Here is a 57060-nt window from a genome sequence, read left to right as displayed (position 1 = left end):
CTGGGCGGTGCTCTGGAGACGGATCCGCAGTGCCTCGACCCCGCTCCCGATGTCCGTGTCACGGGACTCGACGAGTCCGTCGGTGTACAGCACCAGGGTCGCCCCGGTGGGCGCGGCCATCTCCACCGACTCGAACACGACACCGCCGACGCCGATCGGAGCGCCGGGTGGCACCCCCAGGACCTCGGCGCGGCCGTCCTCGTGGAGCAGTATCGCGGGAGGGTGACCGGCGTTCGCCATCAGCAGGCGGTGCGAGATCGGGTCGTAGATCGCGTAGAGGCAGGTCGCGATGTGGTCGCTGCCCAGCCGCTGGGCCTGCTCGTCGAGGTGGTGCAGGACCTCGTCGGGCGGCAGATCGAGACCGGCGAGGGTCTGCACGATGGTGCGCAGCTGGCCCATGATCGCGGCGGAGGTCATGGAGTGGCCCATGACGTCGCCGACGATCAGGGCGACGCGGTTGCCGGGAAGCGGGATCGCGTCGTACCAGTCGCCGCCGACCTGGGCGGTCTTCGAGGCGGGCAGGTAGCGGCTGGCCAGCCTGATGCCGGTGGGTTCGGGCAGCGACGACGGGAGCATGGTGTGCTGGAGGGTGTCGGCCACGGCGGCCTCGTGGCCGTACATCACCGCCTTCTGGACCCCGAGCGCGGTGTGCGTGGCGAGCTGCGAGGCGACGAGAAGGTCGTCGCTGGTGAAGACGGGGCGGTCCGTGCCGCGGAGCAGGACGACCGTTCCCATGACGTGATGGCTGCCGTGCAGCGGGGCGATGATCAGGCGGTGGCCCGGCGGCAGCGTCCCCGCCGGGTCCGCGCCCGCCGCGAGCAGTTCGGCGACCGCGGGCGCGTTGCCCGGCGCGTCACCGAAAGCGGGACGCCCGTCCCGCAGCAGCTCCGCGAGCCGTCCGCTGCCGGCCGGTTCCACCCGCTCGGCGGCTTCGGGGAGCGGGGGTGGCGGCGGGGGCCCGTCGGCGTGCGGTGGCGTCGTCAACCCCCGCTCGGCGCTGTGCAGTTGAAGTACGACGGGTGCCTTCGACCGCTCCGTGCCCACCGGCAGCGGATCGTCGAGGTGGATGAATATCGCGTCCGCGAACGCCGGAACGGCCGCCTGTCGCAGTTCCCGGAGTGTCTCGTCCAGATCCATCCCGCGGGCGATCCGCCGCGTCGCCACATCGAGATACCGGAGGCGGTCGGTCTGCGGCACGCAGCCGTACGTCACAGCGGCGGATGAGGGGAGGCCCTGCGGCGGGGCGCTGCCCTTGTGGGGGGTGTGGTGCTCGGTCACGCGTTCTGTCCCGTCCAGTGGGTGGCGCGGTCCGCGGCTCGGACCCGGCCTCCTCAGTCACACCTTCTGCAACAGAGGAACACCTGCTCCTCGGGCGGGACATCGGCCACCGCGGGGGCGTAGGTGTACGACGTCTCCTTGACGATCTCGAAGCCCGCGCCCTCGATGACCCTGTGCAGGTCCTCCCGCAGATAGCCGGAGACCCTGATCGTGTTTCCGAGGAACGGGATCGAGAAGTCGTCCACATCGGCCTCGACCATCGACAGGACGAACAGGCCGCCGGGGACGAGGAGATGACGGATGGTCAGCAGGGCGAGCGGAATCTCCTCGCGCGGCAGCATCAGCAGCGAGAAGAAGGCGGCGACGGCGTCGAAACGGCCGAGGTCGCGCGGGCCGCCCGGTCGCAGGTCGGCGAGGTCCAGTTGCTGGAACGCCGCGTCGGGGACGTAGGTGCTCGCGAGCTTCACCATGCCGGCGGAGAGGTCGACTCCCACGACCTCGAACCCGGCGTCCGTCATCTGGCGCGAGGTCGGTACCCCCGTGCCGCAGCCGAGATCCAGGACCCGTGACCCCGCGCCGAGTGATCCGATCAGCCACTCGCCCGCGGTGACCTGGCCTTCCTTGTGCGGAAAGGCCTCGTCGTAGCGGTCGCCGATGGCGTCGAAGGCTTCGGCCTGACCTCTGCGGTCGAGCCGGATGCTCTCGTAATCAGTCCCGGGATTGCTGTTGATCACGAAAGGAACCTCTCATGGGGGCTATCGGAGTAGTCCGTGATTCGGGCGAAAGCGGCCGTGACGGGATCTCCGAGCCTTACCGGTCGCTCAGGAGACGTCAATTCGAGACGATAGTCGTTCAGCGTTCGCCGGGATCTCGTAGTGTCCGAAATTGCTCGGTCGATGAAGTGGCTCCCGCCCGGGATGCCCGGCCACCCGTCGCACCCGAACTCGCCTGGGTGGGCCGCTCGTCGCCGTGCCCGGACGGCGCTGACACGGCCGGAATCCGTCCGGCGGACACGGGTGACCGGGGCGGATCGCGGCGACAACTCGCCCCCGTGTTCGCGGACACCGCGAAGTCGGCCCCCGGTCGGGTGCCCGTCTCCCCGTACCGAAATGTCGTATTCGTGGAAGGATCGTGTCCAGTCCCGGGCCCGAGTCCGGAAGAGGCCCGCCATGCCCCGCTCGCGACAGGCCCAGGGCCGCCCGCTGTACGCGCTCTCGTGGACGTGGAGGTTGCTGTGTCCGTACACCGCGTCGGCCTGGTCGTCCACCAGGGGCGGACGGCGGCCCGCGACGTCGCCCGAGCCGTGCACGCGTGGTGCGACGCGCGAGGCATCCGGTGCACCGAGATCGACGTCTGGGCCAAGGACCAGCAGCGCCGGGGCGGGCGGGCCGAAGCGGAAGCGGCCGGCAATCCGGACCTCGTCGTGACGCTCGGCGGCGACGGCACCTTCCTGCGCGGTGCCCGGATCGCCGTCAAGAGCGGAGCGAACGTGCTGGGTGTCGACCTCGGCAAGGTCGGCTTCCTCACGGAGGTACCGGCAGCCGACGTCACACAGGCACTGCAGGCGGTCCACGACGGCAAGGTCACCGTCGAGGAACGCATGACGCTGACCATGCGGGCCTCCCGGGCCTTGGAGATCCCCGGGGGAATGGATGCCCTGCTCCACTACGGCCGGGGGCCCGCCCTGCCTCCGCCGCAGGTCAGGGCCGAGACGACGGAGGGCGACGGCTGGGGGGTGGCCTTGGACGTCACGGCCCTGAACGACGTCGTCCTGGAGAAGCTGGCCCGCGACCGCCAGGTCAGCGTCGGCGTCTACATCGCCGGACGGCGGCTGGCCTCCTACTCGGCGGACGCCTTCGCCGTCGCCACCCCCACCGGATCGACCGCCTACAGTTTCGCCGCCGGCGGACCCGTGCTCTCCCCGCACATGGACGCGGTCGTCTTCACGCCGATCGCCCCGCACATGACCTTCAACCGCAGTGTGGTCGCCGCGCCGGACGAGCCCGTCGCCCTGCGCGTGCTGCCCCACTCGGGCCAGGCCGCAGTGAGCATCGACGGCCAGCTGCGCGGCGTGCTCGACCCCGGCGACTGGATCGGCGTCTTCCGGGCCCCGCACCGGGTGCGCCTCATCCGGTTGCACCCCACCGACTTCTACGGCCGGCTGCGCGACCGCTTCCGCCTCACCGACGCACCGGCCACGGCGGCCGACGGCGAACCCGCCCCGTTCTTCCGCCCCGACACCCCCATCCCACCGGACCTCGCAGAACTGCGCCTGCCGCCTCCTTCGGCGGCTCGCTGAGGGCGGGAGTCCCGTCCCGCGGAGGCTCCCGCCGCCCGCGCCGGACGGCGGTCGGCCGACCGGACGGCGGGCGGCCTACCGGACGTCGGACGTCGGGCAGCAGACCTCGGGGCTCCGACGGTCGGCACATCGGATGCCGGGCCGCGTCGCGCGGGGTGGTGGGATTCTCCGGGAGAAGCGGTCGATCCAGGTGTGACCGGAGGGGGCTCAGTCGTCCTGGGGACGCGTGCCCGGTCCCGGCGCGCCCGCGCGCAGACCGTCCATCACCAGGTCCGACAGACGCCGGGCGCGCGACCGCCAGTCCCCCTGCCGGTCGAGCCGCCAGAGCCCCGCGACGGCGAGCAGGAAGTCGTCGGGGGTCACCCCCGGTCGGATGGTGCCCGCTTCCGCGTTGGCTCTCAGCAGCAGCGCGACGGCCGAACGCAAGGGTCCGTGGCCCAGCTTCGTGAGCGTGCCCCGAGGCGTGCCGCCGGCGGATCCGAGCGCTTCGGCCAGGCCCGCCTCGGCCATGGCGAACCGTGCGAGACGGTCCATCCACTCCCGCAGTGCCCCGTCCGGCGCGCGGTTGGCGAGCAGGCGCGCCGCCGCGTCGGTGACCTGCTGCACCAGGTGGCGGTAGACCTCGAGGATGAGGGCCTCGCGATGGTGGAAGTTGCGGTAGAAGGTTCCCTGGCCCACCCCCGCCTTCTTCGCTATCGCGCTCAGCGGCGTGTCGGCGGAGCGGGTCAGCTCCGCCAGGGCCACGGCCAGGATGCGCTCGCGATTGCGCTGCGCGTCCGAGCGCAACGGGGGTCCGTCCGGACTCGCGGGCGCGCCCCGGCCCGGCGCTGTGTCCTTGTCGGGGTGCACGGGTACTCCCTCCGCAACGACGGCCGGATCCCTCCCGGGGCCACGGCCGGACCGCCCTCGCCCACCGGACGGCTGCCCCCGGCCCACCATGGGTGGACACCTGCGTCGGTGGACAAACGTCCGCTCAGGGACCGCTGTTGTGGCCGACCCGCTCCGCTCGGACGACCGGAACGTGTCGCCGACCGGCATTCTGGCGCACCCGGCGGATTTCGGCTGGGGACCTCCCGAAATGGCCGGCGGAAGGGCGTCGGCTCAGGAACGCGTGGTCTCGCTCGCCGGCCGGTCGCACGCCGTCCGCGCCGTGCAGGCTGCAGCCGTGCAGCGACGGAGCCCACCGTCGCCCCGCAGTGACGGAGCCCGCCGTCGCTGGGCTGCCCGCGCGTGCCGGTCGTTCCGGGGGCGGCGTTCAGCTCTGCGCCGCCCGCCCGATCGACTCCACCAGCGGCAGCAACCGGTACGGGACACGCTCGCGCAGTGTCACCTCGGTCCGGGTGCGGACCACGCCGGGCAGGCTGATCAGCGCCTGGATCACATCCTCCAGATGGGCGTTGTCCCGTGCCGCGACCCGGGTGATCAGATCACCGCCGCCGGTGATCGAGAACGCCTCGATGATCTCCGGTACGGCGGCGAGCGCGTCGCCGACGTCGTCGAGATGGCCCTGTGTGACCTCGATGTGCACGAAGGCGAGCACGGGGTGGCCGAGCGCCGCGGGGGACAGCGAGGGGCCCGTGCCGGTGATCACCCCGTCCCGCTCCAGCCGGTCGAGACGGGCCTGGAGCGTGCCGCGGGCGACACCAAGGACGCGGGCGTATTCACGGACGCTGGTACGCGGCTGCTCCAGAAGCAGCCGCAGGATGCGGGTGTCGAGCTCGTCCACGGCCATGGTCCGTTGGCCTCCCTGTGGCCGACAATGATCACTCTCCACTGTACCAATGGCCCAGTCGAAATCGTGCCGGTTGAGCCAGTTCCGGGCTGCCGCTTACCTTGTCCGTATCGATGGCGCTGCGCAGCGCCGGACGGCAAGGACGCCGTACCGGACCCGCGGCGCCTTTCGCATGTGCGCTGCGCATGCCGAACCAGAGCTGAAGTGCGAAGTGGGGGCGGGCCGCCGACGGTGAAGAAGATGTTCATGGCTCCGGATCCGGGACTGTTCCGGCTGCGGGTCTCGCTCCGGGCGGTCCTCGGCATCGGACTCGCGGTCACCCTGTGCCAACTGGCCGGGCTCTCGCTCCCCGCGTCGATCACCGGCGGGCTCGCGGCGCTCCTCGCGCTGTTCACGGTCGGCGACCCGACGGTGCGCGGCCAGGCCGGCACCACCGCGCTGCTGCCGGTGGCCGGCCTTCCGGTCCTCACGGTCGCGACCGCCCTGCACGGGGTGCCGACGCTGCGGGACGCGACCTGGCTCGCCGTGGTCTTCGCCGGGGTGTACGCCCGCCGCTACGGCCCGCGCGGGCACGCGCTCGGCATCTTCGCGTTCATGATGTTCTTCACCACCCAGTTCCTGCACGCGGTGCCCGGCCAGCTCCCGCAGCTGTACGCCGCCGTCGCCCTCTCGCTGGCGGCCTCCTCCGCCGTGCGGTTCGGCGCCTGGTGCGTCGAGAGGCGCAGCCCCCTGCCCGCCGCGCCGCCGCCGCTGGACGGGCGCGGGCTGGCGCGCCCCGCCACCCGCCAGGCCTTCCAGGCGACGGCTGCCTGCGCCTTCGCGCTCACGGCGGGCCAACTGCTATCGCACGACCGCTGGTACTGGGCCGTCGGCACCGCGTGGTGGATCTTCGTCAACACGGCCTCGCGCGGCGAGACGCTGGTCCGCGGCTTTCGGCGCGTGCTCGGCACGCTCACCGGGATCGTGGCCGGGCTCCTGATCGCCGTACCGCTGCACGGCGCGCCGGCGCCCACCGCCGTCCTCGTCGCGGTGAGCGTCTTCGGGATCTTCTACACGGCCGCGCCCTCGTACAGCTGGATGATGTTCTTCGTCACCGTCATGGCGGGCCTGCTCTACGGGCTGCTGGGTGTCCTGCACCCGGGCCTGCTGGGCCTGCGGCTCGCCGAGACCGGCGTCGGGGCGCTCGGTGCCGCCCTGGCGGTCGCGCTCGTCCTGCCCATCACGACGCACACGGTCACCGACCGGTGGATCGAGCGCGCCCTGCACGCCGTGCACGGCTGCACCTCGGCGGCGGCCCGGCGGCTCGCGGGCGACGCCCAGGCCGACCCCGCGCCGCGCGCGGGGGAGCTCGAAGCACTTCTGGGGCGCGTGCGAATGGCTCTCGCGCCCCTGGTGCATCCACTCAACCCGATGCGTCGGCGCAAGGAGCGGGCCCGCGCGATCCTCGCCCTGCTCGACGACTGCGCGCGCGAGGTGCGGGGTCTCGCCGCCGTCGCCGCCGACCCGGACGCCTCGCACGACGCCCGCCTCACGGCGGCCTGCCGAAGGGTCGAGTCGGCGATGGAGTCCCTGGTCGGCGCCGTTCCGGGAGGCGCTGCGGCGGCCCACCACGGCGCCCCCGGCCACCACCCCGGTGCAGAGCAGGCGCTCGTCCATCTGCACGGCCTGGAACGGGCGCTCGTCGAACTGGCGACACCGCTGCGCGGCTCGCTGCTCCTCGGCGCCTGACGTCTGCGGGGCTCTTCCCCGGGTGTCCGGCCGTCCCCCGTGGTCCCAGGAGGCCGCCTTCCCTCTGTGGACACGGACGCCCGGAATGAGGCAGATTTACCGGCCATCCACAGGGCGGATCGCCGCACCCTCCGGGTGACTCCGCGGCCTTCGGACACGCGGGCGCCGCGGACCGGGCGGGAGCGGCCCGCGGGCGGAACTCTTGGGGGCGGCACCATGCGCGACTTCCCGCGCGGCACCACACACGAAGAGCGCACGGCCGACAGACCGGACGCCGGGCACCCGGGCCCCCGAGGTGACGGCCCGGCCGGCTGGCTGGACCGGATCCGGCACGGCGACGAGCGCGGCGGCGAAGATCCGGAACGAGGGCGCGGACGCCCGCTGGACGGCCTCGGAGCGGCCCCCGCCGCCATCGGCCCGCCGCGCTCCCCGGAAGCTCGTGGCGGCCGCGGTACGGACTTCACGCGGCCTCCTGCCCCGAACGCGCCAGGCGCTCCGGCCGATTGTCGTACGGACTTCACACGGCCTCCTGCCCCGAACGCGCCCGGTGTGCCGGCCGACGGTTCTGGGGACCTGGTGCGGCCTCGTGACCTGTATGCGCCCGGTGCCTCGGCCGACCGTTGCGGAGACTCCGCCCCGTCGCGTGGACCGCACGCGCACGAGGCCCGGAACACTCGCCGGGCGGACGACGTGTTCTCGTCCGCCGTTCCGGCCGACGCCCACGCCGTGGAGATTGCCGCAGCGTCCCGCGCCTTGTCCGCGCAGGTGGACGCACTGGCAACGCTCCGGCCGGACCGGGGCACCACCCCGATCGCCGGGCTTCGCGGGCGGCTGATGGCCGGGGAGGCCGCAGCCGAGGCGCTGACCCGGCCGGCCCGGGGTTCCGGCCGGACCGGACCGGACACGCGGACCGGACCGGACACGCGGACCGGACCGGACACGCGGACCGGCGCCGGGTGCGGGGCCGGTCCCGACCGGAACGAACCGGGCCCGGCCGCGCACCGGCGCGTCCCGCAAGCACCCCACGACCTCCTCCGCGCCGCCGCCGAGTTCATCACGCTCCACCGCACCGAGGAGCGCCTCGGTGATCCGGCCCGGCGGCTCTCCGCCGTACGCGCGGAGATCGCGGACACGGGGACCTATCGGCACACCACGCGGGAACTCGTCTACGGTGCCCGGGTCGCCTGGCGCAACGCGAACCGCTGCATCGGCCGGCTGTACTGGAACTCGCTGAGCGTGCGCGACCGCCGCGACGTGCGGGACGCCGGGGAGGTCGCGGCGGCGTCGGCCGACCACCTCCGGGAGGCCACGCGCGACGGCAGGATCCGGTCGCTCATCACGGTCTTCGCGCCCGACACCCCGGACCGTCCCGGCCCCAGGATCTGGAACGAACAGCTCGTCCGGTACGCGGGCTACGCGCGCCCCGACGGCGGCGTGACCGGCGACCCGCGCAACGCCGGCCTCACCGCGGCCGCCCGCCGGCTCGGCTGGCCCGGCGGCCCTGGCACGCCCTTCGACGTCCTGCCGCTGGTGATCCAGGACACCGGCGGTGAGTCACGCTGGTTCGCGCTGCCCGAGGACGCGGTGCTCGAAGTGGAGCTCGGCCACCCCGAGTACGCCTGGTGGCACGCGCTGGGACTGCGCTGGCACGCGGTGCCCGCCATTTCCAACATGTGCCTGGAGATCGGCGGCGTCTGCTATCCGGCCGCTCCCTTCAACGGCTGGTACATGGGCACGGAGATCGGCGCCCGCAACCTCGCCGACACCGACCGCTACGACCTCCTGCCGTTCATAGCCGACCGTCTCGGCCTCGACACCCGCACCGACCGTTCCCTGTGGAAGGACCGCGCCCTCGTCGAACTGAACCGGTCGGTCCTGCACTCCTTCGACCGCGCGGGCGTCACCGTCACCGACCATCACACCGAGTCCCGGCGCTTCCTCACCCATCTTGGACGCGAGGAGCGCAAGGGCCGCCCGGTGGGCGCCGACTGGTCGTGGATCGTGCCCCCGATCTCCGGCAGCGCCACGCCGGTCTTCCACCGCACGTTCGACACCGTCGAACGGACTCCGGCCTACGTCCACCACCCGGAGGCGCAGGAGCGGGCGCGGGGCGCGATCCCGCTCTGACCCTGCCGCTCCCGCCCTGCCGTCGGTCCCGCCCTGCCGTCCCGACCCGCCACTCCGTCCGCCGCTCCTGACCGTCCGCTGATCCAGTGGGCCGACCGGCTCACCCGGTCTGGTCTAGACCGCAGCGTGCCGACTGCTACCGTCGCCCCCGATGGCGCGGGACCGAGAGGGGACAGCGGTGGCAGACGGCGGCAGGCGGCAACAGCGGGCGTTCATCGGCTCGTTCACGGCGGCGGGAGGCCTCGGTGTCCTCACGGCGGCCGTGGATCCGGACAGCGGCGCACTGACCGTCCTGAGCGCGGTCGACGGCGTACCGGATCCCTCGTACCTCGCCCTGTCGCCCGCACGCGATGTCCTGTACGCGGTCAGCGAGACCGCGGAGGGCGCGGTGGCCGCCTACCGTGTGCACGCCGACAAGCCGGAACTGACCGGTCCGCCGGTCCGGACCGGCGGCAGCGGTCCCACCCACATCAGTGTTTTCGACGGCCACGTCCTGACCGCCAACTACGGCTCCGGCAGCGTCACCGCCGTGCCCATCCGGCCCGGCGGCGGACTCGCCGTCGCCGCCTCCAGCGTGCTCCAGCACACCGGTTCCGGTCCTCACACGAAGCGGCAGCGAGGCCCGCACGCCCATCAGGTGCAGCCCGACCCCACCGGCCGCTGGGCGGTCAGCGTCGACCTCGGCACGGACTCCGTCCGGGTGTGCGCCCTGGACGGCGGAACGCTCACCCTGCACCGCGAGATCGCCCTGCGCCCCGGCTCAGGGCCCCGCCATCTCGTCTTCCACCCGCGGGGCGGGCACGCGTACGTCCTGAACGAGCTCGCGCCGACCGTCACCGTCTGCCGCTGGGACGCCGCCCAGGGCTCGCTGCGGCCCGTCGGCGAGACACGGGTGCTCTCCGGTGTCCCGGACGGCGACGCGTACCCCTCGGGCATCGTGGTCTCGCCCGACGGCCGTTTCGTGTGGACCGCCACGCGGGGCCAGGACGTCCTCTCCGTGCTCACGCCCGACGCGGTGGGAGAGGGTCTCAGACTGGTCGCCACGGTGCCCTGTGGCGGTGTCTGGCCCCGTGCGCTGGCCCTGGACCCCTCGGGCCGCTTCCTGTACGTGGCCAACGAGCGCTCCGGCGACGTGACCTGGTTCACCGTCGCCCCGGACACGGGCGTGCCGCGCCCCGGCGGCTCGGTCGAGGCGCCGGCGGCGTCCTGCGTGGTCTTCGGCTGACCTGGCCGACCTGGCTGACGTGGCTCTGGCCGACCTGGCTCCGGCTGACGTGGCCGATCCGGCCGCGAACCGGCTGTCACGGGGATGCGCCGGGTGCATCGCGCGCCCCCGCCCCCGCCCGCGCCTCGCGCCGACGGGAAAGGGCCCGCTCCTGTGACAGGAGCGGGCCCTTTCGATGTGCGGGCGGTACTGGTAGTACGGGCGTTACGGGTGGTACGGGCGCGCCGGCCGACTAGAAGGCCGGGGCTCCCTGGCTCTGCGGCGGCGCGATGCCCAGCGCCGACGTGTACTGCGAGAGCGCGAGCTTGCCGATCGCCGGGTACGGGCCGAGAGCCTCGGCGGCACTGCAGCCGGCCTCCTTGGCGGCCGCGTCGAGCAGACCCGCGTCGAGCTCCGGACCGATCAGGTACGGGGCGAGCGCGAGCTGCTGCGAACCCGAGCCGCGCAGCTGCTCGGCGATGGCCGCGATGGACCCTTCCTCGTCGAGCGCCGCCGCCATGACCGGCACGGCGAGTCGCGCGGCGAGCAGCATTCCGGTGATCCCGGCCGCCTGTACGGCGTCCTCGCCGCCGACGGTGGCGAGGACGATGCCGTCCGCGGCGGTCGCCACGGTGAACAGCCGGGCACGGTCGGCGCGGGCCAGACCGGCCTCCGACAGGCGTACGTGCAACGCCTCGGCGAGCAGCGGGTGCGGACCGAGGACATCGGTCAGTTCGGCCGCGACGCGGCTGTCCATGACCGCCTGGCGGATCCGGCGCAGCAGGGCGTTGTCCGGACCGGCGAGCAGCGGTACGACGATGCCGACCGGGCCGTCGGGCGCGGGGGCGTCGGAACCGGCGGCGCGGGCCTGCTCGAAGCGCGCGGTGCGCTCCTCGGCGGCGTGGGCCAGCACGGACTGCAGCGTGGGGAACTCGTCGTCCCCGTCCAGGTAACCGATGCGGGCATCGAGGCCGGGGAGCTCGGAGCGCGCGATGCTCACGACCTCCTCGGCGAGGCTGCGCGTGGCCGCGCTGGGGGTGCCCGGCACCGCGAGGACGAGCGCGGGCGCGCCCTCGGGAGCCGCCAGGGGTTCCGGACGGCGGTGCCGCCCGGCTTGGCGGGGTCGCGGCATTCGTACTGGCAGGCCGGACGCGGGCCCAGTGGGGGAGCTCATGGCGCCGCATGTTACTGGTTTCCTGGGTTCCCCTGTTCGGGGAGGGTGCAGGTGAGCGGTATCCGTCCGCTTTTGTCTGATGAGTTACGTACGGATCAGAAGTGATCAGTAATCGCGGACTTGTCGGTCCTGTGGCGGATTCCGGCCATCGATTTCCGGATACGGCTTTTCGGCCACCACGTACAGCATCCGTTCGTCCGGAGGCAGTGTGAGCAGGCCGTTCGCCAGGTCGGCGGCGATCCGGAGCGCGCCGTCGAGCGGGTCGCCGACCGCGGGCACCTGCCGCGCGTGGGGCAGCCGCTCGGCCAACTCCGCCTGCAGGGGGTCGAGGAGCGGGGCGCCCAGCTTGAACAGGCCCCCGGTGAGCGCGAGACGGGGCTCGCCGTCGACCGGGCACGCCGCCGCGGCCGACTCGGCCATGTGCCGTGCGGCGGTCCGCAGGATGTCCGTCGCCACCGGATCGCTCCCGGCGCCGGAGGCGACCTCCGGGGCGAAGGAGGCGAGCACGGCGGCTCGGTCGGTGCGCGGGTACAACAGCCCAGGCAGCCCCGGCATCGGTCCGAACATCTCCTCCGCCCGCGTGAGCAGTGCGGCCGACCCGCCCGGGCGGCCGTCGAACGCCCGCAGGGCCGCCTCCAGGCCCGCGCGGCCGATCCACGCGCCGCCGCCGCAGTCGCCGAGAAGATGGCCCCAGCCGTCGGCCCGACGCCACGAGGTGAGATCGGTGCCGATCGCGATCACGCCGGTGCCGGCCGCGATCACGGCACCTGCTCGGGGGCCCAGCGCGCCCGTGTACGCGGTCACCGCGTCTGCCGCCAGGGCGAGCCGCCGTACTCCCAGTTCACGTTCGAGTGCCCTCGGCAGCTCGTCCCGCAGTTCGTCGCCGAGCGTGGCCAGGCCGGCCGCGCCGACGGCGACCGCATCGAGCCGTCCGGCCCCCGCTTCGGTCATCAACCGCCGGGCCATCGGCAGCAGTTGATCCAGCAGATGTCCGGCCGAGATCCCGCGCGGGCCGGTACGGACCGGCTCCCGGGAGGTCAGGGGTTCACCGAGCGGGGCCGGGGGAGGGGGCGGTGCCACCCCTTGGCGTACGGGGGCGCCGGCATCGCCCGTCACCCGGTGCGCGGCGAGGGCCACACGCAGTCCCGAACCGCCGGAGTCCACGGCCAGCACGACGGCCGGCCCGGGACGGCCCGCACGCCCGCCGTGTACGCCGTCGAAGGTCACGGCAGGCGCCAGTCCACCGGCTCCGCTCCTTGCCTCGCCAGGAGGTCGTTGGCGCGGCTGAAGGGGCGGGAACCGAAGAAGCCGCGGTCGGCCGACATGGGCGAGGGGTGCGAGGACTCCACCGAGGGGAGATCGCCGAGCAGGGGGCGCAGATTGCGGGCGTCGCGGCCCCACAGGATCGACACGAGCGGTCGGCCGCGGGCGGCCAGCGCGCGTATCGCCTGTTCGGTGACTTCCTCCCAGCCCTTGCCGCGGTGTGCGGCGGGGCTGCGGGGAGCCGTGGTGAGCGCCCTGTTGAGCAGCAGCACGCCCTGCCTCGTCCAGGGGGTGAGGTCACCGGTCGACGGCTGGGGCGCCCCGAGGTCGGTGTTCAGCTCGCGGAAGATGTTGATCAGGCTGGGCGGCAGCGGGCGTACCTCCGGGGCCACCGAGAACGACAGCCCGACGGCGTGTCCCGGAGTGGGATAGGGGTCCTGGCCGACGATGAGGACGCGTACCTCGTCGAAGGGCTGCTGGAAGGCTCGCAGGACATTCGCCCCGGCCGGTAGGTAGGTGCGTCCCGCGGCGATCTCCGCGCGCAGGAAGTCGCCCATCTGGGCGATCCGTCCGGCCACGGGGTCGAGGGCTTTCGCCCAGCCCGGTTCGACGATCTCATGCAACGGTCGTGGTGCCACGGGCGTCACCCTACTGCCGTACACATGGCGGAGATCAAACCGGTGGCCGTCGCGCGACCGAGGATGACCGATTCGTCGTCGAATCGGACGGCGGCGAGCACAAGACACCTGCCGCAGAGGGGCGTTGGAGTCCCCTGGATCCAGGACCGCGCCCGAGTCCGAGCCGGGATCTCGCGCAGGCCGCCACCACGTTCAGGCGCGAGACCGCTCTCGGCCCCGAGCGTGTCCGGACGTTTCGCGTCCCCGCCGGCCTTGACCAAGGACGTCTCCGAGCACGGGATTCCTGCCGCCGCCGCTGCTTGAGCCAGACTGCTCCAGCCGCGAACGCGCGAACGCGCTCAGGCCGTGACCGCCGCGCGGACGCACAGGACGTCCGGCAGATGCGAGGCGAGCTGCCGCCAGCTGTCGCCGTCGTCCGCCGACGCGTACACCTCGCCGTTGCGATTGCCGAAGTACACGCCCGCCGGGTCCGCGCCGTCGGTGCACAGGGCGTCGCGCAGCACCGTGCCGTAGTGGTCCTCGGAGGGCAGTCCGGCCGTCAGCGGCTCCCAGTTCACGCCGGCGTCCTCGGTACGGAACACGCGGCACCTCCGGTCGGCGGGGACCCGGTCCGAATCCGCGTTGATGGGGAAGACGTACGCGGTGTCGCCGCGGTGCGGATGCGTGGCCGCCGCGAACCCGAACGTGGACGGCAGGCCCGCGCCGATGTCGGTCCACCGTCCGCCCGCGTCGTCGCTGCGGTACACCCCCCAGTGGTTCTGGAGATAGAGCCGGTCCGGGTTCGCCCCGTCGCGAGCGACCTTGTGCACGCACTGCCCGAACTCCGGGTTCGGATCGGGCAGGAACACCGCGGAGACACCGGAGTTGGCCGGCTCCCAGCTCGCGCCCCCGTCGGCGGTGCGGAAGACGCCGGCCGTGGAGACGGCGACCGTCACGGCCCGCGGGTCGCGCTCGTCGGTGAGAATGGTGTGCAGCCCCTCACCGCCTCCGCCGGGGACCCACTTCGAGCGGGTGGGGTGCTCCCACAGGGGACGCACGAGTTCGAAGGACTCGCCCCGGTCCTCGGAGCGGTACAACGCGGCAGGCTCCGTCCCCGCGTACACCACGTCCGGTTCGGCGGCCGCCGGGTGCAGCTGCCACACCCTCTCCAGTGAGGCGCCCGTATCCTTGGGGAACTTGACGGCCGGCCGCGCCGGTTCGGTCCACGTCAGGCCCAGATCGTCGGAGTGGAACACGGACGGGCCCCAGTGCGCGCTGTCCCCGCCGACCAGCAGCCGCGGCCGCTCGCCCCGGGAGTCGATCGCGACCGAGTACACGGCCTGCGCGTTGAAGTACGGATTCTCGTCGAACTCCCAGGCGCCGCCGCGCCGTCGCCCGATGAAGAGACCCTTGCGGGTGCCCACGGTGAGCAGTACTTCGGCCATGGTGGCCACCTCCGCGACGTCGTTGTCTGCGATACGGGCCAGTCTGCACCCCGGCACCGACAGTCACCTCCCGGCCTCGCGTTTTCGCAGCTCGGACGGTTCGCGTCGGCGGGCGGGGACGGGTGCGGCGCTGGTCGGGGTGCAAGTCGCCGGGCCGCCGCGCGCCCCCGGCTCCCGCTGCGGACGAGCCGACGGGCACGCGGCGTGAGCATCACGCGGAGCGGGCGCGTAAGGGAGGGAGATGTGGCGTGTCCGTGCGGTGGTGAGGAGGATGCCCTTGATGGCGGCATTCCGTGGTCCGGGGGTCTGGCTGTGGCGGTGGCGGCGCAACCCGCTCCGGCGGCGGAGCGATGTCCTGGAGGCCTGGATCATGCTCGCGGCCTGGGCACTCACCGTGCTCCTCGGCGCGGTCACGGGCCTGGCGACCGGCCGCGCCGTGGAACACGGTCTCGCCCAGCAGCGCGCGGAGTGGCACGCTGTCCCCGCTCACCTGACCGAGGACGCGCCGGAGGCGAGCGGGACGGACCCCGCCGGTCGCGTCGTGTTGACGAAGGTCCGCTGGACGGCGCCGGACGGCACCCCCCGCTCCGGCCGGGTACGGGTCTACGCGGGCACCTCGGCGGACACCCCGGTCCTGGTGTGGACCGACCCCGGCGGGCGCCTCGTCACCCGACCCGTCACCGTCGCCGTGGCCCGGCTGCGGGCCTGTCTGATCGGCATCTTCGCGGGCGTGGGCGTGGCGGGTGTCCCCTTCATCGCCGGGCGCCTTCTTCGCGGTCGCCTGGAACGGCGGCGCATGGAGCGGTGGGACGAGGAGTGGGAGCGGATCGGACCGCTGTGGGGCCGGATGACGAGCTGAGCGGGCCGTTTCAGGGCGCTCGCCCGGGGTGCCGAAGCGAGGGCCCGCGTGGCGGCCGTGCGGCGCCCCGGCTTCGCTACGCGGCCTCCAGGGCCGCACGGCAGTCCCGCAGGAGCAGTTCGTCGTCGAGGACGTCGTGGCTGCCGTGGCCGCCGGAGCGTGCCCGGTGTCGCCGGGGCGAGGCCAGTTCCGCACGGACCAGGTCGTGGACGGGTGCGCCCGCGCCGCCCATCCTCACGAGGCACGCGGTGATGGTCCCCCGGGCGTACGGGTTCTGCCGCCAGGCGGCGCGGAACACCGGCAGAACGGGTACCGGATCGCCGGCTATGTCCCACAGGGCGCAGGCGGCGGCCGTCCGCTCCCACACCTCGGCGGAGTCCGTCAGGACCCGCAGCCCGGGGAGGGCGGGCGCGGCCGCCGCCCCCATCCGGCCGAGGGCCTCGGCCGCCGTCCGGGGACCGCCGGTGTCCCGCTCCGGGGCCAGCGCCCGGAGCAGCGGCGGAAGGACCACCTCCGCGTCCCCCTCCACGGACCAGAGCGCGTCGGCCGCCGCCACGGCGTTCTCGCCGGCCAGCAGTTCCCGCAGCGCCGGTATCGCCTCACGCGCTGGTGTCCCGAACGCGCCGAGCGTCCTGGCCAGCGCCTTCACCAGAGCGTCCCGGAGCCGCAGTCCGCGCGGCGTACCGTGCAGCAGCCGCAGCACCTCCGGCACGGCGGAGGCGTACCTGAGGGTGCCGAGGCCGAAGAGCAGGGGCGCGGCCCGCCCGTAGGTCTCCGGGGCGTCGAGGGGGACCTCGGCCAGCCGCTCACGCAGCAGCGGCGCCAGGGGAGCGGCCGCCGGGCCCAGATACCCGATCGTGTACCCGGTTTCGTTCGGCACCACCGGGTGGCGCAGCACCTCCGCGAGGGCCGGTACAGCCCGCGCGTCCCCGCATCTGGCCAGGGCCTTCAGAGGGCGTTCCAGCATCGCCTTCCCGTGCCCCCAGGAGTCCGGTCCCGACTCCACGAGGGCGGCGAGCCGGTCGGCCGCCGGAGCCGCCAAGGTGAAGAGGAACTCCAGGACGGACTCCGCGGCACAGCGCAACCGCTCCTCGTCCGAGCCGAGTTGCTCACCGATCAGCGCGACCGGCTCCTCGTACGCGGCACGCCATTCACGGAACAGCCCCGCCGACATCCACACGGCGTTGCACCGGTCGGCCGTGTCCTGGCTGCTCAACTGTCCCTTGAGCAGGGCGATCCGGTCCGCGGTGCGGGCACCCAGCGCCGTGTGGAGCGTCCGGAGCAACTGGGCGCCCTCCTCGTCCGCGGTCCGCATGCGGCGCAGACTGCCGATGAGCGTGTCGGAGGAGGTCCGGACGGGCTCGCCGGACGGCCGGATCCGCCGCGACCTGGTGCGCAGCAGTGCCACGACCGTGGGCACGAGGTCGGCGGGGAGCCGGTCGGGGGCACACCAGGCGAGCTGTCCGAGCGCCGCGAGCCGTAGCCCAGGGTCGTTCGAGGCGGCGCACAGCGACTCCAGACGGTCCACCGCCGGCGCCGCGGAACCGGCGTACAGCCGGGCGAGGAGCCCGAGGCTCTCGACCAGCGCGAGCCGGACACCGTCCTCCTGCTCGTCCCGCAGCCGCTCCGTCAACAGGGCCAGCACGCGCGGCGGCTCGCCGTGGAAGCGTACGAGCGCCGACGGCGCGGCGCGGCGCACCTGCGGGTCCCCGTCCGCGACGAGGTCCAGGAAGACCGCCGCACCCGCCCGGACCGCCGTGCGCGCCATCGTGTGGTTGTCGTCCTCGGGGTCCTGCGCGTGCCGGCCGCGTGCGACCTCGACCTGGCCGTCCTCGAAACCGTCGTCGTCGCCCGATCCTCCGATGCTGGCGAGCAACTCCACGATCTCGCCCCGGTCGGGGAGTCCCGCATGTGCGGCGAGCGTGAAAAGGAAGGGGATGGACGCAAGCGTCGAGTCGTACACATCGCCCTGGTGGTGCACTGCCCCGTACATCCCGTCGAGCGCGGTCTCCCGCTCCTGGGGGAGCGGCGAGGCGAGTCCCCGCAGCAGATCCGGCACGTCCGCGGCGCTTCCGTAGGCATGGTCCATCGAGGCCCAGTCGACCTCGTCGATCCCCCTGAACACGGTGTCCTCCCCAGGCGTACGGCCATTGATCGTGAGTGTGCACCACAGCACTGACAGTGATGCCCGGGAACCCTCACGTCGATGGCGTCAACCCGGCCAACCACGCGGCGAACGGCCGCTTTACGACGGTCGGCCGGGGCGGCGCGCCGCCGAGACGGCCCGGACGGGGGAGGAAAGAGCCGTGGGACGACGGCGCCGCCGGGCACCCGGCCGGGTGCCCGGCGGCGCCGTGACCGCCGTGACCGCTGTGTACGGCGCGGACCTAGGGGCGCGGCGCGGTGGACGCGGGCTGAGCGGGCTGTGCCGCCGGCGCCGCCAGGGGCGGTACGGGGGGTCGCGGATCCGGGTGCGCGGCGCGCCGGGAGGCGAACCGGGGCAGGGTCGGCGGGGCGAGGAAGCCCTCCGCGCGGGCCGCGGCGATGCCGATACGGGGGAGGTCGGCGCTCTTCTCGAAGAGGAGGTAGCGGGGTTCCCAGACCGGCCGGTACTTGGCGTTGGCCCGGTAGAGGGATTCGAGCTGCCACCAGCGCGACAGGAACGTCAGCACCGAGCACCACAGGCGCAGCACAGGTCCCGCGCCCAGCCGGGTGCCGCGTTCGAAGACGGACCGGAACATCGCGAAGTTCAGGGACACCCGCTCGACGCCGACCTCCTCGGCGCCCAGCAGCAGCTCGATCACCATGAACTCCATGAGCCCGTTCTCGGAGTCCCGGTCGCGGCGCATCAGGTCCAGCGACAGCCCACGTTCGCCCCACGGCACGAAGCTCAGTACGGCCCGGGGTTCCCCTTCGCTGTCATGGCACTCCAGCATCACGCACCGTCCGTCGGCCGGGTCTCCCAGCCGCCCGAGCGCCATCGAGAAACCACGTTCGGTCTCACCGTCGCGCCACTGGTCCGCCTTGTCCGTCAGGGCGGCCATCTCGGCGTCGGGAATGTCCTCGTGGCGTCGGACCCGGACCGTGTAACCGGCGCGGCGGACGCGGTTGTGCGCCTGCCGGACGCCCCGCATGGCCCGTCCCTCCAGGGTGAAGTCGGACCGGTCCACGATGGCCTCGTCGCCGAGCTCCAGGGCGTCCAGACCGTGCCGGGCGTAGACGGTCCCGGCCTCCTCGCTCGCGCCCATCACCGCGGGCGTCCACGCGTGGCGCCGTGCCTCCCGCAGCCATGCCTCGATCGCGCCGGGCCAGGCCTCCGGGTCGCCGATCGGGTCGCCGGAGGCGAGTGTCACACCGCCGCCGACGCCGTACGCGATCGCCGCCTTGCCGCTCGGGGACCAGATGACCGCCTTGTCGCGACGCAGCGCGAAGTAGCCGAGCGAGTCGCGTTCGCCGTGCCGGGCCAGCAGGGCTCGCAGCCGCGTCTCGTCCTCCTCGCCGAGGAGTTCGAGGCCGCGCGGGGAGCGGAAGCACGCGTAGAGCACCAGCAGGAAGGTGGCGGCCATCAGGGCGTTGATCAGGATGTCCACCCAGCGGGGTGCGACGACCGTGTCGAAGCGGTCGGCGAGCGGGCCGACGCTGATGCCGCGCAGCAGGGTGTACGCGATCCGGTCGCTCAGTGGCGTTCCCGTCACGCGGTTGGTGGCGCTGACGAGCAGGGTGCCGAGGGTGGCGCTGACCAGCAGACCGCTGGCGCCGACGGCCAGCGCGAGCCGGGGATTCGAGCGGTCGCCGACGGCGTGGAACTCCTTGCGCCCCAGCAGGAGGGCGGCGACGAAGAGAGCGGTGAGCAGGGCCGAGACCCAGTTGAAGACGTGCCGTTGGTAGCGGTCCTGGGTCAGCGCCACGGTGTAGAGGGCGAGGAGTGGCCCGGCCAGCAGCAGGTTGAAGATCCACGCGGCCCGTTTGCGGCGCCGCATCACCAGCGCGAGGAACAGGGCCAGCGCCGCCGAGATCAGTCCGGCGGTGGCGAGATACGGGGTGAAGAACTCGCCCCCGTTGTGCTCGTGCACCTCTTCGCGGAACGGCAGCGAGATCACGGCGACGATGTTCAGTATGGCGAGCAGTCGCAGGTACCAGACGGTGAGGGCGGCCGCGCGTGGCCGGATTCCGACGCCTGCTTGTCCGGCCCGAGCCCCCCGGCGCGAGCTCGCGTTCCGCTGTTCCGGGATGAGCGCTGACTGTTGTACGGACACCGTGGAGCATCACCTTGGGGAGAGGCCGGGAAAAACCGGTGGGGACAGAGGCCGGAACACTAAATCTTGTAGGGAAGAGTGGGGTTATGGCCAGGCAGAGTCGGTGTGAAGAGGTAAGGAGGTGTTGAGAATACGGTCCGCCGTCCGCGTCGCACCTGCCTGTCGGTCCGCTCCGTCCGCGTCACACCCGCCTGCCGGGCGGACGGTCCTCGGTGCGCCCGCCCGCCTGTGACGCCCGCCCGGGGAGTGTCGGCTTCGCGCCGCCTGGGCGCTGAGCCCGGCTGTGGACGTGCGGCCGCGCCGACCGGCCGCGGCTCGGACCCCGCGGCGGCCGAGCCGGATTCTGTCAGGGGTGAGCCGGATTTCTCAACGGCACCGGCCCCGGATTCGTCAACGGCGGCCGGAGGCTCCCCGGTCGTGACCCGGGTTCCCGAAATGTCTGCCCGGACGCGGCTCCCCGCTGTCCCCGAGCGGGCGGTCGCGTGTGGTCGCCATCCACAGGAGGTCTCCCAGTGCGGCGCCCGCCGCGACCAGGGCGGTGATCACCCCGGCCATGGTCACCGCGTCGCCGAGGTGCGGGCGCCCGTGCAGGGCGTGCAGGTCGAACCCGCACAGGTGGTACACGCCCAGCGCGGCGATCCCGAGGCTCGGCACGAGCAGTGCCAGCACGGACGCCGGCCGGCGTGCCGTGCGCCCGGCGTCACGTTCCTTCACAGGCTCCCCCTGACATGAGACGCTCACCGCCGGGACCCTACGGCACGTAGGGTCGCCCTGTCCTGGCCGTGCTCCACGCGTGTTCCACCCGTGCTCCACGCGTGTTCCACCCGTGTCCCGCCGGGTACCCCGGGCGATGCCCGGCACACGGGGCCGGGAAGTCCGGGCTCCCCGTGATCCGGATCACGGGGGCGCGGCCGACCGGGCACCCGGCCGATTTCCGTACCCACCCATGACGCCAGGACCCCGGATGCGAGGATGAGGGCCCTCATGACTGCTGGGTGGTGCACTCGCACGCTGCGAGCCGCGATGTTCGCGGCCGTCTGTGTGGTGCTCGCCGCCCTCGGCCACGTGATGATGTCCGGCTCTCCGGTGGCCTGGTGGACGTTGGCCGGAGCGGGGGCGGGTACTGCCGGAGCGGGCTGGTGCCTGGCCGGCCGTGAGCGTGGACTTCCGCTCGTCGTGTCCGCCGTGGTGCTCGCCCAGGGCGTGCTCCATACGGCGTTCTCGGTCGCTCAGTCGCTCACGCCCACCGCGGATGCCGGCAAGGGCCCGGGTTCCGGACCGGGGCGAACCGTCATGGACGCCATGGGTGCCATGGGTGACATGCGCGGCATGCCGATGGGCGGCGTGGAGCACGGGCACGCCCATGGCTTCTTTCCCATGGGTTCTGCCCACACAGCTTCCGTGGACATGGGCGCTGGCATGGGCGCTGGCACGGGCTCCCCGGACATGGGCTTCGCGACCATGGACTCGATGGGCGCCATGGCTATGGGGCATACCGGTTTCGGCACCCTGGCACATCTGTTCACCGGGGGACGCGAGGCGGGCTCACCCTCCTCGTCCGGCATGCTCGCCGCCCATGTGCTCGCGGCGCTGCTGTGCGGCCTCTGGCTCGCGTACGGCGAGCGGGCCGTGTTCCGCACGCTGCGGGCGCTGGCCGGCCGGCTGACCGCCCCTCTGCGGCTGCTGCTCGCCCTGCCGACGCCGCCGCACCGGCCGAGGGTCCGGGCGCGCCGGGGCTCCCAGGACCGTGCTCCGCGCCGCCTCCTTCTCGTTCACGTGATCACTTCCCGGGGTCCGCCGGTGGGGACCGCTGTCGCCTGAGACAGCCGGCTCCCCGAGGCGCCTCCCGCGCTTCGGGCATCGGCCGTACCTCCCGTACGGCCGTACCCCCGCCACCGGACCCGTGCGCCCTCGCCCGGTCCGGATCACGGATGACCCGAGAAGGACACCTGGTGATCACTCCTGCCCTGCCTGTTTCACGCCACGGAAGCGAGAAGCGGAACGACGGCGACCGAGCGGTGTCGGCCGACGAGTCGACGACCGCCTGGGCCCTGGCCGCCCGCGCCGGTGACCCGGCAGCCGTCGAACGTTTCGTCCGCGCGCTGCACCGCGACGTCGTGCGCTATGTCGCCCACCTGTCCGCCGATCCACAGGCCGCCGACGACCTCGCCCAGGACACGTTCCTGCGGGCCCTCGGCAGTCTCCACCGGTTCGAGGGGCGCTCCTCGGCGCGGGCCTGGCTGCTGTCCATCGCCCGCCGCGCGGTGATCGACAGCCTGCGGCACGCCGCCGCCCGGCCACGGTCGAACGACGCCCCGGACTGGCGGACCGCGGTGGAACGGGCGCAGCCGCGCGGACTGCCCGGCTTCGACGACGGCATCGCGCTGCTGGACCTGCTGGCAGCTCTCCCCGACGACCGGCGCGAGGCGTTCGTCCTCACCCAGATGATGGGTCTGCCCTACGCGGAGGCCGCCCTGGTCAGCGACTGCCCCGTCGGAACGGTCCGCTCCCGCGTCGCGCGGGCCCGCGCGACCCTGATCACGCTGCTCGCAGAGGCCGAGTCCGAGGTGACGGCCGTACGGGCCGCGCCGGCCGCCGCCTGACCGCGCGGGTCGGGGTCCACTGGTTCCGGGCGACCCCGACCCGCGGCATCTCGAACAGACCCGAACCTGAGGGGAGTTCACGGGGAGCTGGCAGGGAGCTCGAAGAAGAAGCGGCTCCGGCTCCCGGCACGGGGGGCGAGGATCCGCCTCGACGACCCGCTGCGGGGCCCCACTCGCTGTGGGCCCCCACCGCAGCCGGAGCCCCCCTTCGGCACCCCCCCCGCAGGTCCGATGCCTACACGGACCGGTGGTACTGCTCCGGTACACGCACCTCGGCACCGAGTTCGCGCGCCGCGAGCCGGGCGAAGGACGGGTTGCGCAGCAACTCGCGGCCCAGCAGCACCGCGTCGGCCTCCCCGTTGGCGATGATCTTCTCGGCCTGCTCGGCCTCGGTTATGAGACCGACGGCGGCGACGGCCAGCGAGGTCTCCCTCTTCACCCGTGCGGCGAACGGGACTTGATAGCCCGGCCCGACGGGAACGCGTACGCCCGAGGCGTTCCCGCCCGTGGAGACATCGAGCAGGTCCACACCGTGCTCGTGCAGTTCGGCGGCGAAGCGGACGGTGTCGTCCGCGTTCCAGCCCGCGTCCTCCAGCCAGTCGGTGGCCGAGACGCGGAAGAAGAGCGGTTTGTCGTCCGGCCAGATCTCCCGCACGGCGTCGACGACTTCGAGGGCGAACCGGGTGCGGTTCTCGTACGAGCCGCCGTACGCGTCGGTGCGGTGGTTGGAGTGCGGGGAGAGGAACTCGTTGATGAGATATCCGTGGGCGCCGTGGATCTCGACGATCTCGAACCCGGCGGCCAGCGCGCGGCGGGCCGCGTCCGCGAACTGGCCCACGATCTCCTGGATTCCGGCGACCGTCAGCTCGTCGGGAACCGGATGCCCCTCGGCGAACGGCAGCGCGCTCGGGGCGAGCGCCTGCCAGCCGTACGCGTCCGGACCGACGGGCGCGCCGCCCTTCCAGGGACGGTCGGTCGACGACTTGCGCCCACCGTGCCCGAGCTGGACGGCCGGCACCGTGCCCTGCGCCGCGAGGAAGCGTGTGATGCGGCGGAAGGCCTCGACCTGGGTGTCGTTCCACATGCCCAGGTCGTACGGGGAGATCCGGCCCTCGGGGGAGACCGCGGTCGCCTCGACGATGACCAGCCCGGCTCCGCCGGTGGCGCGGGCAGCGTAGTGGGCGAAGTGCCAGTCGTGCGGGGCGCCCGCCGAGGGACCGTCGGGCGCGGCCGAGTACTGGCACATCGGGGGCATCCACACCCGGTTGGGGATGGTGACTTCGCGCAGGACGCAGGGCTCGAAGAGCGCGCTCACGGCCGACTCCATTCGTCGCGGGACCGGTGTACGCCTCGTACGATAAGCATCGTAGTACGGTGAGTGTCAAACTACGACGGGTCTCGTACAATGACGGCGTCGGGTGAAGCCCCGGACGATGTCGAAGGCGCCCGGACGAAGACCGGGATCCCCGGACGAAGTGGAGCCGCCGTGACGACCGCCGCCACCTCCAGTGGCCGTGATCTGCCGCATCCCGCGCGCGAGGAGATCCGGCTGGAGTCGGTCCTGCACGCGCTGTCCGACCCGATGCGGCTCCAGATCGTGCGCGAGCTCGCCGCCGACGGCCGTGAACTCTCCTGCTCGGACTTCGTTCTGCCGGTCACCAAGTCCACGACCACGCACCACTTCCGGGTACTCCGCGAGAGTGGCGTCATCCGCCAGGTCTACCGCGGCACGGCGAAGCTGAACGGACTGCGCACGGACGACCTCGACGCACTGTTCCCCGGACTCCTCGACCGTGTCCTGGAGGCCGCCGCCCGACAGGCCGGGCGCCCGGCGTCGTGACAGGTCACGCCGACCGCCGGTGACGCTTCCGGGCGGCTGGGGCGAAGGGCTGGGCAAAAAAGATGGGCAAAGGAGAATCTCCATCCCTTGCCACTCTCAACTTATAGCGCACCGGGGGGCTTGCGGCAAGGCCCCGGTCGTACCGCAGAATCACTGGCCGAGGCCAGAACCTGCGGAAATGGGAGATTCACGAAGTGCGTGTGCTTGTGTCGATCAATGGGGCGTGCGGCGACGGCGTACCGGTGGTGGGAATCCCGCCGAGGCCGCGGGTGCCCGGCGGCGACGTCCGGGTGGGCGCGCAAGCGGCTTTCGCGGGCGCGACCCCGGATCGGAGCCGGTGACTTGAACCCCTTGAGCACCAGCGCGTTCCGTCTCCTTGGCCACCTTTCCCCCAAGGCCGACCCGGCACTGATCGCCGCCGACGAGCGGCACTTCGCGGCCGTCGCGGAGAGCCTGGAGCAGGCGATCGACGAACTGTCCGACCGTCTCGACGCCGAGCGCAGGGCGCCAGGCGGCATCGGCCGCGAGGCGATGGAACGGGACATCGAGATCCACCGGCTGACCGGTCGGCTGCGCGCCCTGCGCCGCTTCGGACTCGACCTGTGCCTCGGACACATCGTCGGCGCGGACACCTCCGAGCCCCTGTACATCGGGCGCCTCGGCCTCACCGACAGCGACGGCCGCCGGCTGCTCGTCGACTGGCGCTCTCCCGCGGCCGAGCCGTTCTTCGCCGCGACCCACGCCAATCCGATGGGTCTGGCGAGCCGCCGCAGGTATCGCTGGACCGGTGGCCGCGTCAGCGACTACTGGGACGAGGTGTTCACCGCCGACGGGCTGGAACGGCACGCCGCGCTCGACGACCAGTCCGCCTTCATCGCCAGCCTGGGCGGCACCCGGTCCGCCCGCATGCGGGACGTGCTCGCGACCATCCAGTCCGACCAGGACGCCGTCATCCGGGCGGGATCCCGCGGCGCCCTCGTCGTCGACGGCGGTCCGGGTACGGGCAAGACGGTCGTCGCCCTGCACCGCTCCGCCTACCTCCTCTACTCCGACCCCCGCCTCGGCCACCGACGGGGCGGCGTGCTGTTCGTCGGTCCGCACCAGCCCTATCTGGCCTACGTCGCCGATGTCCTGCCCAGCCTCGGAGAGGAGGGCGTACAGACCTGCACCCTGCGGGACCTGGTCGCCGAGGGCGCCGGAGCGGTGGTCGAGCCGGACCCGGAGGTGGCCCGGCTGAAGTCGTCAGCGGACATGGTGCAAGCGATCGAGAAAGCCGTCAGGTTCTACGAGGAGCCGCCCACCGAGGCGATGACCGTGACGACCCCCTGGGCCGAGGTCAGGCTGAGCCCCGAGGACTGGGCCGAGGCGTTCGAAGCGGCCGGCCCCGGTACGCCGCACAACGAGGCGCGCGAGCTGATCTGGGAGGAACTGCTCACGATCCTGCTGGACAGGCACGACGACGACGTCCCGCCCGAACTGTTCCGGCGGGCGATGTCGCACGACCGGGAGCTGACGGGGACCCTCGACCGCGCCTGGCCGCTGCTCGAAGCGACCGACCTGGTCGAAGACCTGTGGTCCGTTCCCGCCTACCTGCGGATGTGCGCCCCCTGGCTCGGCCCCGAGGACGTACGGAAGTTGCGGCGCGAGGGCACCCCCCAGGCCTGGACGGTGTCCGACCTGCCGCTCCTGGACGCCGCGCGGCAACGGCTCGGCGACCCTGAGGCGGCCCGGCGCAAGCGCCGGCACGAGGCCGTTCTCGCCGCCCAGCGCGAGAGCATGGAGCAGGTCGTCGGCAACCTGATCGAGGCCGCAGCCGACTCCGGCGCCGACGGTGACGACGGCGAAGGCCTGGTGAGGATGCTGCGTGGCCAGGACGCCAAGGTCAGCCTGATCGACGAGTCCGAGCTTCCCACCGTCGAACCGGACCTGCTCGCCGGTCCGTTCGCGCACGTCGTCGTCGACGAGGCCCAGGAACTGACCGACGCGGAGTGGCAGATGCTGCTGCTGCGCTGTCCGTCCCGGAGCTTCACGATCGTCGGGGACCGTGCCCAGGCCAGACACGGTTTCGCCGAGTCCTGGCGGGAGCGGCTCGGGCGGATCGGGCTCGACCGGATCGAGGTGACCTCCCTGACCATCAACTACCGGACGCCGGAAGAGGTCATGGCCGAGGCCGAGTCCGTCATCCGGGCCGCCGTCCCGGACGCCAACGTGCCGACCTCCGTCCGCAGCGCCGGCGTCCCCGTCGTCCACGGATCCGTCGCGGATCTGGAGTCGATCCTCGACACATGGCTCCTGACGCACGCCGAGGGCGTCGCCTGCGTCATCGGCGATCCCACGTTCCGCGCGACGTCCCGTGTCCGGTCGCTGACCCCGGAGTTGTCGAAGGGTCTCGAGTTCGACCTGGTCGTCCTCATCGACCCGCACGAGTTCGGTGAGGGCGTGCAAGGCGCCGTCGACCGCTATGTCGCGATGACCCGGGCGACCCAGCGACTCGTCGTCCTCACGAGCTGACGCATGATCAGTGGGTCTCGCTGCAGCGATGGTTGCCCCATTGCCCCATTGCCCCATTGCCCCGTTGCCCGTTGGCGGTCTGCCCGTTGGCGGTCTGCCGGGACGGGCAGTCGGCAGACCGCCAACGGGCAGACCGCCAACGGGGAGGGCAGTCGGCGGACCGGCGGACGATCGTCGGATCCGCTCGCGTGCGAGGGCCTACGCGCCGGCCGGGGCGCCCTCGGGCTCAGTACGCCCGGTCTCCGCCGAACCCGCCCTGCCGGGAAGGTGGTTGAAGAGCAGGTTCAGTACGATCGCCGTCAGGCACCCCGCACTGATCCCGCTGTTCATCACCGTCTGGAACCAGTCGGGGAACTTCTCGTAGACTGTTGGCACTCCGACCGGCAGCATGCCGATCGCGACCGAAACGGCCACCACCGTCAGGTTGTTGTTGCCCTTGAAATCCACCTCGGTGAGGGTGCGAAGACCGCTCGCGGCCACGGTCCCGAACATCACCAGGCCCGCGCCGCCGAGCACGGGCGCGGGTATCGCCGCGACCACGGCACCCAGCTTCGGCAGCAGACCGAGCACGACGAGAACGCCGCCCGCGGCGGCGACCACCCAGCGGCTGCGCACTCGGGTCATGCCGACGAGCCCCACGTTCTGTGCGAACGCCGTGTAGGGGAAGGTGTTGAAGACGCCGCCCAGGACCGTGGACAGACCGTCCGCGCGCAGTCCGTCCGCGAGGGTCCGCGGCTCGATCGGCCGACCGGTCATCTCGCCGACCGCGATGAAGTCACCGGTCGTCTCGGTCATGGTCACCAGTGCCACCACCAGCATCGAGACGATCGCGGAGGCGTGGAACGAGGGCGCGCCGAAGTGGAACGGTGTGCTGATCCCGACCCAGTCGGCGTCCCCGACGCCGCCGAAGTCCGTGAACCCGAAGGGCATCGCGACCGCGAGGCCCACGGCGATTCCGACGAGGACCGCGACGCGCCTGAGGAAGGCCGGCGCGAACCGCTGTACGCCGAGCACCACGGCCAGTACGAAGCCGGCGAGCGCCAGGTTCCTCGGCTCCCCGAAGTCCTTCGAACCGACGCCTCCCGCGGCCCAGTTGCCCGCCACCGGCAGCAGCGAGACACCGATGATCAGGATGACCGTGCCCGTGACCAGCGGCGGGAAGAAGCGCAGCAGCCTTCCGAAGACCGGGGCGAGCAGGACGATCGCGAGGCCCGCGACGATCACCGACCCGTAGATCGCGGGCAGTCCGCCGCCCGTCGTGCCGATGAGCACCATGGGCGAGACGGCGGCGAAGGTGCACCCCTGCATGATCGGCAGCCGCGCCCCGAAGCGCCAGAAGCCCACGCACTGGATCAGCGTGGCGATTCCGCACACGAGCAGATCCGCGGTGATCAGGTACGCCAGGTCGGCGGGCGACAGCTTCATCGCGCCGCCCACGATCAGCGGAACGGCCACCGCGCCCGCGTACATCGCGAGCACGTGCTGAAGACCGAAGGCGGCCAGTTGGCGTACGGGTGGAACCTCGTCGACGGGATGCGCGGGAGCGGTGGTTGCCATGAGCACTCCAGGAGCGGCGGGGAGAGGGGCGGTGGAGAGCGGAACGTCCGCACGGCATGAGGACGCCCGGACAGCACGAGACCGTAGGGGACTTAAACAGTTTGTTGATGTCCGGCCTGTTGCCGATGTGTGTCATGCCCACGGAAGTGCCGCGGACCCGCCACGAGCCCGCGCCGCGCCGCCTGGCCGCCCCACCAGGACTTCGCCAGGACCTCGTCCGGGCCTTGTCAGGACCTCGCCGTCCGTGCCGCGGCCCACAGCGCGTCCCAGTCGGGCAGCTTGACGACGCCTCGGCCCAGCCTTTCTCCGAGCTCCGCCTCGGCCCGCTCGATCGCCTGCCACCCGGCCCATTCGACCGGCCGCACCCCCTCGGCGCGCAGCGCCGTGAGCGGATCGTCGGCCACCTCTCGTCGTACGAGCGCGGGGGCGTCCTCCAGCAGGGAGGTCACCGTCTCCTTGGCGCACGGACGGTTGGTCCCGATGACCCCGGTGGGGCCGCGCTTGATCCAGCCCGCCACGTACTCGCCAGGTGCGACCGCGCCGTCCCGCAGGACCCGTCCCGCCTGTTGTGGCACGGTGCCACGGTCGGGGTCGAACGGCAGCCCCTCCAGAGGTACTCCGCGATAGCCGACCGAGCGCAGCACCAACTGGGCCTCGATCTCCTCGAATCGGCCGGTTCCCGTCACCCCGCCCGTTCCGTTCGGCGCCGTCCGCTCGAAACGCACCGCGCCCACCCGCCCGCCGTCGGCGAGGAGTTCGACGGGGCGCAGGAAGAAGCGCGGGCGGATGAGACGTGGGCGGCCCACTGGCGCGGCCGCCGCCCAGCCCCGCAGGACCTCCACGTTGCGGCGCTGTGCGGCGGGCAGCCCCGAGGGGTCGAGGTAGGCCGGATCGAGCGCCAGCTCCGTCTCGTCCACGCCGATTTCGGCCTGCGGCAGGGCGCCCAGCTCGCGCAGTTCCTTGGTGGTGAAGCGGGCCTGAGACGGTCCGCGCCGTCCGACCATGCTGATCTCGGCGACCTCGCTCGCGGCCAGCGCGCCGAGCGCCGCCTGCGGCATGTCGGTGGGGCTCAGCTCGGGCGCGCCGCGGGCCAGGATCCGGGTGACGTCGACGGCGACGTTTCCGATGCCGATGACCACGGCCGAGCGGACGCCGGCCACGAAGTCGTCGGCCGCGGAGTCGGGGTGCGCGCTGTACCAGGACACGAACTCGGTCGCCGACCAGCTGCCGGGCAGGTCCTCGCCGGGCACGCCGAGATGCCGGTCGGTGGCGGCGCCGACGCAGTACACGACCGCGTGGTACAGCTCCAGCAGCCGCGACACCGGCACTCCGCCCGGTCCCACCTGGACGCCGCCCAGGAAGCGCACCCGCTCGTCCTCCAGGACGGTCCGCAGATTGTTCTGGAGGGACTTGATCTTCTCGTGGTCGGGTGCCACGCCGTAGCGCACCAGGCCGTAAGGGCAGGGCAACCGGTCCAGGACGTCGACACGGACGTCGGGCGGGCCGCTCCGCTGGACAAGACTCTGTGCGCTGTAGACCCCACTGGGTCCCGAGCCGACCACGGCTACACGCAGCACTGCGGGACTCCTTACCCGAGGGATCAGGGAGATCGCTGACAGGACATCGCCGGCGCTTCCAGGATCGCACCAGCGGTGCTCCGCTGACAGGGTGCGGTGCGTGATGTGTGCGCGCGTGTCCGTTCGTATGGAGTGTGATGATGCGGTTACGTTCCGCATGTGCTAGATGCATCGTTTCTCAATCTGTCCGACCGCTGCCGTGCGGACGGCGACGTGTCCGTGTGGCCCGCCTGGGAAGTGCGGGAGTCCGGGACGGCGGCCACGTCCTGGTTCAACGTCCGGCTGGCTTTCACGGACGGCGCCCGGGTCGACCTGCTGGCCGTGCTGTCGCAGGCGGCTCTGTCGATCGAGGACGTACGGGCCGAGCCGCCCCTCTCGCTGGACGACCTCGCGGTTGTCGCCGAGTGGATCGAGGAACCGTTGTTCGAGGCGTGCGGGAGCCACCTCGGCGGCGGCCGCGGGCAGGACCGTGATGGTCAGGCGCGGCGCGCCCGGCCGGCCTGGCCGCGCGGTGCCGAGGGCCTTCTGCTGGTCGCGGAGGCGTACCGGGCGGCCCAGGAGGACGGGGCGGATCCGGTGCTCGCCGTCATGGGGGCCACAGGCCACAGCCGTCGCGAGTCCCTGAGACTGATCGCCGGGGCGCGCGACGCCGGGTTCCTGACACCTCGCCATGCTCGCCGTTGACCGTGGCGGAGTGCTCGTACCCTGTCGCGTGAGTTCAACGTCCAGGCGTGGCCGACTGGTTGGACCGGCCGTCCGCCGGCTCCGGGCCGGTCGCGAAGAAGCGGGACAGATCCGTCTCGCGGGTGCCGCCGGACGCCTCGGTGCCCGGGGGTACCCCCATCTCCCAGTCCAGCCGGTAGCGCTTGAACAGTTCGGCCCGCAGCACCGGAACGCTCATCGGTACCCCCGGCACCAGCGCCGCGTACACCGCGCCCATGAGCAGGGCGCGCAGCATCGGGTAGTCGGCGGTGACCTGCTGCGATCCGTAGCGTGCGACGGTTTCCCCGAGCAGCTCCGAGAGCCGCACCTGCTCGGGACACCGGACGAACCCCTCGGCCTGGAGCAGTCCGGCCATGTGCTGCCGCATCAGCACCGGCTGATCCTGGGTGAGGCCGAGGACCGCGTCGATGGCCCGCGCCATCCGCTCCCGGCCGTCCTCGCTGCGTGGCTCGCGTTCGAGGGCTTCCTCCAGCGTGCGGTGCATCAGCCGGTGCACCGCGGACTGCAGGAGCTGCCGTTTGCCGGGGAAGTAGTACGACACCAGTCCGCGCGCCGATCCCGCGCGATCCGCGATGTCCGCGAGCGTCGTGGCGTCGTAGCCGCGCTCGCTCACCAGTTCCACCGAGGCCTGCAACAGCCGTTCCCGGGAACGCCGCCGCAACTCTTCATTGACCGAGGCGCTTCGCGGGGACATGCTGGAACTCCTGCGTTGACTGGCTGTCAGCCAACTATACTCAACGCGTCCGGGCACAGACCCTTCGCGGGTCGGTTCCGGGCTGCCGCCGACCTGGGGCGACGCGGGGGATCGCCTCAGGTCGGACGCGCGGCAGTCGGCGTCGGGAGCGTGTCGTTCGATCGGGGGTCGTCCTCGGGCTTCACGAACCGGCGTTCCGGCTCACGCCCACCTGGCCGCGAGCCGGGCGCTGGTGCTTCGCGAGGTAGGCGCGTCGCCAACTCGTGACGGTGTACCAGCCGACGGACAGGCTCAACAGCACGTTGCCGACGAGGGTTTCCCTGTCGTCGCTGTGAGCCGTGTTGTGGAGAGCGGCCGCTGTGACGTACGTGAGAAGGGCGGCGAGGAGGATCCAGAACGCTGTCTTCATTGCGGACCTCGGGAGTGTGTGACGGGGGCGCCAACGTAGCCGCGGATCCCGTATTGCGAGGCATTTGGTGTTTGTTGGCCAAAATTTGACCATGGCGGCCCACTTCAGAGCAAAAGCCAACCCCTCTGTATCGGGATGCCCTACAGCAGGCGGCCCGGAAGGGGCGAACGGCTACTTCTGAGCCGAGCGGATGTCCGTACGCTTCCGGGTGTGCCGGGACGCCGGAGGCGATCGCCCGCGGCCATCGCTCGCCGACGCCCCGAGTCCTCCTTAGAGTGGCCTGGAGCCCCGAGGAGGCGTACGGACATGGAGCAAGAGCAGATCCTGGCCAGGATCACGTCGATGGTCGACGACGAGCGGCGGCTGCGCGACGCGCTGGCGGCCGGGCAGATCGACGGCGCCACGGAGCACGCGCGGCTCGGGCAACTGGAGCGCGAACTCGACCAGTGCTGGGACCTGCTGCGACAGCGGCGCGCGAAGTCCGAGTTCGGCGAGAACCCGGACGAGGCGCAGGTGCGTCCGTCCTCGCAGGTCGAGGGCTACCAGGGCTGAGGTCCGCACTCCCGGCGGTCAGTCCGCCAGGTCGAGTACCGGCCGCAGTCCGTCGGGGCGGTCCGCCACCGGCAAATGGTCCACGAAGTGCACGGCGCACCCCAGGGCCGCCGCGCCGCCGTCCGCCCTTCGGTCGTCGCCGACCATCAGGGTGTCTTCCGGGCGGACGCCGAGTTCGGCGCAGGCGATCGCGAAGAGCCGCGGATCCGGTTTCTGGATGCCGTGTTCGTACGACAGGACGTACGTGCCGACATACGGGTCCAGACCGTACTCGCGGAAGACGGACCGCGGGTCCCAGCCGATATTGCTGACCACGCCGACAGCGAGCCCCCTCCCGCGCAGCGCGCCGAGCACCTCGGCGGCGTCCGGATAGGGCTTCCAGGCGGCGGGCGTCATATGGCGGTCGTAGAGCGCGTCGTGCAGACCGGGATCGGGCAGCGACACCTGCCGCGAGAGACCCGTGAACGCGGCCCTGTGCTGCTCGGCACTCCGGTCGCGGGCCTCCCACGGGTCGGCGAGACGCGCCGGCACCGGCAGCGCCGGCCGGGCACCGCCCGGGAGCGCGCCCACCGCCTCCAGAGCCCGCGCCTTCTCGGTCAGCTCCGGCTCCGGGAGCGTGTGGCCGGTCTCCGCGAGCACCGCGCGCAGCCATGATTCCGCGGCCTCGACGCGGAAAAGGGTCCCGGAGAAGTCGAAGAGCACACTCTTGACGGTCATGAGGGGAATCCTTCGTGGCGCACCGCTCTCCGGTCAAGGCGACCCCGCCCGTCCGCTCTGTCCCCAGAGAGGCCGACCCGCGTCACGGCACCGAGCCGTCCGCAGCCGCGATCGCAGGTCCCCGCCCCTCCCCGCCGAAGTCCCGCCTGGGCGCGGGTGCCCCGGCCCCGGCGGAGGCGCCCGGAGACCCGGCACGGGCGAACGGGCCGGTGGCCCGGGAGCGTTGGGTGCTAGCCCAGTGCCCGCAACCCTGGTACGAACGCCACGAGGACCGGTACCACGGGCACCAGTGCTGCCGCCGCCGTCAGTTGTAGCCGACGGCCGGTCGTGAGCCGGTCCCGGGGAGTGAGGAGTCGGTCGACGCGCTGCGGGACGTGCCCGCCCGGGGTCGGGCAGGGTCCGAACACGCCCCGGTCCTCGTTGAGTTCGACCAGCGCGAGAGCGATCGTGAGCCGGCCGAAGCGACTCGACGCCACGTCGTCGGCGGCGAGTTCGACCAGCCGGTGCATCTCGTCGCGGAACGCGGCGAACACGGGTACCTGCGGAAACCCGTTGGCCAGCGCGGCCGAACAGTGCAGCAGCCAGTCGTGGCGGGCCCGCGCATGCCCCTGCTCATGAGCGAGTACGGCATCCAGTTGGCGCCCCTTGAGGCGGCGCAACGCGGCGGTGGTGATGACCAGTCGGGGAGCGGCGCCGGGCAGCCACCAGGCGTCGGGGCGCTCCCCCTCCAGGACGACGAGACGATCGGCTCCGGGCTCCTCGCCGGGCAACAGCGGCGCGCGCACCAGGAGTTCGGACCGGCTCTGCCGACGGCGCAGCCGTGCCCGCATGATCTCGCGCGCCAGCATCGCCGCGGTCCAGGCGCCACCGCAGGCGAGTACCACGGCCGTGCCGGCGGCCCACGGGCTTCCGGCGCTCAGGGCGTAGGCGTCCACGACCGATGCCGGTGCGCCGTCGAAGACATGGCCACGGACGGCCACCCAGGCGGCGGACGCGCTGAGTGTCATCGACAGGACGCAGCACAGCAGGACGGCCGCCACCACGCATTGCCACACCCACAGCGCGACCACCGGCTCCCGGTCCGGCCAGTCCGCCCGCGCGAGCAGTCGCGGAGCGACCACGGAGGCCAGGGCGCCGAGCAGCAACAGTGCCGCGGGGACCATCATGGCCCGAAGCCTATGAGCGGGGCTCGCCGCTGGATACGGGCAACGACCCCAAGTGACGTACGCCACGGTTTCGCGGCGCGCCGGGGTCCCCTTCCCGACGCCCCCGGCATCGGAGCACGACCGGGTTTCCGGGGCGCGGCTTCGACGCCCGTACGTCAGAGCGTGACCAGCATCGCCAGCATCGCGATTCCCATCGACAGGCGGCAGGCCTGGGAGAGTTCGGGGCGGTCGCCCCAGCCCACGGTGCGTTCGGCCGCTCCCGACGCGACGGCCAGGGGCAGGAGGCGCAGGCCCGAGCGGAGTACGTAGCCGGCGAAGTAGAGGAGGAGCGCTCCGGTGATGACGGGGACACCCGTGCCGCCATGGAGGTGGTGGGCCGGGGCGGCGGTCATCACCGCCGCCATGTAGACCATCGCGAAGGTCCCCATCAGGTGGTGCAGATGGTGTGGGCTGCCGCGGGCCGCCCCGAGCGCGCGCAGCGCGGTGGCGCCGAAAACGACCGCGCAGGCGATCCAGGCCCAGCGCGGCGGGGTCACCACGGCCGCCGGTACGGCCATCGCGGCCATGCCGAACCCCATGATCGCCTCGCCGCCCGCGGTGCGGCGCTGTTCCGCTACCGGGCTGCGCATCCGCAGCAGGCAGTAGGCCCCGGTCGCCGCGCACAGCGCGACGAGCAGCCAGCCGGGTGAAGCCGGTCCGTGCACCGCGTACCTCCCCGCTCGACGATGTAGGACACGCGATGCGGGACACACGCTGCCGGGCAAGAGGTGCCGGGCAGCGGTGCCGGACATCGGACAGTCGGTCAGGGCATGCCCCGGACGGCTGGAGCGCATACGAGCGCAAGGGTGTACGTGGGGGAGCGTGCGGGAGTGCACCGCACGTGGGAGCGGTGCGGAGGAAATAATTTACAGGTAAAACACCTGCTAAGGTTGTGGTCATGAGCAGTGCGACCCCTCCCGGCCCCTCGCGTGCACGCCGGCTTCCGCTGGCCGGCGTACTGCGCCTCGGCAGGCCCTCCGACATCTGGTTCAAGCCCGCCCTGAGCGTCGTCGTCGCGGTCGCCCCGCCGAATCTGACGCTGCTGGCGCTCGGCCGACTGGACCTGGCGATGTACACCATGGCCGGGTCGCTCTGCGCGCTCTACGCCCACAGCAGTCCTTACGCGGCCCGGGCCCGTGTCCTCGCCCGGGTGGTGGCCGGGATGCTCGGCGGCCTCGCCATCGCGCTCGTCACGGCCTCCCTCACCACGGACGCCGTCGTGCTGGTCACCGTCGGCGCGCTGCTGGCCGCCGCCCAGAAGACCCTGTGCGACGCCACACGCGTCGGCCCGCCAGGACACGTGGTCCTCGCCTTCGTCACCTCCGCGTCGCTGTTCGCACCGCAGAGCCTCGGCCAGGTGCCGGGCCACCTCGCGCTGGGCGCGGCGGCGGGAGCCTGGGCCTGGATCGTCGGCATGGCCCCCGGACTCGTACGCCCGCACGGCCCGGAGCGGCGTGCCACCGCGCACGCCCTGAACGCCGCGGCGGCCTCCGTCGGGGCGCCGGACGACGTCCGTGCCCGCGCCGCCGCGGCCGCCGCCGTGCACACCGCCTGGCAGTCGCTGCTGTCCGCCGGAGCCCGATCCGAGCCCCGCCGCGCCCTCGAACGACTCGTCGTACGGGCCGAGGTCGCGCTCGCGGCACCCGCCGACACGGACCCCGCCCGGTTGCGCGGCTGGGCCCGCGCCCTCTGCGGCACCGGACCCGTTCCGTGCCCCGACGGCCTCGGGGACGCCGCCGACGAAATTCTCGGAGTCGAGGCCGCGCTCGCCTCCGGGGAACGGCCGCTGCTCCACCGCCTCGGCCCGCTCGCGCCCATCGCCCTGCGGACCGCGCTCGGCTGCGCCCTCGCCGGATACGCCTCGCTCGCGCTCGGCGTGGGCCGCCCCTACTGGGCACTGGTCACCGCCGCCTCCCTCTACCAGGCCAACGTCACCCTGACCTGGAGCCGGGGCGTTCAGCGCGTGGCCGGCAACCTGGTCGGCGTGCTGGCCTTCACCGTCCTCGCGCCGCTCGCCCACGTCGGCCAGGCGGCACTCGTCCTGTGCTGCCTCGCCCTGAACTTCGGCGCCGAAGCGCTGATCGGCCGCAACTACTGGCTCGGCAGCGTCTGCGTGACCCCCATGGCCCTGCTGATCACCGAGTTCGCGCACTCCCAGCAGTCCGGGGAGCTGATCGCCGACCGGGTCCTGGACACCCTCGTGGGCGCGCTGGCCGGCTTCGTCGCCGCGGTCGCCGTGACCAACCGGCGGGCCGGTGACCGTATCGAATCGGCGCTCGGTGCGGTGGGGCGGGCCCGGGACCACGCGGCCGCACTGCTCGCCGCGGAGCACCCGGAGTCCGGCGCCCTGGAGTCCGCCCGCCGGGGTCTGTCCGCCGCCCTCGTGGACCTGCGCTCCGCCGCGGACGCGGCGGCCGGCGAATGGTGGCGGCGCGCCCTGCCGGAGGAGCGGGTGACGCGGGCCGAGCAGGCCGGACACCGTACGCTCGCGGCGACGGTACGAAGCCAGGGACTGCACTGCTGGGAAGGCGCACAGGCATGACGACAGCGGACGGGCGGAGAGCGGCGGACGGCGAGGCGGAGTCGGACGGTGACCCGGTTCCGGACCGGGCGGTGCCCGTCGACACGGCGCCGGCCGGCACGGCGCCTGCCCCTGTTCCCCCCGGCACAGCGCCGGCCGGCACTGTGCCCGCCGACACGGTGGCGGCCGTCGTGCGCCAGTGGGAGATGGTGCGGCCGGAACTCGACACCGGGCCCATGGAGGTCATCGGGCGGGTCAACCGCTGTGCCGCCCTCCTTCAGCAGGCCGAGGACGCGCCGCTGCGCCGGGCCGGACTCACCCGCCCCGAGTTCGACGTGCTCGGCACGCTGCGCCGCACCGGGCACGAGCTGACCCCGAGCGAGATCGCCCGCGAGACCTTCTCCTCGGGTGCCGCCGTCACCAAGCGGCTCAAGCAGCTGACCGAGCGAGGCCTGGTCGAACGGCGAGGCGACACCCGTGACCGCCGGGTCGCGCACGTCCGGCTGACCGACGCGGGACGCGACCTGGTCGACGGTGTTCTCCCCGATCAACTCGCCTACGAGACAAGGGTCCTGTCCGGCATCGACCGCGACCGGCAGCGCGAACTGGCGGCACTCCTGGGCGAGTTGCTCGGACAGCTGGAGGGCCGGCTGCGACTGCCGCGCGCCTGACGCCGCCCCGGCGGCGGTCCTGGCGGATCAGGTCTTCTCACCCTCCGAGTAGATCCCGAAGGCCGCGCCCTGGCGGTCCCGCGCGACCGCCAGGCGTCGGCCGTTGGGCTGCGAGACGGGTTCCATCAGAAGGTGGCCGTCCGCGATGAGGACCGCGTTCGCCGTGGCGTCCACGTCCTCGACGGCGAAATAGGGCAGCCAGTGCGAGGGAACCTCGTGCGCGAAGTTCTCGTCCATCGTGACCATGCCGCCGAAGTCGGCGCCGTCGATGCCCCACTGCGGGTAGTACTTCGAAGCCGTCACGGTCCAGCCGAACACGGTCGTATAGAACTCGGTCACCCTGTCGGGGGCCCTGGTCAGGAGTTCCACCCAACCGAGCGCGCCCGGCGCGTTGAACAGGCCCGCACCGTTGAAGGCCCGCGCCTGCCACATCTGGAAGGCGGCGCCGCCCGGGTCGAAGGCGACCGCGAAACGGCCCATGTCGAGCACGTCCATCGGGGCGAGGGCGAGAGTACCGCCGGCCGCCTGCACGGCTGCCGCGGTCGCGTCCACGTCGATGACGGCGAACGACACGTTCCAGGCGACGGGCTGCGACTCCTGGTAGATCGGGGCGATTCCCGCGACGGCCGCGTCCCCGAGATGCGCGACCGTGTAGCCGCCCGCCTCCTGACGCGGGTCCGTCTCCGGGCGCCAGCCGAACAGATCGGCGTAGAAGCCCTTGGCGCCCTCCAGATCGTCGGTGCCCAGCTCCGTCCAGCAGGGTCCGCCGGTCACCGGCCTGTCGAGCTTCATGAGGTTCCTTCCGCAGCGAGCCCCCCCAGCACGCTAAGCCTGCCGCGGAGCACCGGCCATCCGGACGCGGCGTCTCGGCGCCGCGCGGGCCCGCCCGATCGCCTGTGCCCGCCCGATCCCGCCCTACCGTCTGCGCCCCACGGCCCGCGGCCACCCGATGGCCGCGCCGGATACCGTATGCACCCCTCTTGCGTCCCTCGACCGGCGACCGACCCACGCCCGCCCCCACGCTCGACCTGCCAGGACGTCAAGGCCGGTAACGCAGAGGATGATCGGCCGGGATCTCGACGATCACGATTTCGGTACCGTCGGGGTCCGTGATCCACATCTCGATCAGCCCCCACGGCTCCCGCACCGGTCCACGCACCACCTCGACGCCGGCGGCCGTGAGCTCCTGGTGGGCCGCCGCCGCGTCCGCGACCTGGAGCCACAGCTTCAGCGCGGGGGAGGGCGGGGTCTCCGACCGCCCGGCGACCTCCAGGAAACCGCCGCCGAGGAAGTAGACGGTCCCGCGCTCGGGCCCCGTACCGAACTCGCGGTAGACGGCCAGACCGAGCCGCTCACCGTAGAAGGCGCGGGAGCGCTCAGGGTCGGTCGGGCGCAGGAGGGTCCGGCTGCTCAGTACATGCACCATGCACCCGGAGCCTAGGGGAGGGTTACGCTCGGGCGTGCCCAGCCGCGCCACTGATCGGAGAAACTCTCCCATGGAGACCGCCCCCGCCACCGGACTGACCTTCCGCGACGCCACCGACAGCGATGTGGACGCCCTCGTCGCGCTGATCGAATCGGCGTACCGAGGCGACTCCAGCCGGACCGGCTGGACCACGGAGGCGGACATCCTCGCAGGACAGCGGACCGACGCCGAGGCGGTGAACGCCGTCATCGAGGCGCCCGACAGCCGGCTCCTGACCGTGGAGCGGGACGGCACGATCGTCGCCTGCTGCCAGCTGGAGCACCGCGGGGACCACGCCTACTTCGGCATGTTCGCGGTCAGCCCGGCGCTCCAGGGCGGCGGGCTCGGCAAGGTGATCATTGCCGAGGCGGAGCGCACGGTCCGCGAGGTGTGGGGCGTCAAGGAGATGCATATGACCGTGATCTCCGTACGCGAGGACCTCATCGCCTGGTACGAGCGACGCGGCTACAGCCGTACGGGACGGATGACGCCCTTCCCGTACGGCGACGAACGCTTCGGCATCCCGCAGCGCGACGACCTGCGCTTCGAACTGCTGGTCAAGCCCGTCGTCTAGGCCGCTCGTCCAGGCCGCCCGGTCCCGCGCGCGGCATCGACGACGGCCGAGGACCGCGCCACGCCGCGGCCGGCCGCGTCGACGGGGCGGGCCCGGCAACTGCCGACCTGCTCGGCCGTCCGGTGCAGGTGAGTGCGGACGACCGACCTGCTCGGCCGTCCGGTGCAGGGAGTGCTGACGCTCTTCCGGTGGACCACGGACGTCGGTCTCGGACATCGGTCTCGGGCGTCGGCCGGGCCGCTCGGACCGGTGTCGGCCGAGCGGCCCGTCGGTGTCGCTGCCCGCTGCGTTCCGGCTATGCCGTGAAGCGGCCCGTGCGCTTGATCTCGGGGTAGTCGGTCGTGGCGCCGTCCAGCTCCAGAGCGCGTACCAGCCGGAGCTGATCCTGGGTGTTCACCACCCAGCCGATGATCCGGAGGTCGGCCTTGCGGGCCCGTTCGACGACCTCCAGGCTCAGTCGGCGGATGTTGAGGCAGACGGTCGCGGCGCCGACCTCGACGGCGCGGTCCACGACATCGGTGCCGTAGCGGCTGGCGATCAGCGCGGTACGGACACCCGGCACCAGCCGGGCGATCTCGGCGATCGCCTCGTCGTGGAACGACGACACCTCGACCCGCCCGATCAGGTCGTGCCGATGCATCACCTCGGCCAGCGACCTGGCCGCCGCGACATCCTTGATCTCGGCCTGCAACGGAGTGCCGACCGCTTCCAGGACCTCCTCGAAGACGGGGACGCGCTCACCGCGCCCCGCGTCCAGCGTGCGCAGCTCCCCGAGTGTCTTCTCGGCGATCGGCCCCGAGCCGTCGGTCGTACGGTCCACTTCGGCGTCGTGCATGACGACGAGAGCGCCGTCCTTGCTCAGATGCAGATCGAGTTCGATCAGGTCGAGGCCCGCGTTCTGGGCGGCGACGAAGGAGCGGAGGGTGTTCTCGGGCTCGACGCCCATCACTCCGCGGTGACCGATGGTGAGGAAGTTCAAGATTCGACTCGCTTCCGTCGACGGCGGCTCGGCTCGCGCGTGGTTCCGACGGGGGCGTCCACGCGGCAAGGCCGCAGCCTAATGGCCTGGCCGTGCTATGTACCCGTTCCTACGCGGTGCAATGGGAGTGTCGGGCTCACGTGGGGTCGTGGGAGTGTCGCGCGTGCGTGGTGCGAGGTGCGTCGTCCGTCCGCGCTCCGCACCGGCGGGGCCGACGGGAGATCGGTCGGCGACGCCGTCAAGGCCCACGTTCCTGACGTCGGGGGCACCGTGACCGACGAGGCCGCGGCCCGCCGCGTTCTGGCCGCCGCGCGCTGCACGGCGCTCGGACCGCCGGTGTCGGCTCGGTCGAGGACCCGGCGATCCCGGGCTGTCCGAGGGAACGCCGGACAATCCCTACGCGTCCGTCTGTCGACCCCGACCCCGACCCCGACCCCGACCCCGACTCCCGTACCTGGCACCGCTGTTACCCCGCACCCCACGGTGGTCCGCTTCCACGGCGGCGGCTCGCGGATGCCCTCGCCGCCCAGAAAGCTGTGGCGGATGTCATTGCCTACACGGTGTCCGGCAGGAAAAAGAACGGTTAAGGCGGGGGGTGTGCAGGATAATCTCCCGAGTTCCCGCTTGCGGAAAGGAACCTCGAAAACATACGGTGTTCATACGCGAGGTTCTCCTGTGGAGGGTGGGACATGACGGAAGTTCTTGTGCAGGTGGGTACGGAGGAGCGGGTTCCTCCCGTGGCCAGGGTGGTGGAGCACCCGGCATGGCCCGTGCTCAAGGATGCCGTGGAGGAGATCCGCCCCTGGCAGTCCAAGGACGGCTCCATCGACTTCGACGCGGAGGGCGCTCCCGACGCCTCCGACGTCGACCTGGCCGTCCGCCGGGCGATAGACGCGATCGAGCGGCTCTCCCCGCTGGTGCCCCACGACGCCGCGTACCACGAGGCGCTCGTGAAGGATCTGCGCCGCTGGGCCGACGGCGGCTTCCAGGTGCCCGACTTCCTCGACGCGCTGCTGGCCTTCCAGCCCGCCGCGAACCGCGAGGACGGCCTCCAGCACCTGGTCGTCTTCCCGATGTACACGCAGAACGGCAATCTGGACCGCAACTTCGAGGCGGTCGTGCTGCGCATGGTGTGGCCCGAATGGCTGTCCGAACTGGAGCGCACCCGGTACGACAACCCGCTGTTCTGCGGCATCACGTTCGAGGACTTCACCGCGGGCTACGACACCAACTCGGCCGTCCTCTTCCCGGAGACGATCGCGGTGCGCGAGGCTCCCGAGCGCTTCTCCTGGGGCGGCATCTTCTGCGACCGCGAGGCCGCGCGCTTCCGCGCCGTCACCGAGGCCGCCGTGGACACCCTGGGTCTCGAACTGCCCGAGGACATCGCCGCCATGATCCACGACCAGGAGCGCTGCGAGAAGGCCTTCGTGCTCTGGGACATGGTCCACGACCGTACCCACAGCCACGGCGACCTGCCGTTCGACCCGTTCATGATCAAGCAGCGCCAGCCGTTCTGGATGTACGGCCTGGAAGAGCTGCGCTGCGACCTCACCGCCTTCAAGGAGGCCGTGAAGCTGGAGTCCGAGGGCAACGCGCACGGCCGGGACGTGCAGTACGCCGTGCTCTTCGACCGGATGTTCCGCTTCCCCCTCTCCGGCGACCGCGTCCGCAACTACGACGGTCTCGGCGGCCAGCTCCTCTTCGCCTACCTGCACAAGCACGACGTCGTCCGCTGGACCGACAACAAGCTGCACATCGACTGGCAGCGTGCCCCGCAGGTCACCAACCAGCTGTGCGCGGAGATCGAGGAGCTCTACCGGGCCGGCATCGACCGCCCCAAGCTCGTCCACTGGTTCAAGGCGTACGAACTGGTCTCCACCTACCTCGCCCCCCACCCGGGCTCCCGCTGGGCCAAGGGTCCGGACGCCCTCGACCTGTCCCAGCCGCCCCGCAAACTGGTCGACGACGTGCTTCCGGACGAGTTTCCCCTGAGCATGTTCTATGAGGCGCTCTCCAAAAAGCTGAAGAACGTGATCGCCTCCACCAAGGGCATCACAGCGGCCGGCTCCGAGCGGGTCGCCGCGTGACCGACCGCGGTAGCGAGAACATTGCTCAGGAGGCGAAGACCATGGGGAACGGGGCTCTCAGCGGTGCGGTGATCGCGGTGGCGGGTGCGGGTGGACCCGCCGGCCGGGCGGCACTGCTCAGGCTCGCCGAGGCGGGCGCGACCGTCATCGGCGCGGACAACGACCCGGAGCGGCTGGCGGAGGCCGTGGACGCGGCCCGCTACGCGCACGGCGGCTCCACCGTCGTCGGCGACACCGTCGACCTGCTCGACCTGCAGTCGACCCGGGACTGGTCCGCGCGCATCCAGAAGGACTTCGGCCAGGTGGACGGCCTCGTCCACCTCGTCGGCGGCTGGCGCGGCAGCGAGACCTTCACCAAGACGGTTCTCGACGACTGGGACCTGCTCGAACTGCTGCTCATCCGCACCGTGCAGCACACCACGCTCGCCTTCCACGAGGCGCTGCAGGCCAGCGACCGCGGCCGGTACGTCCTGATCAGCGCCGCCGGCGCGAGCAACCCCACCGCGGGGAACGCCGCCTACTCCGCGGCCAAGGCCGCCGCCGAGGCGTGGACCCTGGCCATGGCGGACTACTTCCGCAAGGCCGGGATCGCAGAGGGCGCGGACGGCCCGACGTCAGCTGCTGCGATCCTGGTGGTGAAGGCGTTGGTGCACGACGCGATGCGCGCCGAGCGGCCGAACGCGAAGTTCGCGGGCTTCACGGACGTCAAGGAACTCGCCGAATCCATCGTCGGCGTCTGGGACCGGCCCGCCGGTGAAGTGAACGGGAAACGTCTGTGGCTGACCGAGAAGCCGTGAACCCTCCGAAGACCGACGCCCGGCGTCATCACGACCCGGCCGTCCGCGGTTTCGCCAGTGACAACTACGCGGGGGCCCACCCCGAGGTGCTCGCCGCGCTGGCCCTGGCCAACGGCGGGCACCAGGTCGCGTACGGCGAGGACGACTACACGGAGAACCTCCAGGGGATCATCCGCAGTCATTTCGGTGCCCGGGCGGAGGCCTTCCCGGTCTTCAACGGCACCGGCGCGAACGTGGTCGCGCTCCAGGCGGTCACCGACCGCTGGGGCGCGGTGATCTGCGCGGAGAGCGCGCACATCAACGTCGACGAGGGTGGCGCCCCCGAGCGCATGGGCGGCCTCAAGCTGCTCACGGTGCCCACGCCCGACGGCAAGCTCACGCCCGATCTCATCGACCGGCAGGCGTACGGCTGGGACGACGAGCACCGTGCGATGCCGCAGGTCGTCTCGATCACCCAGAGCACCGAACTGGGCACGCTCTACACGCCCGGCGAGATCCGCGCGATCTGCGACCACGCCCACGCGCACGGCATGAAGGTGCACCTGGACGGGTCCCGGATATCCAACGCGGCAGCCTCACTGGACGTCCCGATGCGGACGTTCACCAACGCGGTCGGCGTCGACATCCTTTCGCTGGGCGGCACGAAGAACGGCGCGCTGTTCGGCGAGGCGGTCGTCGTCCTGAACCCGGACGCCGTCAGCCACATGAAGCATCTGCGCAAGCTGTCGATGCAGCTCGCCTCCAAGATGCGCTTCGTCTCCGTGCAGTTGGAGGCGCTGCTCGCCAAGGACCTGTGGCTGCGCAACGCCCGGCACGCCAACGAGATGGCGCAGCGACTGGCCGAGGGCGTCCGCGCCGTGCACGGAGTGGAGATCCTCTACCCCGTCCAGGCCAACGCCGTCTTCGCCCGACTCCCGCACGACGTGAGCGAGCGGCTGCAGAAGCGCTACCGCTTCTACTTCTGGGACGAGACCGCAGGCGACGTCCGCTGGATGTGCTCCTTCGACACGACCGAGGACGACGTCGACGGCTTCGTGGCCGCGCTCAAGGAGGAGATGGCCCAGCAGTAGCCGGGTGCTCCGGGCATCTCCGGGTCGGCATGGCCGTGTCTCACGCATCAGACAGCGACACGTGATGCATAGATATGCGGTCACCTGAAAAGTCATTGACTCTTGGGTGGCCGCATTCCTATGCTCTCTGGCCATGGAGCTGATCCAGAAAACCAGCGACCTGTTTGCCTATCTGGCCGCCGACGAGGTGGTCGACCATCATCATCCGCTCGTCCGCGAGACGGCCGGGCGGCTCGCCGCCGGGGCCGCCGACTCGTATGACTATGCGCGTCTGGCGTTCGAGTTCGTGCGGGACACCATCCCGCACTCGTACGACTCCGGTGATCCGCGGGTCACCTGGCGCGCCTCCGACGTGCTGGAGCAACGTACCGGCATCTGTTACGCCAAGGCCCACGCGCTGGCCGCCCTGCTGCGCGCCGAGGACATCCCGACCGCGTTCTGCTACCAGAAGTTCGAGGAGGTGCACGGACTCGTCGCCGTACGTCTCGACGGCGCCTGGCACCGGCAGGACCCGCGTGGCAACAAGCCCGGTGTGGACGCCCGGTTCTCCCTCGACGGCGAGCGGCTGGCCTTCACGCCCGACCCGGAGTGCAATGAGATGGACTATCCGGAGTTGTACGCTGAACCTCACCCGGTCGTGGTCGGCGTCCTGAAGGCCGCCCCGGACCGGCTGTCCCTGTCGCGGACGCTCCCCACCGCACTCTGAGGCGAGGCAGACGATGACTCTCACGCTCACCGTGTCCGACGAGGTGCGCGCGCTCGCGCCCGGATTCACCCATGTCGCCGTCGAGGCGGACGGGCTGGTCAACGGACCGAGTACGGAGGGGACTTCGGCGCTCCTGGACGGCGCGGCGCGGCGGCTCGCCGAACGGCTCGCGGGGCGGGCCCCGCACGAGGACCCGCACATGGCGGCCTGGCGGGCGACCTATACGGCGTTCGGCTCAAAGCCCTCGCGGACCCGCAACTCCGCCGAGGCGCTGGCCAAACGCGCGCTCTCGGACGCGGGCCTCCCGCGGATCAACGTCCTCGTGGACGTCTACAACGCGATCAGCGTGGCCCATCTGATCCCCGTCGGCGGCGAGGACACCGACCACATCCGGGGTGCGATGCGCCTCGTGCGCGCCACCGGCGACGAGGACTTCGTGACCGTCGCGGGCGGTGCGGAGACGGTCGAACACCCCGACGCGGGCGAGGTGGTGTGGCGCGACGACACCGGTGTCACCTGCCGCCGCTGGAACTGGCGCCAGGGACCGCGCACCAGGCTCACCGAGCAATCCGCCTCGGCGGTCTTCCTGTTGGAGAGCCTGGCCCCGATGCCGGTCGCCGACATCGAGGCCGCGGGCGCCGAACTCGCCGAACTGCTCCAGAAGTTCAGCCCCGGGGCGCGGATCACCGTCCACGCCCCGGAATGACGGCTCGGCGCGCGGGGCAGGACGGTTCAGCGCTTCTCGGCCGCGCGTACCTCTTCGGGGGTCGGCGCTGTGCCGCCCAGGTGGGCGGGCATCCACCAGGTGTCGTCCGGCCCCTTGGGGCGTACGGGATAGGCGCGCTGTGCCGCTTCGAGCAGCTCCTGGACCCGCTCGCGCAGCCGCCGGGTGATGGCGCCCGCGTACTGGTCCTGCGGGGCCTCCATCGGCTCGCCGACCCGGATGGTGATCGGGGTGTGGCTGCGCTTGAAGTTGCGCGGGTGACCCTTGGTCCACAGTCGCTGTGTGCCCCACAAGGCCATGGGGATGAGCGGGACGCCGGCCTCCTGGGCCATGCGCGCGGCACCCGACTTGAAGCTCTTCAGCGTGAAGGACTGAGAGATGGTCGCTTCGGGGAAGACGCCGACGATCTCACCTGAACGCAGCGAGTCCAGTGCGTGCTGGTAGGCGGTCTCGCCCTGCTGACGGTCCACGGGGATGTGCTTCATGCCCCGCATCAGCGGACCGGAGATCTTGTGCCGGAAGACCGACTCCTTCGCCATGAAACGCACCAGGCGCTTCTGCGGCAGAGTGGCCAGGCCGTCGAAGATGAAGTCCAGGTAACTGATGTGGTTGCTGACCAGCACGGCGCCGCCCGAGCGCGGAATGTTCTCCGACCCCTTGCAGTCGATCTTGAGGTCCCACGCCTTGAAGAGCGTTTGGGCGAGGCCGACGACGGGACGGTAGACAAGCTCTGCCATGGACGGGGTGGACCCTTCTCTCTGCCTGGGAAGGGGTCTCCCGGCGGGAAAGTTACGCAGCCGTAGGTTTACGGCATTGCGCAGATCGTGCCCGAAGAACGGACGGGAGGCCAGCCCCGGTGCCTTGGAACGGCGAGATCCTCGTCACGTCGCCCACTTGATCCACCTCGGAGTTTTAACCCGCCTTTACTTAGCGCGTACCGACACGCGGCGCACAACCAGGTACATCTCACACCCGAGGCAGTACCCGAACGCGGCATTGAGAAACGCCGCCGCGAGCGCGCACCCGGTCGCCGCCGACCCCAGCCACTGCGGGCCCGCGGTCCAGCCGATCAGACCCACCACCGCGAAGGCGAGGCCGACCGCCTGCGCGAACCGCGGGGGCTCCGGCGCCTCGAACTCCGTCGGCGGCCCGAGTCGCGCCCGCACGGCCTTCCTGAAGATCCAGCCGTAGGGCGAGCGCGTCACGCCGCCCGCCGCGCCCAGGGCGAAGGCCAGTGTCTGCCACGCCAGCAGCCAGACGCTTCCGGTGATCAGCGTCACCGCCAGCACGACGGTCGTCACGGCCGCACCGAACCGCGGTCCCCTCGTATCGATGTCCATGAACCAAGCATTCCGCATGCGGGACGCCGGACGGCCCCGGGAATCTTTGCGGTCTCATGAACGCTGGTGCAGGAGATGAACGGACTTGTGGTGTGCGTGGTGGTGCTCGCGGTGGCGAGTGTCTACGGGGTGCTGCACCGGTGGCGGAGCGGGAGGGTGCGGGTGCGCGGGCGCGACGACGGAAAGCGGCTCGGAGCGGCGGAGTTGGGGGAGGGGCTCGGTGAACGGGCCACGCTGGTGCAGTTCTCCAGCGCCTTCTGCGCCCCCTGCCGGGCGACCCGGCGGGTGCTCGGCGAGGTGGCCGGCATGGTCCCCGGCGTGTCCCACGTGGAGATCGACGCCGAGGACCACCTCGACCTCGTACGCGATCTCGGCATCCTCAAGACGCCCACCGTGCTCGTCCTCGACGCCGACGGCCGGATCGTGCGGCGGGCGACGGGACAGCCGCGCAGGGCGGATGTCATCGCGGCGCTCGGGGAGGCGGTCTGACCCGTGGCGATCATGGTGAGGCATCTCGCACATGGCCGTACGCCCTTGACTGCGGCAGTCGCCTCTCGTCAGCCTGACCTTATGTCACCGGAAATCCTTCTCCCCGAGCTCGTCGACATGGGCCCGGCCCGCACCGCGGGCGCGCGCGGTCCGGGCCGTTGAGCCGCCAAGGGCCGTCTCCCGCTCTCGGTTCCGCCCAGGGGGCGGGAACCTCGGGTCGGCTCTCGCGGAAGGGTGGCTCCTCGGCGGCCACGCCCGGCCTCGGCGGCCCGCGGCCCGCCTCCCCGGATCTGCTGCGCTCGGTGTTCCGGCGGCACGCGGCCGGTGTCGCCGTGATCACCGCGTCGGGCGCCCGCGGTCCCGTCGGTTTCACCGCCACGTCGCTCACCTCGGTCTCGGCCGAGCCCCCGGTCGTCTCGTTCGGCGTCGGCACCGGCGCGTCCAGCTGGCCCGCGATATCCGAGGCCGACCATGTCGGCGTCCATGTGCTCGGGGAACACCAGCGGGAGCTGGCCGCCACCTTCGCCCGCAGCGGCGCCGACCGGTTCGGCGCGCCCACCCGTTGGCGTAAGGGGCCCGAGGAAGTTCCCGTGCTCGACGACGTCCTCGCCTGGCTGGTGTGCCGCGTCGTGGCGCGGGTACCGGCGGGGGACCACCGCATCGTCCTGGCGGAGGTCGTGCTGGGCGATCACTCGGGCGAGGGCGGCCCGCTCCTCTACCACCAGGGCCGGTTCAACGGACTGCGCGACTGATCCCGCCGGCCGGGCAGCTCACAGGGCTACTCGTCGGTTCTACTCGCCGGTTACACAGCGTTGCGAAGGTCACATTCCAAAGCGCTTGCTTAGTGGGCGCCCAATGGGTGTACTGGTGAGTAATATTTCGTTCGGAGCGCGGGCCGCCCCGACCGGGATCGGCCGCTTCAGGCGCCTATGCTGCCTGAAAGAAGGCAGCCCAGAAATGACGATGCAGTAGGAGAGCCGGCGTGAGCTTGAGGATCGTTGTCACTGTGAAGTACGTGCCCGACGCCACTGGCGACCGGCACTTCGCCGATGACCTGACCGTCGACCGTGACGACGTGGACGGTCTGCTGTCCGAACTCGACGAGTACGCCGTCGAGCAGGCGCTGCAGATCGCCGACGCGGCGGACGACGCCGAGATCACCGTGCTGACCGTCGGCCCCGAGGACGCCAAGGACGCGCTGCGCAAGGCACTGTCCATGGGCGCCGACAAGGCCATCCACGTCGAGGACGACGATCTGCACGGCACCGACGCCATCGGTACCTCGCTGGTGCTGGCCAAGGCGATCGAGAAGGCCGGCTTCGACCTGGTCATCTCCGGTATGGCGTCCACCGACGGCACCGCCGGCATCGTCCCGGCGCTGCTGGCCGAGCGCCTCGGTGTCCCGCAGGTCACCCTGCTCTCCGAGGTCTCGGTCGAGGACGGTGTGGTCAAGGGCCGCCGCGACGGCGACACCGCCTCCGAGCAGCTGGAGGCCTCCCTGCCCGCGGTCGTGTCGGTCACCGACCAGTCGGGCGAGGCGCGTTACCCGTCCTTCAAGGGCATCATGGCCGCCAAGAAGAAGCCGGTTCAGGCCTGGGACCTGGAAGACCTGGAGATCGAGACGGACGAGGTCGGTCTCGAGGGCGCCTGGACCAAGGTCGACTCCGCCAGCGCGCGTCCGGCGCGCACCGCCGGGACGATCGTCAAGGACGAGGGCGAGGGCGGCAAGCAGCTCGCCGAGTTCCTCGCGGGCCAGAAGTTCATCTAGTCGCCGACGGTCCGGCAGTTCGCTCCCGGACCGTTGCAGCGGCCACGGCCCACCCCGCTCACCGCCCTCAGACTTCGTAATCCGCAGGAGTATTCCCATGGCTGAAGTTCTCGTCTACGTCGACCACGTGGACGGTGCCGTCCGCAAGCCCACCCTCGAACTGCTGACGCTGGCCCGCCGCCTTGGCGAGCCCGTCGCCCTCGCCCTCGGCCCCGGTGCCGAGAACACCGCCGCCGCGCTCGCCGAGCACGGCGCGGTGAAGGTCCTCACGCACGACGCCGCCGAGTACGCCGACTACCTCGTCGTGCCGAAGGTGGACGCGCTCCAGGCCGCGTACGAGGCCGTCTCCCCGGCCGCCGTGCTCGTCCCGTCCTCCGCCGAGGGCAAGGAGATCGCGGCCCGCCTCGCGGTCCGCATCGGCTCGGGCATCATCACCGACGCCACCGACCTGGAGGCCGGCGACCAGGGTCCGGTGGCCACGCAGTCCGCGTTCGCCGCCTCCTTCACCACCAAGTCCCGTGTCGCCAAGGGCGTCCCGGTCATCACGGTCAAGCCGAACTCGGCCGCCGTGGAGGCCGCCCCGGCCGCCGGCACGGTCGAGGCACTCGCGGTCATCTTCTCGGAGAAGGCCACCGGCACCAAGGTCACCGCCCGCACCCCGCGCGCCTCGACCGGCCGCCCCGAGCTGACCGAGGCCGCGATCGTCGTCTCCGGCGGCCGTGGCGTCAACGGCGCCGAGAACTTCTCGGTCATCGAGAACCTCGCCGACTCGCTCGGTGCCGCCGTGGGCGCCTCGCGTGCCGCGGTCGACGCCGGCTGGTACCCGCACACCAACCAGGTCGGCCAGACCGGCAAGTCCGTCTCGCCGCAGCTCTACATCGCCTCCGGCATCTCCGGCGCCATCCAGCACCGCGCCGGCATGCAGACGTCGAAGACGATCGTGGCGATCAACAAGGACGCCGAGGCGCCGATCTTCGACCTGGTCGACTACGGCGTGGTCGGCGACCTCTTCGAGGTCGTCCCGCAGCTCACCGAGGAGATCAAGGCCCGCAAGGGCTGATCCCGCAGCACCGTACGAGGCCCCCGCGACCGGACACCGGTCACGGGGGCCTTCGCTCATCCCAGGGTCAGGGAGGCCCGTACGGGCAGATGGTCGCTCGGGAACCGGCCGTACCGCGAGAAGGTGTCGATCGACGCCCGGTGCACCTTGACGCCGGGACTGGCGAGGATCCAGTCGATGCGGTCGCCGTCCGGTGTCAGCGGCGCGTATCCGTGGAAGGTCGCGTAGAGCCTGCTCCGCGCTGCGGCCGTGTCCCAGGTGTCGGCGAGTTCCGCGCCCAGCAGGATGTCGTAGACCTCGTTCCGGTGCGCCGCCGCGTTGAAGTCGCCGGTCAACAGGCGCGGCAGGGACGGGTCGAACTCCGCGATCCGCTCGGCTATGAGCGAGGCGGCTCGCGTCCTCGCGTACTGGCTAGCGTGGTCCAGATGGGTGTTGAGGATGTGGAACTCCCGCCCGCCGTCCGCCAGATCGCGAAAACGCACCCAGGTGGCGATCCTGGGGAGCGCGGCGCCCCAGGTGTTCGAGCCGGTCACCCGAGGGGTGTCGGAGAGCTGGAACGTGTCGTGTCCGACCGGGGCCAGGCGCCGGGTGTCGTAGAAGACCGCCACGGACTCGTCGCCGCTGACGCCCTCCCGGCCGCTGCCGATCCACGCGTAGTGCGGCGCGAGGTCGGACTCGATGTCGAGCAACTGCCGGAACAGGCCTTCCTGGGTGCCGATGACGTGGGGTGACGCGCCGCGCAGCAGCTCGCGCATCACCGGACGGCGCACCGCCCAGCTGTTGGGTTCGACGGTGCTCGCGTAACGCAGGTTGTAGGTCATGACGTCGAGGCGGGGGCGCGGGCGGGGGTGGGTGCGCCGGGTGGCGGAGGCCACGGAGGCCTGCGCCCTGGTGAGCAGAGGCATGGCGATCGCGGCGGCCACCGCGGTTCTGAGCCCCGTGCGGCGGGTCACTCCGCTGGAGTCGGGCACGCGTGCTCCTTCGGTCGCGGGTCAGGATGGGGGCGCGCATCACCGGAGGCGAGGAAGGAACCGGGAAAGAATGCCCGAGGCGACCGAGGTGGGAGTGAACGCGGTGGGGCGGCGGGATGTCCCGCGGTCCAAGAGAGTGTTGACCGGCGGGAAGCCCGCCGGATAACTTCGTTCTACGGATTGTTGATTCCGTACTGCGGAAAATGGGAGGGTGTGGAATGGGTCAGGGTCAGCAGGAGAGGGTGGCGACGAGCCTCGCGGGCGCCGTCACCGAAGCGATCAGCGCCTCGCTCGCCCCCGTCGACGCCGAGCTGGAGCGCCGCTACCCCGGCGACCCCGGCACCCGGCAGCCCGTCCACACCGTGTACGTTCCCGCGGACACGTTCGCCGCCGACACCGTCCGCACCTGGGGCGACCGCGCCCTCGCGGCCCTCGACGAACACGCTCCGGACGCCCGGTCCTTCGGCGCGGTCCTCGGCCTGTCCGACGAACTCGCGGGGCCCGTGTACGACCGCGTACGGGCCAAGCTGGAGCGCGAACCCGTCGAGGACCTGCGCGTCGACTTCGAGGACGGCTACGGCCCGCGCCCGGACGCCGAGGAGGACGCGACGGCGGCCCGCGCGGCCCGGCTGATCGCCGAGGCGTACAGGAACGGCACCGCCGCGCCGTACATGGGCATCCGCATGAAGTGCATGGAGGCACCGGTACGCGACCGGGGCATCCGTACCCTCGACATCTTCCTGACGGGCCTGATGGAGGAGGGCGGCCTGCCCGACGGACTCGTCCTGACCCTGCCCAAGGTGACGTACGCGGAACAGGTCACCGCGATGGTCCGGCTCCTGGAGGAGTTCGAGAAGGCGCGCGGCCTGGAACCCGGCCGGATCGGCTTCGAGATCCAGATCGAGACCAGCCAGTCCGTCCTCGCCGCGGACGGCACCGCCACCGTCGCCCGCATGATCCAGGCCGCCGAGGGCCGGGCCACCGGACTGCACTACGGAACCTTCGACTACAGCGCCTGCCTGGGCGTCTCGGCGGCCCACCAGTCGAGCGACCACCCGGCCGCAGACCACGCCAAGGCGATCATGCAGGTCGCCGCCGCGGGCACCGGCGTGCGCCTCTCGGACGGCTCCACCAACGTGCTGCCGGTCGGCCCCACCGGGAAGGTCCACGACGCCTGGCGTCTGCACTACGGGCTCACCCGCCGCGCCCTGGCCCGCGCCTACTACCAGGGCTGGGACATGCACCCCGGCCACCTCCCGACCCGCTACGCGGCCGTCTTCGCCTTCTACCGCGAGGGCTTCGAACAGGCCGCGGCCCGCCTCTCCCGTTATGCCGGCCACGCGTCGGGTGACGTGATGGACGAACCCGCCACCGCCAAGGCCCTCAGTGGCTACCTGCTGCGCGGCCTGGACTGCGGTGCCCTGGACATCCCGGAGGTCGCCCGCGCGACGGGCCTGACCCGAACGGAACTGGAGGCCTTCGCGGCGCCGCGGCGGGGGGATCTGACGGTTTCGGGTCAGTAGCGGCGGCCGCCCGCGTCGGGTGCGCGGGTGGGGCCGGTGCGGCGACGGCTCAGCGCGCCGGCGGCAGTTCCCCCGAGCCGCGGGTGATCAGCCGGGTCGGGAGTTCGACGCGCTCCGGAGCGATGAGGTTGCCGTCGAGCTGGCGGAAGAGGCGCTCCGCGGCGGTGCGGCCGAGGGCGGCGGCGTCCTGGGCGACGACCGTGACGCCGGGCTCCAGGAGGTCGGCGAGCTCGATGTCGTCGAAACCGACGAGGGCGACCGGGCGGCCGCGCTCGGCGATGACACGGACGACGGTCACGGTGACCCGGTTGTTGCCCGCGAAGACCGCGGTGACGGGCGATGGGCCGGCGAGCATGTCCTCGGCCGCCCTGCGCACCCGCTGCGGGTCGGTCACCCCCAGCGACATCCAGGCGTCCTCCACCGGTATCCCGGCGTTCTCCATGGCGGCCCGGTAACCGCGCAGGCGCTCGGCGGCGGTGTGGATGCGCGGCATGTCGCCGATGAAGCCGATCCGGCGGTGGCCGTGGGCGATGAGATGGGCGACACCGTCCCGGGCGCCGCCGAAGCTGTCCGACAGGACGACGTCGGCGTCGATCTTCCCCGCCGGGCGGTCCACGAACACCGTGGCGACGCCCGCCTTCATCTCCGGCTCCAGATAGCGGTGGTCGTCACCGGCCGGGATCACGACGAGCCCGTCCACGCGGCGCGCGCACAGCGCGAGGACCAGTTCCTGTTCGCGGTCCGGGTCCTCCGCGCTGGAACCGTTGATCAACAGGGCTCCGTGCGCGCGGGCCACCTCCTCGACGGCGCGGCTCAGCGGCCCGTAGAACGGGTCCGCGAGGTCCTCCAGGACCAGCCCGATGCTCGCGGTGCGGCCCTTGCGCAGCACCCGGGCGCTGTCGTTGCGGCGGAACCCCAGCGCTTCGATGGCCTCCTGGACGCGTCGCTCGGTGTCCGGGGTGACCCCGGGCTCGGCGTTGACCACGCGGGAGACCGTCTTCAGGCCGACTCCCGCACGCGCCGCCACGTCCTTCATGGTCGGACGGTTTCCGTAGCGGTTCTCGGATCGGCGGGCGGTCTCGGCCACGATGTGCTGTCCTGTCCTGTCGTCCACGGGATGCGTAGGTCCATGGGGTTGTATGAGGATGTGGCGACGAGCATAGAGCCTGGACAACGTTGTCAGATGCGGGAGACACTGTCCACCGAAATCTCCGGCCTGCGCCTTCCCCAGGGCGCACGGTCCCCGTGGTCCGCCGCGCCCTCCGCGGCCGGCGTACGACAGGGCCCGATCCTGCCCCGTTCCCGGCCGGGGACCCCGGACCCGCGGCGCGGTGGGCCCGTCACGACACCCCATGGGAGATCTGACTCTGATGCACACCGACCTCGTGGCCGCGCTCGACATCGGCGGCACCAAGATCGCCGGAGCGCTGGTGGACGGCCACGGCCGGATTCTCCTGCGCGCGCAGCGCGCGACGCCCGCGCAGGAGGACGGCGACACCGTGATGCGCGCCGTCGAGGACGTCATCGGCGAGCTGGCCGTCTCCCCTCTGTGGAGCAGGGCCGGAGCCCTCGGCATCGGCAGCGCGGGCCCGGTGGACGCCTCCGCCGGCACGGTGAGCCCGGTGAACGTGCCCGGCTGGCGCGGCTACCCCCTCGTCGAGCGGGCCGCCGAGGCCGCGGGCGGACTGCCCGTCGAGCTGATCGGCGACGGCGTCGCCATCACGGCGGCCGAGCACTGGCAGGGCGCGGCCCGGGGCCACGACAACGCGCTCTGCATGGTGGTGTCCACCGGTGTGGGCGGCGGCCTCGTCCTCGGCGGACAGCTGCACGCCGGTCCCACCGGCAACGCGGGCCACATCGGACACATCAGTGTCGACCTGGACGGCGATCCCTGCCCCTGCGGCTCCCGGGGCTGCGTCGAGCGCATCGCCAGCGGCCCGAACATCGCCCGCCGCGCCCTGGAGGGCGGCTGGCGGCCCGGTCCCGACGGTGACACCTCGGCCGCGGCTGTCGCCGAGGCGGCCCGCGCGGGTGACCCGGTGGCCGTGGCCTCCTTCGAGCGGGCCGCGCAGGCTCTCGCGGCGGGCATCGCGGCGACCGCGACCCTGGTCGAGATCGACATCGCCGTGATCGGCGGGGGAGTGGGAAAGGCGGGTGACGTGCTCTTCGCACCGCTGCGCCGCGCCCTGGCCGACTACGCGACGCTGTCCTTCGTCCAGCGGCTGACCGTGACGCCCGCGCTGATGGGCACGGACGCCGGCCTGGTCGGCGCGGCCGCGGCGGCACTCACCCGGAGGGCGGCCCACACGCCTGCGGCCCGCGTCTGAGCCGGTGGCGCATGCTTGCGGCCGGTGTCGCACCCGCACCCGGTGGCCGGTCGCACCCGTGACGCCGGGTGCCTGGCGTGCCCGGAGTCTCGGGTACACCAGGCACCAGGCCGGATGAAGGCGTCTGATCCACCCGTGACTCCCTCCGGCCTTCGTAGTTGAACCGGGCATGAAGAAGCGCAGCATGCTCGCCATCGCCTCCCTCGCCACCGGGTTCGTCGTCGCGGCGATCACCCCGTCCCATGCCCTGGGCGGGGACACCTTGAGCGATCTGAACTCCAACGACACGCTGAGCACGGTCGATCACGCGATCGGCGGCGACAACCTGGCGGTCGACGAGGACGCCCTCGGCGGCCGGAAGGGCTGAAGGACCGCCGCGCGGCCCCGGTGTCCCCACCGCGGGGGCACCGGCGTCGCGTCGCGGGCGCCCTCATCAGCGCCTGGTTTCCGTGGCAGGGTGGAGCGGGCAAGCCTCAGGGGGCCAACAGAAGAGGGGGAATCGTGATCGTCTGGATCAACGGTTCAACCTGGAAAGTCGCTGGTCAGCTGCTTTCCTGCTGGAACGCCTTGCAGCTATCTAGCCTGAGTTAGCTTTAGTTAGCTTCGCTTGGCCCTGGTGGGCAAGATCGTTCTCCCATTCGTCTCCCATGGGCAAGGAGCGAGCCCCGGCGCCAGCTGTGCTGTCCCGGAACGTTGGTGACACGCGTGCTGGGTGCTTGAACAGGTGAGGGCCTTCTGCGATCGGTGTGGACTGCGACATCCACGCCCGACCGCAGGAGGCCCTCGTGTCCCACCGCAATGCCCCACTGACGCCGACCGGCAGGTTGCGTCTGGCACGCTGCGTCGTCGAGGGCGGCCGGCCGTTGTGGCGGGCCGCAGAACGTTTCCAGGTCAGCCACACCGCCGCCGCCCGCTGGGCGAATCGGTACCGACGGCACGGCGAGGCGGCATGCAGGAACGCTCCAGCCGCCCTCACACCAGTCCGTGCCGGGCGTCTGCCGCGTCAAGCAGCAGATCGTGCGGCTGCGACGCGAGCACCGGATCGGCCCGGTGAAGCTGGCGGCTCGGTGCGGCGTCGCCGCGTCCGCGGCCCACCGCATCCTCGTCTGGCACCACCTGCCCGCCCTGGCTGCCTGCGACCGGGCCACCGGCGAGCCGGTCCGCCGCTACCGCAGCCGACCCGGCAAGCTGGTCCACATCGACGTCAAGAAACTCGGCCGCATCCCCGACGGCGGCGGCCACAAAGTTGTGGGCCGGGCCCAGGGCGCCGCAACAGGACCGGCACTGGATACGCCCCCTGCGCGGTCGAGCGGCGCCTGGCCCAGTTCTGAAGCGTCAGCCGCTCGGCCTCCGACAGCACGACAGGTTCCAGCCGGGTATCGCCCATGCCCACAGCACAGCGTGAAAGCGCGACCTGCCGCAGCCGAACACTGCAATCTGAAACCGAAGACGCCTCCCGTGGCGACCCACGACTTAGACGGTGTCCTATGTGGTGAGTTTGAGGAGTCGCTTGTAGCAGCAGGTGGCTGCGGCAAGGCCGAGAAAGGCCAGGTAGTTGCGGGGGTTGCGCTCATAGCGGTGGTTGAGCCGGCGGTAGCCGGTCAGCCAGGACATCGTC

At 72.1% G+C, this 57060-nt stretch carries 52 protein-coding genes and 2 pseudogenes (1 of these 54 only partly in view); 27 read left to right on the top strand and 27 right to left on the bottom strand.

Going from position 1 to position 57060, the window contains the following annotated elements; genetic code table 11:
* Both ACFYW8_RS41240 and ACFYW8_RS41235 read right to left on the bottom strand, forming a co-directional pair.
* Positions 1–1137: the 5' portion of a SpoIIE family protein phosphatase gene (locus ACFYW8_RS41240; protein WP_389091555.1), read on the bottom strand. The gene continues 486 nt to the left of window position 1, outside the view; 1137 of the gene's 1623 nt are visible here — the first part of the coding sequence; its start codon is at positions 1135–1137; its stop codon lies off the left edge, out of view.
* A 194-nt stretch (positions 1138–1331) separates the two neighbouring features.
* Positions 1332–2012, bottom strand: a complete 681-nt coding sequence (locus ACFYW8_RS41235) for a class I SAM-dependent DNA methyltransferase (RefSeq protein ID WP_389091501.1) — start codon at positions 2010–2012, stop codon at positions 1332–1334.
* 500 nt (positions 2013–2512) lie between these two features.
* On the opposite strand from ACFYW8_RS41235, the gene ACFYW8_RS41230 reads away from it, so the two are divergent.
* Positions 2513–3577, top strand: coding sequence for an NAD(+)/NADH kinase (locus ACFYW8_RS41230; protein ID WP_365874107.1), 1065 nt, complete (start codon positions 2513–2515; stop codon positions 3575–3577).
* A 207-nt stretch (positions 3578–3784) separates the two neighbouring features.
* Here ACFYW8_RS41230 and ACFYW8_RS41225 read toward each other — a convergent pair whose 3' ends face one another.
* Together ACFYW8_RS41225 and ACFYW8_RS41220 are read right to left on the bottom strand one after the other, a co-directional pair.
* Positions 3785–4426: a TetR/AcrR family transcriptional regulator gene (locus ACFYW8_RS41225; protein WP_389091496.1), complete on the bottom strand. Its 642-nt coding sequence runs from the start codon at positions 4424–4426 to the stop codon at positions 3785–3787.
* Positions 4427–4832: 406 nt separating this feature from the next.
* Positions 4833–5309, bottom strand: coding sequence for an Lrp/AsnC family transcriptional regulator (locus ACFYW8_RS41220; RefSeq protein WP_365874105.1), 477 nt, complete (start codon positions 5307–5309; stop codon positions 4833–4835).
* 240 nt (positions 5310–5549) lie between these two features.
* Between ACFYW8_RS41220 and ACFYW8_RS41215 the strand changes: the two genes are divergently transcribed.
* From ACFYW8_RS41215 to ACFYW8_RS41205, 3 genes are all read left to right on the top strand, one after another.
* A complete protein-coding gene (locus ACFYW8_RS41215; RefSeq protein WP_389091491.1) occupies positions 5550–7037 on the top strand; it encodes an FUSC family protein in 1488 nt (495 codons plus the stop codon).
* Positions 7038–7763: 726 nt separating this feature from the next.
* Positions 7764–9164, top strand: a complete 1401-nt coding sequence (locus ACFYW8_RS41210) for a nitric oxide synthase oxygenase (protein WP_389091487.1) — start codon at positions 7764–7766, stop codon at positions 9162–9164.
* A 178-nt stretch (positions 9165–9342) separates the two neighbouring features.
* Positions 9343–10389 (top strand): lactonase family protein, encoded by a 1047-nt coding sequence (locus tag ACFYW8_RS41205; RefSeq protein ID WP_389091551.1) that lies wholly within the window; start codon positions 9343–9345, stop codon positions 10387–10389.
* Positions 10390–10621: 232 nt separating this feature from the next.
* Here ACFYW8_RS41205 and ACFYW8_RS41200 read toward each other — a convergent pair whose 3' ends face one another.
* From ACFYW8_RS41200 to ACFYW8_RS41185, 4 genes are all read right to left on the bottom strand, one after another.
* Positions 10622–11542, bottom strand: a complete 921-nt coding sequence (locus ACFYW8_RS41200) for a hypothetical protein (RefSeq protein ID WP_365874099.1) — start codon at positions 11540–11542, stop codon at positions 10622–10624.
* A gap of 105 nt (positions 11543–11647) precedes the next feature.
* A complete protein-coding gene (locus ACFYW8_RS41195) occupies positions 11648–12769 on the bottom strand; it encodes an N-acetylglucosamine kinase (RefSeq protein ID WP_389091481.1) in 1122 nt (373 codons plus the stop codon).
* Positions 12766–13443: a uracil-DNA glycosylase gene (locus ACFYW8_RS41190; RefSeq protein WP_365874095.1), complete on the bottom strand. Its 678-nt coding sequence runs from the start codon at positions 13441–13443 to the stop codon at positions 12766–12768. The genes ACFYW8_RS41195 and ACFYW8_RS41190 overlap by 4 nt, the downstream gene beginning before the upstream one ends.
* Before the next feature lie 338 nt (positions 13444–13781).
* Positions 13782–14924, bottom strand: coding sequence for an exo-alpha-sialidase (locus ACFYW8_RS41185; protein WP_365874093.1), 1143 nt, complete (start codon positions 14922–14924; stop codon positions 13782–13784).
* A gap of 223 nt (positions 14925–15147) precedes the next feature.
* Between ACFYW8_RS41185 and ACFYW8_RS41180 the strand changes: the two genes are divergently transcribed.
* Positions 15148–15726, top strand: coding sequence for a hypothetical protein (locus ACFYW8_RS41180; protein WP_389091475.1), 579 nt, complete (start codon positions 15148–15150; stop codon positions 15724–15726).
* A gap of 76 nt (positions 15727–15802) precedes the next feature.
* On the opposite strand, the gene ACFYW8_RS41175 is transcribed toward ACFYW8_RS41180, so the two are convergent.
* The 3 genes from ACFYW8_RS41175 to ACFYW8_RS41165 all read right to left on the bottom strand — a co-directional run bounded on the left by ACFYW8_RS41175 (position 15803) and on the right by ACFYW8_RS41165 (position 20696).
* Entirely contained in the window at positions 15803–17851 is a 2049-nt protein-coding gene (locus ACFYW8_RS41175) for a HEAT repeat domain-containing protein (protein ID WP_389091472.1), read from the bottom strand.
* A 262-nt stretch (positions 17852–18113) separates the two neighbouring features.
* Entirely contained in the window at positions 18114–19982 is a 1869-nt protein-coding gene (locus ACFYW8_RS41170; RefSeq protein ID WP_389091467.1) for a phosphatidylglycerol lysyltransferase domain-containing protein, read from the bottom strand.
* Between the two features lie 390 nt (positions 19983–20372).
* Positions 20373–20696 carry a hypothetical protein gene (locus tag ACFYW8_RS41165; RefSeq protein WP_365874085.1) on the bottom strand — a complete coding sequence of 108 codons (324 nt, stop codon included), beginning with the start codon at positions 20694–20696 and terminating at the stop codon, positions 20373–20375.
* 270 nt (positions 20697–20966) lie between these two features.
* Here ACFYW8_RS41165 and ACFYW8_RS41160 point away from each other — a divergent pair, with 270 nt between their 5' ends.
* Together ACFYW8_RS41160 and ACFYW8_RS41155 are read left to right on the top strand one after the other, a co-directional pair.
* Positions 20967–21803, top strand: coding sequence for a hypothetical protein (locus ACFYW8_RS41160; RefSeq protein ID WP_389091460.1), 837 nt, complete (start codon positions 20967–20969; stop codon positions 21801–21803).
* Between the two features lie 131 nt (positions 21804–21934).
* Positions 21935–22585, top strand: a complete 651-nt coding sequence (locus ACFYW8_RS41155) for a sigma-70 family RNA polymerase sigma factor (RefSeq protein ID WP_389091456.1) — start codon at positions 21935–21937, stop codon at positions 22583–22585.
* 235 nt (positions 22586–22820) lie between these two features.
* Here the strand turns inward: ACFYW8_RS41155 and ACFYW8_RS41150 are convergent, their stop codons facing one another.
* A complete protein-coding gene (locus ACFYW8_RS41150) occupies positions 22821–23900 on the bottom strand; it encodes an NADH:flavin oxidoreductase/NADH oxidase (RefSeq protein WP_365874079.1) in 1080 nt (359 codons plus the stop codon).
* 171 nt (positions 23901–24071) lie between these two features.
* Between ACFYW8_RS41150 and ACFYW8_RS41145 the strand changes: the two genes are divergently transcribed.
* The gene (locus ACFYW8_RS41145) at positions 24072–24425 is read left to right on the top strand and encodes an ArsR/SmtB family transcription factor (protein ID WP_389091450.1); all 354 of its coding nucleotides are present in this window, start codon (positions 24072–24074) and stop codon (positions 24423–24425) included.
* 342 nt (positions 24426–24767) lie between these two features.
* The gene (gene helR / locus ACFYW8_RS41140) at positions 24768–26936 is read left to right on the top strand and encodes an RNA polymerase recycling motor ATPase HelR (RefSeq protein WP_389091446.1); all 2169 of its coding nucleotides are present in this window, start codon (positions 24768–24770) and stop codon (positions 26934–26936) included.
* A gap of 198 nt (positions 26937–27134) precedes the next feature.
* On the opposite strand, the gene ACFYW8_RS41135 is transcribed toward helR, so the two are convergent.
* Both ACFYW8_RS41135 and ACFYW8_RS41130 read right to left on the bottom strand, forming a co-directional pair.
* Positions 27135–28493, bottom strand: coding sequence for a nucleobase:cation symporter-2 family protein (locus ACFYW8_RS41135; RefSeq protein ID WP_389091443.1), 1359 nt, complete (start codon positions 28491–28493; stop codon positions 27135–27137).
* Positions 28494–28720: 227 nt separating this feature from the next.
* Entirely contained in the window at positions 28721–30070 is a 1350-nt protein-coding gene (locus tag ACFYW8_RS41130) for an FAD-dependent oxidoreductase (protein ID WP_389091439.1), read from the bottom strand.
* 213 nt (positions 30071–30283) lie between these two features.
* Here ACFYW8_RS41130 and ACFYW8_RS41125 point away from each other — a divergent pair, with 213 nt between their 5' ends.
* Complete coding sequence (locus ACFYW8_RS41125; protein WP_389091547.1) at positions 30284–30754, top strand: DUF6214 family protein; 471 nt, start codon at positions 30284–30286, stop codon at positions 30752–30754.
* Positions 30755–30788: 34 nt separating this feature from the next.
* Here the strand turns inward: ACFYW8_RS41125 and ACFYW8_RS41120 are convergent, their stop codons facing one another.
* Both ACFYW8_RS41120 and ACFYW8_RS41115 read right to left on the bottom strand, forming a co-directional pair.
* Positions 30789–31487 (bottom strand): TetR/AcrR family transcriptional regulator, encoded by a 699-nt coding sequence (locus ACFYW8_RS41120; RefSeq protein ID WP_389091436.1) that lies wholly within the window; start codon positions 31485–31487, stop codon positions 30789–30791.
* Between the two features lie 181 nt (positions 31488–31668).
* Positions 31669–31896, bottom strand: a complete 228-nt coding sequence (locus tag ACFYW8_RS41115; RefSeq protein ID WP_365874067.1) for a hypothetical protein — start codon at positions 31894–31896, stop codon at positions 31669–31671.
* Positions 31897–32202: 306 nt separating this feature from the next.
* Between ACFYW8_RS41115 and ACFYW8_RS41110 the strand changes: the two genes are divergently transcribed.
* On the top strand, positions 32203–32448 hold the full coding sequence (locus ACFYW8_RS41110; protein WP_365874065.1) for a DUF2630 family protein: 246 nt from the start codon (positions 32203–32205) through the stop codon (positions 32446–32448).
* Between the two features lie 18 nt (positions 32449–32466).
* Here the strand turns inward: ACFYW8_RS41110 and ACFYW8_RS41105 are convergent, their stop codons facing one another.
* The 3 genes from ACFYW8_RS41105 to ACFYW8_RS41095 form a co-directional block, all read right to left on the bottom strand.
* Positions 32467–33165, bottom strand: a complete 699-nt coding sequence (locus ACFYW8_RS41105) for an HAD-IA family hydrolase (RefSeq protein ID WP_365874063.1) — start codon at positions 33163–33165, stop codon at positions 32467–32469.
* A gap of 230 nt (positions 33166–33395) precedes the next feature.
* On the bottom strand, positions 33396–34331 hold the full coding sequence (locus ACFYW8_RS41100) for a M56 family metallopeptidase (protein WP_389091424.1): 936 nt from the start codon (positions 34329–34331) through the stop codon (positions 33396–33398).
* Positions 34332–34486: 155 nt separating this feature from the next.
* Positions 34487–35035, bottom strand: coding sequence for a DUF5134 domain-containing protein (locus tag ACFYW8_RS41095; RefSeq protein ID WP_389091422.1), 549 nt, complete (start codon positions 35033–35035; stop codon positions 34487–34489).
* Positions 35036–35268: 233 nt separating this feature from the next.
* Between ACFYW8_RS41095 and ACFYW8_RS41090 the strand changes: the two genes are divergently transcribed.
* Positions 35269–36912, top strand: a complete 1644-nt coding sequence (locus ACFYW8_RS41090; protein WP_389091417.1) for an FUSC family protein — start codon at positions 35269–35271, stop codon at positions 36910–36912.
* Entirely contained in the window at positions 36909–37562 is a 654-nt protein-coding gene (locus ACFYW8_RS41085) for a MarR family winged helix-turn-helix transcriptional regulator (RefSeq protein WP_389091412.1), read from the top strand. The genes ACFYW8_RS41090 and ACFYW8_RS41085 overlap by 4 nt, the downstream gene beginning before the upstream one ends.
* Positions 37563–37589: 27 nt before the next feature.
* On the opposite strand, the gene ACFYW8_RS41080 is transcribed toward ACFYW8_RS41085, so the two are convergent.
* Together ACFYW8_RS41080 and ACFYW8_RS41075 are read right to left on the bottom strand one after the other, a co-directional pair.
* On the bottom strand, positions 37590–38354 hold the full coding sequence (locus ACFYW8_RS41080) for a VOC family protein (protein ID WP_389091408.1): 765 nt from the start codon (positions 38352–38354) through the stop codon (positions 37590–37592).
* 247 nt (positions 38355–38601) lie between these two features.
* Positions 38602–38988, bottom strand: a complete 387-nt coding sequence (locus tag ACFYW8_RS41075; RefSeq protein WP_365874051.1) for a VOC family protein — start codon at positions 38986–38988, stop codon at positions 38602–38604.
* Between the two features lie 70 nt (positions 38989–39058).
* On the opposite strand from ACFYW8_RS41075, the gene ACFYW8_RS41070 reads away from it, so the two are divergent.
* A complete protein-coding gene (locus ACFYW8_RS41070) occupies positions 39059–39601 on the top strand; it encodes a GNAT family N-acetyltransferase (RefSeq protein ID WP_389091402.1) in 543 nt (180 codons plus the stop codon).
* A gap of 295 nt (positions 39602–39896) precedes the next feature.
* Here ACFYW8_RS41070 and ACFYW8_RS41065 read toward each other — a convergent pair whose 3' ends face one another.
* Entirely contained in the window at positions 39897–40580 is a 684-nt protein-coding gene (locus ACFYW8_RS41065) for a glycerophosphodiester phosphodiesterase (RefSeq protein ID WP_389091398.1), read from the bottom strand.
* Between the two features lie 689 nt (positions 40581–41269).
* Between ACFYW8_RS41065 and ACFYW8_RS41060 the strand changes: the two genes are divergently transcribed.
* The 5 genes from ACFYW8_RS41060 to ACFYW8_RS41040 all read left to right on the top strand — a co-directional run bounded on the left by ACFYW8_RS41060 (position 41270) and on the right by ACFYW8_RS41040 (position 45946).
* Positions 41270–42667: a DUF6421 family protein gene (locus ACFYW8_RS41060; RefSeq protein WP_389091394.1), complete on the top strand. Its 1398-nt coding sequence runs from the start codon at positions 41270–41272 to the stop codon at positions 42665–42667.
* Positions 42668–42708: 41 nt separating this feature from the next.
* Entirely contained in the window at positions 42709–43464 is a 756-nt protein-coding gene (locus tag ACFYW8_RS41055; RefSeq protein WP_389091390.1) for an SDR family NAD(P)-dependent oxidoreductase, read from the top strand.
* Complete coding sequence (locus ACFYW8_RS41050; RefSeq protein ID WP_389091387.1) at positions 43461–44534, top strand: threonine aldolase family protein; 1074 nt, start codon at positions 43461–43463, stop codon at positions 44532–44534. Before ACFYW8_RS41055 ends, ACFYW8_RS41050 begins: the two co-directional genes overlap by 4 nt.
* Before the next feature lie 133 nt (positions 44535–44667).
* Complete coding sequence (locus ACFYW8_RS41045; RefSeq protein ID WP_365874039.1) at positions 44668–45240, top strand: transglutaminase domain-containing protein; 573 nt, start codon at positions 44668–44670, stop codon at positions 45238–45240.
* 13 nt (positions 45241–45253) lie between these two features.
* Positions 45254–45946, top strand: coding sequence for a B3/4 domain-containing protein (locus ACFYW8_RS41040; RefSeq protein ID WP_389091381.1), 693 nt, complete (start codon positions 45254–45256; stop codon positions 45944–45946).
* 26 nt (positions 45947–45972) lie between these two features.
* On the opposite strand, the gene ACFYW8_RS41035 is transcribed toward ACFYW8_RS41040, so the two are convergent.
* Both ACFYW8_RS41035 and ACFYW8_RS41030 read right to left on the bottom strand, forming a co-directional pair.
* Complete coding sequence (locus ACFYW8_RS41035; RefSeq protein ID WP_389091378.1) at positions 45973–46701, bottom strand: lysophospholipid acyltransferase family protein; 729 nt, start codon at positions 46699–46701, stop codon at positions 45973–45975.
* Between the two features lie 186 nt (positions 46702–46887).
* Entirely contained in the window at positions 46888–47304 is a 417-nt protein-coding gene (locus ACFYW8_RS41030) for a DUF4395 domain-containing protein (protein WP_389091373.1), read from the bottom strand.
* A 75-nt stretch (positions 47305–47379) separates the two neighbouring features.
* Here ACFYW8_RS41030 and ACFYW8_RS41025 point away from each other — a divergent pair, with 75 nt between their 5' ends.
* The 4 genes from ACFYW8_RS41025 to ACFYW8_RS41010 all read left to right on the top strand — a co-directional run bounded on the left by ACFYW8_RS41025 (position 47380) and on the right by ACFYW8_RS41010 (position 50621).
* On the top strand, positions 47380–47793 hold the full coding sequence (locus tag ACFYW8_RS41025) for a TlpA family protein disulfide reductase (RefSeq protein ID WP_389091369.1): 414 nt from the start codon (positions 47380–47382) through the stop codon (positions 47791–47793).
* Between the two features lie 290 nt (positions 47794–48083).
* Entirely contained in the window at positions 48084–48545 is a 462-nt protein-coding gene (locus ACFYW8_RS41020) for a flavin reductase family protein (protein WP_365874139.1), read from the top strand.
* 230 nt (positions 48546–48775) lie between these two features.
* A complete protein-coding gene (locus ACFYW8_RS41015) occupies positions 48776–49561 on the top strand; it encodes an electron transfer flavoprotein subunit beta/FixA family protein (RefSeq protein ID WP_365874031.1) in 786 nt (261 codons plus the stop codon).
* A 97-nt stretch (positions 49562–49658) separates the two neighbouring features.
* On the top strand, positions 49659–50621 hold the full coding sequence (locus ACFYW8_RS41010; protein WP_365874029.1) for an electron transfer flavoprotein subunit alpha/FixB family protein: 963 nt from the start codon (positions 49659–49661) through the stop codon (positions 50619–50621).
* A 56-nt stretch (positions 50622–50677) separates the two neighbouring features.
* Here ACFYW8_RS41010 and ACFYW8_RS41005 read toward each other — a convergent pair whose 3' ends face one another.
* On the bottom strand, positions 50678–51592 hold the full coding sequence (locus tag ACFYW8_RS41005; protein ID WP_389091360.1) for an endonuclease/exonuclease/phosphatase family protein: 915 nt from the start codon (positions 51590–51592) through the stop codon (positions 50678–50680).
* A 218-nt stretch (positions 51593–51810) separates the two neighbouring features.
* On the opposite strand from ACFYW8_RS41005, the gene ACFYW8_RS41000 reads away from it, so the two are divergent.
* Positions 51811–53115 (top strand): DUF6986 family protein, encoded by a 1305-nt coding sequence (locus tag ACFYW8_RS41000; RefSeq protein WP_389091356.1) that lies wholly within the window; start codon positions 51811–51813, stop codon positions 53113–53115.
* Positions 53116–53164: 49 nt separating this feature from the next.
* Here the strand turns inward: ACFYW8_RS41000 and ACFYW8_RS40995 are convergent, their stop codons facing one another.
* Positions 53165–54229, bottom strand: coding sequence for a LacI family DNA-binding transcriptional regulator (locus ACFYW8_RS40995; RefSeq protein WP_365874023.1), 1065 nt, complete (start codon positions 54227–54229; stop codon positions 53165–53167).
* A gap of 256 nt (positions 54230–54485) precedes the next feature.
* Between ACFYW8_RS40995 and ACFYW8_RS40990 the strand changes: the two genes are divergently transcribed.
* The 3 genes and pseudogenes from ACFYW8_RS40990 to ACFYW8_RS40980 form a co-directional block, all read left to right on the top strand.
* On the top strand, positions 54486–55442 hold the full coding sequence (locus ACFYW8_RS40990) for an ROK family protein (protein WP_389091541.1): 957 nt from the start codon (positions 54486–54488) through the stop codon (positions 55440–55442).
* Between the two features lie 169 nt (positions 55443–55611).
* Complete coding sequence (locus ACFYW8_RS40985; protein ID WP_365874021.1) at positions 55612–55809, top strand: hypothetical protein; 198 nt, start codon at positions 55612–55614, stop codon at positions 55807–55809.
* 418 nt (positions 55810–56227) lie between these two features.
* A pseudogene (locus tag ACFYW8_RS40980) lies at positions 56228–56708 on the top strand (helix-turn-helix domain-containing protein); the annotation flags it as partial.
* Between the two features lie 219 nt (positions 56709–56927).
* On the opposite strand, the pseudogene ACFYW8_RS40975 reads toward ACFYW8_RS40980, so the two are convergent.
* A pseudogene (locus ACFYW8_RS40975) lies at positions 56928–57060 on the bottom strand (IS5/IS1182 family transposase); the annotation flags it as partial.

The organism is Streptomyces sp. NPDC002742, from assembly GCF_042888885.1.
Lineage (GTDB): Bacteria > Actinomycetota > Actinomycetes > Streptomycetales > Streptomycetaceae > Streptomyces.
Note: the sequence above shows the minus strand (reverse complement) of the source record. Positions and strands in the feature narration are given on the sequence as shown.

Excerpts from the sequence above, each read along its gene's own strand:
- ACFYW8_RS41115 (WP_365874067.1), bottom strand. The coding sequence starts at position 31,896 with ATGAAGACAGCGTTCTGGATCCTCCTCGCCGCCCTTCTCACGTACGTC.
- ACFYW8_RS41025 (WP_389091369.1), top strand. The coding sequence starts at position 47,380 with ATGAACGGACTTGTGGTGTGCGTGGTGGTGCTCGCGGTGGCGAGTGTC.
- ACFYW8_RS41090 (WP_389091417.1), top strand. The coding sequence starts at position 35,269 with ATGAGCAGTGCGACCCCTCCCGGCCCCTCGCGTGCACGCCGGCTTCCG.
- ACFYW8_RS41080 (WP_389091408.1), bottom strand. The coding sequence starts at position 38,354 with ATGAAGCTCGACAGGCCGGTGACCGGCGGACCCTGCTGGACGGAGCTG.
- ACFYW8_RS41105 (WP_365874063.1), bottom strand. The coding sequence starts at position 33,165 with ATGACCGTCAAGAGTGTGCTCTTCGACTTCTCCGGGACCCTTTTCCGC.
- ACFYW8_RS41215 (WP_389091491.1), top strand. The coding sequence starts at position 5,550 with ATGTTCATGGCTCCGGATCCGGGACTGTTCCGGCTGCGGGTCTCGCTC.
- ACFYW8_RS41200 (WP_365874099.1), bottom strand. The coding sequence starts at position 11,542 with ATGAGCTCCCCCACTGGGCCCGCGTCCGGCCTGCCAGTACGAATGCCG.
- ACFYW8_RS41220 (WP_365874105.1), bottom strand. The coding sequence starts at position 5,309 with ATGGCCGTGGACGAGCTCGACACCCGCATCCTGCGGCTGCTTCTGGAG.
- ACFYW8_RS41040 (WP_389091381.1), top strand. The coding sequence starts at position 45,254 with ATGACTCTCACGCTCACCGTGTCCGACGAGGTGCGCGCGCTCGCGCCC.
- ACFYW8_RS41180 (WP_389091475.1), top strand. The coding sequence starts at position 15,148 with ATGGCGGCATTCCGTGGTCCGGGGGTCTGGCTGTGGCGGTGGCGGCGC.
- ACFYW8_RS41120 (WP_389091436.1), bottom strand. The coding sequence starts at position 31,487 with ATGTCCCCGCGAAGCGCCTCGGTCAATGAAGAGTTGCGGCGGCGTTCC.
- ACFYW8_RS40985 (WP_365874021.1), top strand. The coding sequence starts at position 55,612 with ATGAAGAAGCGCAGCATGCTCGCCATCGCCTCCCTCGCCACCGGGTTC.
- ACFYW8_RS41085 (WP_389091412.1), top strand. The coding sequence starts at position 36,909 with ATGACGACAGCGGACGGGCGGAGAGCGGCGGACGGCGAGGCGGAGTCG.
- ACFYW8_RS41045 (WP_365874039.1), top strand. The coding sequence starts at position 44,668 with ATGGAGCTGATCCAGAAAACCAGCGACCTGTTTGCCTATCTGGCCGCC.
- ACFYW8_RS41110 (WP_365874065.1), top strand. The coding sequence starts at position 32,203 with ATGGAGCAAGAGCAGATCCTGGCCAGGATCACGTCGATGGTCGACGAC.
- ACFYW8_RS41075 (WP_365874051.1), bottom strand. The coding sequence starts at position 38,988 with ATGGTGCATGTACTGAGCAGCCGGACCCTCCTGCGCCCGACCGACCCT.
- ACFYW8_RS41035 (WP_389091378.1), bottom strand. The coding sequence starts at position 46,701 with ATGGCAGAGCTTGTCTACCGTCCCGTCGTCGGCCTCGCCCAAACGCTC.
- ACFYW8_RS41160 (WP_389091460.1), top strand. The coding sequence starts at position 20,967 with ATGACTGCTGGGTGGTGCACTCGCACGCTGCGAGCCGCGATGTTCGCG.
- ACFYW8_RS41060 (WP_389091394.1), top strand. The coding sequence starts at position 41,270 with ATGACGGAAGTTCTTGTGCAGGTGGGTACGGAGGAGCGGGTTCCTCCC.
- ACFYW8_RS41135 (WP_389091443.1), bottom strand. The coding sequence starts at position 28,493 with ATGGCAACCACCGCTCCCGCGCATCCCGTCGACGAGGTTCCACCCGTA.
- ACFYW8_RS41055 (WP_389091390.1), top strand. The coding sequence starts at position 42,709 with ATGGGGAACGGGGCTCTCAGCGGTGCGGTGATCGCGGTGGCGGGTGCG.
- ACFYW8_RS41000 (WP_389091356.1), top strand. The coding sequence starts at position 51,811 with ATGGGTCAGGGTCAGCAGGAGAGGGTGGCGACGAGCCTCGCGGGCGCC.
- ACFYW8_RS40990 (WP_389091541.1), top strand. The coding sequence starts at position 54,486 with ATGCACACCGACCTCGTGGCCGCGCTCGACATCGGCGGCACCAAGATC.
- ACFYW8_RS41070 (WP_389091402.1), top strand. The coding sequence starts at position 39,059 with ATGGAGACCGCCCCCGCCACCGGACTGACCTTCCGCGACGCCACCGAC.
- ACFYW8_RS41030 (WP_389091373.1), bottom strand. The coding sequence starts at position 47,304 with ATGGACATCGATACGAGGGGACCGCGGTTCGGTGCGGCCGTGACGACC.
- ACFYW8_RS41100 (WP_389091424.1), bottom strand. The coding sequence starts at position 34,331 with ATGATGGTCCCCGCGGCACTGTTGCTGCTCGGCGCCCTGGCCTCCGTG.
- ACFYW8_RS41010 (WP_365874029.1), top strand. The coding sequence starts at position 49,659 with ATGGCTGAAGTTCTCGTCTACGTCGACCACGTGGACGGTGCCGTCCGC.